The following is a 57,671-nucleotide window of genomic DNA, read 5'->3' on the forward strand; positions in this document are numbered from 1 at the left end:
TAAGCCATTATCATTTGTGGCACGATAAGTCAATAAAATAGCTAAAGGGGATAATATAAAAGAAGACATCCATGCTCCCATAAACGGTGTCATGCCTCCTTCTTGCGAAAGTCTTTTTCCAAAGGTATTAATAAAATGGAATGTGATAAAAATTAAGACTGCAAAAACGATTGGCAAACCAAGTCCTCCTTTTCTAATAATTGCCCCTAAAGGTGCACCTATAAAAAACATTAAAAAGCACGCAAAAGCAATAACAAATTTCTCATAAAGGGCTGTTATGTGTTTGTTTATATCCCGTTGCTTGTCTTTTAATTCTTTTTGAGTGGATTCAATAGAATAGATAGTACTTGTGACATTACTGCTTGCCATGTCTAAAATCGCCTTTTTTTGCTTAGTGTCGTAAAGAGATAAGAGGTTGTCAGGTAATGACTTTTTTTTATCTTTTACTTTTGAAACTGTAGCAAATTTGGATAGTCCGACCCGTTGATTTATGTTTTCGGTAAAGGATACAACTTCATTGTCTCTGCTTTTATTTAGAGAATCGAGTGTGTAACGCAATTCGTTAACATTCAGCATGCTGCTGGTGCTGTTGATGTTTTCGTTTTCAGTATCGGTTTTGTTTAATTCAGACAGGTCAATATTGATAATCTGCTTTTTGAAAGCTCCTTTTACAAAAGGCAATTTAGCCCGGTCTTCATACTTTTTTGGGGTAACATCCTGATAATAATAACCATCGTTAAGGACTAATTGTAATATACTGGATTTTTCACTGCTTATTAATTCTCCGTTTTTAGCTTTTATAACCGTTTTGTTTTCCCCCATATTCGAAGGTTTCTCATGAATGGTAACGCCGGTTAAAATATTCCCGTTTTCCCCCGATTTTTTATTTACTTTAATGTTATAAAAACCAACATCATTAAACTGACCTTCTGCAATTGCCATGGCTGGTTTAGCCTGAGCAATGTTTTTTCGGAAATTGACAAACTTATATTCCGCATACGGAATTACATTATTAGAGAACCAAAAAGCCACTATACTTAATAAGGAAATAAAAATAATTAGTACTCTCATCGCACGCTGAAGAGAAATGCCCGAAGATTTCATCGCTGCAAATTCATAGTTTTCTGCCAGATTTCCAAAAGTCATTATCGAAGCTAATAAAACCGATAAAGGCAAAACAAGCGGAATAATTCTCGGCATGGAGAAAAGAAGGAATTTTAAAATTAATATTAAATCCAGATCCTTACCGGCAAGTTCAGAAATAAAAAGCCAGACAGTTTGAAGAATGAATATAAAAAAAAGGATTACAAATACCGTAGTAAATGTAATCAGGAATGTTTTTAGTAAGTATTTGTCTAAAATTTTCAACCTTGTAATTAATCTAATTTATTGATGTAGTACTTTGGATATTTACTCGCTACAAAGGTAAATTGATTTTTTGATAAAGGCTGATTGGTTTTAAAAGAATTAACGGTTAAAGTTGTTTTTGTTCCGTTTTTTCCGGTCTCAATCAAATTATAAATGTGTTTTGTCTGAGCATCAATACCTAAAAGAATTTCCTTTCTTTGATCTTTTCCGCTGGTTGGTACTAATTTGATATATTGGATTTTTCTTCCTTTGACATTTTGTACAATATCCATAGTATATTTGTATCCGGAATTAAAAAAAGTCAGCATTTTTGAAGGAGTGATAGTATTGTCATCCTTTTCGTTTACTTTAGAGATAGTAACTTCTTCGTCCTCAGGTACAATTGTATATGTCTTTTGACCATCAAATATTTTAGTAACCCCCATGAAATTCAATACGTATTGATTTCCTTTCATAATCACATTTCCTTTGCTGTCCTGATTGATGTTTTCTTTTGTGTTATTTAAGGAATATTTAAAATCAATAGAAATATTATTATAGCTTTTAATTTTGGCGGTTACCTGGTTCAATAAATCCTTGGCTTTTTTATCCTGAGCCTGAACAGAAGTAAAACTCAAAAGCAATAAAATTGCTACTTGCAGATACTTTTTACTCATTTTCATAATAGAATTGTTTGTGATTTCCTGAAATTTCATTTTCATGATGGTTAATTTTGTTCATTATTAAAAAATTGATCAAGAGCACTTAAATCTAGGATATTTACATTACGGGCTTTACTGCCTTCAAAAGGGCCAACAATTCCGGCTGCTTCCAGCTGATCGATTAAACGGCCTGCCCTGTTGTAGCCTAATTTTAGTTTTCTTTGTAATAATGAAGCTGAACCTTGTTGTGCATTGACAATAATTTCCGCTGCTTCTCTAAATAAAGTATCTCTTTCAGAAATATCCATATCAAGATTGATGCCAGTTTCCTCTCCAACAAACTCAGGAAGCAAATAAGCTGTGGCGTACGCTTTTTGTGAGCCAATAAAATCGGTTATTTTTTCGACCTCAGGAGTATCAATGAAAGCACACTGAACACGGATCACGTCATTTCCATTTGAGTATAATAAATCGCCGCGTCCAATTAACTGATCAGCTCCTTGTGTGTCGAGAATGGTTCTGGAGTCAATTTTTGAAGTTACCCTGAAAGCAATTCTGGCAGGAAAATTAGCTTTAATCAGACCAGTAATAACGTTTACAGAGGGTCTCTGCGTCGCAATAATCAAGTGAATACCAATCGCACGTGCTAACTGGGCCAGACGCGCAATAGGAATTTCGACCTCTTTACCTGCAGTCATAATTAAATCAGCGAACTCATCTACTACCAAAACAATATAAGGCAGGAATCGGTGACCAGCTTCCGGATTTAATTTTCTCGACTTGAATTTTTCATTGTATTCTTTAATGTTACGAACCATTGCATCTTTTAATAAAGAATAACGGTTGTCCATTTCGGTACAAAGCGAGTTTAACGTGTTGACCACTTTTGCATTGTCTGTAATAATGGCATCTTCTGTATCCGGAAGTTTGGCTAAATAATGTCTTTCAATTTTATTGAAAAGTGTAAGTTCAACTTTTTTCGGATCGACCAGAACGAATTTTACTTCAGCAGGATGTTTTTTGTATAAAAGCGAAGTTAAAACGGCATTTAATCCAACTGACTTTCCTTGTCCTGTAGCACCTGCCATCAAAAGGTGTGGCATTTTAGCTAAATCGACAACAAAAGTTTCATTTGAGATCGTCTTACCCAGCGCAATTGGAAGTTCCATTTCGGCTTCCTGAAATTTAGCTGATCCGATAACGCTTTTCATGGAGACCATAGTTGGGGTTTTGTTTGGAACCTCAATACCAATAGTTCCTTTTCCGGGTATTGGTGCAATAATACGGATCCCCAAAGCGGATAATGATAAAGCGATATCATCTTCCAGACTCTTGATTTTAGAAATTCTGATTCCGGCTTCTGGTACAATTTCGTATAAAGTTACAGATGGTCCAACAGTTGCCTTTATCTGTGCAATTTCAATTTTGTAGTTACGAAGTGTATCTACAATTCTATTTTTATTTTCTTCTAATTCTTCCTGGTTAATGGTAATTCCCCCAGTCGAATATTCTTTCAATAAATCGATCGTTGGGAATTTATAATTGGACAAATCCAATGTAGGGTCAAATAAGCCGAAATCAGCAACCAAACGAGACGCCAGATTTTCTTCGATAATATCCTCTTCTTCAGCTTTTTCAATAACAAACTCTTCGTTATGATGAACCGGTGTTTCTATTGCCGGCTTTATATTCATTTCAACCGGCTTTAAAACTGGATTTAAGTCGATTTCTGATGCGTGGGATATAGTTGGTTTTAAAGCTTCTTTGTTGATTTCGAATTGAGAGTCAACAGTTTTAAGGTGAATATTGTCCAATTCAGGATCTTCTTCCTCAATAGCAAATTCTTCTAGGTTATAAGCACTTTCAGGTTCTTGCTGAACGGTTTTTACAGCTTTTAATTCTGATTTTAATTCATTTTTAGTAGAATCAAAATAAGACTGAATTTTTTCAGGGGATACTTTTATTTTGAAAATCAAATAAACAATTAATCCGAAAAGCAGTGTGAGTAAAGTACCTGTTTTCCCTATATAGTCCTGAAGGAATAAATTAAGTTCAAACCCAATTGTTCCTCCTAATTCGGGAGCTGATGTGGTAAAAAAACCAAAAAGTATTGAAACAATTATAATAGCAAATAAATCCCAAAACCAGGTGTTCTTGAGTTTATTGATCGAAAGTTCTAATGCCAGAAACATTCCGGTAAGGAAAAACAACCGTACAAAAACAAATGAAGCTATTCCGAAACCTTTATATACAATTAAATCGGCAAGATAAGCTCCGAATTTTCCAAGCCAGTTTTGCACCACTTCAGTACGGTCATCCAAATGACTAACAGCACTTTGATCTGTTTGCCATTGCCCATTGATGTAAAAAGAAACAAATGCAACTAGTAATGCAATGGAAAATAATACCAAAAGACATCCAAAAACAATTTTTTGTTGTTTGGATAACTTCCAGGATCTTTTAGTTTCGTTTTTTGATTCGCTTTTTTTATCTAAAGTTTCTTTTTTTGTTTTTGCCATTCCTGCGTATCCTGTTTTGCCTATATAAATTTTGGTATATAAATAATCAAGCCTATTGCTATTGCTGTCATTGCGGCAAAAAATACTGCTCCGGCAGCAATATCTTTAATAAATCCGATTTTCTCATGATAACTTGGGTGAATAAAATCGGCAACTTTTTCAATAGCTGTGTTCAGTCCTTCTACACTAAGTACCAGACCAATTGCAAAGATTTGAAAAAGCCATTCCTCGTGGGAAATGTTAAAATAAAAACCGCCAATAGTCATTAGTATCCCAAGTGAAAACTGCACCATGACACTATGCTCGGTAGTTATCAGTTTTAAAGCGCCCTTAAAAGCGTATGTTACGCTTTTAAGTCGGCCTTTAACAAAAGTATTGTCTTTTTGAAATTCCATTTAATGGGATTATAATGCTGCTAAAGCAGCTTCGTAATTTGGTTCGTTTGCGATTTCAGCAACTTGTTCTGTATGAACGACCTTTCCGTTCTCGTCCACTACAATGATAGCTCTTGAATGCAGACCTTTTAAAGGCCCGTCAATGATGTCTAAACCATTTGTTTTTCCAAAAGCACCATCCTGAAAATCGGATAAGTTTATTACATTTTCTAAACCTTCAGCGCCACAAAAACGTTTTTGAGCGAAAGGCAAATCCCTTGAAATACACAAAACAGTTGTGTTATCTAAATTTCCGGCACTTTCGTTGAATTTCCTAACAGAAGTAGCACAAGTTCCTGTATCAACACTAGGGAAGATATTTAAAACTAATTTTTTACCAGCAAAGTTGCTTAATGAAGCTACTGATAAATCATTTTGTACTAATTTGAAATCAGCTAATTGTGAACCAACTGCCGGCAATTCGCCTGATGTATGAACCGGATTTCCTCCTAAAGTTATTGAAGCCATGTTTTTGTTTTAAATTAAATGAGGTTCAAAAGTAAGGATTAAAATTTGAATCTAAAAGTATTTATTATACGTTTAAGGATAGATTAAGAACGGTTTTTGGATAGTTGTGAATTCACCAGTCAGTCTTTTTATTTTTGCTAAAATTATTCAATGATAACTTTTGTTTTTAGATAATATTGTATGATTTTGAAAGTAGGAATAAAAGCTGGAATTTTGGATTGTTATTGAAGCCGTTCAGCCGCGAGAGGATGGGAGCAGGCTACCGAAGTAGCGCGGACAGCCCGGCAGCATCCCGACAAGAGGGCGAATATGCTCAAAGTTAAGTCTGCCCTCTTGTCGGGATGGTGGCTCGCCCAAAGTATATTTAAGGCATAAAAAAAGCGTCTCCAAATTGAAACGCTTTCTTTGTTGTGATTTTTATTTCTTTGAAAAGAAGGCTCTATTATTTATCGATCGATCCTAAAACACGTTTCATGAATGTATTTAAAGCTTCTTTTTTGTCGGTTCCCTGAGCTACTAATTTCTGCACTTCAAGGGCACCGTACATGTTTGAAATCAATTCACCGATTACGTCTAATTCTTCGTCTTTAAGAGAAGGAATTTCGGTCATGGCTTCCAGAACTTCGATTGTTTCTATGATGTAATCCTGATCGTTTTCTTCGATGAATTGTGTTAAATGCTTTATTACTGGTAATTTCATTTTCTAGATTTTTATATTGCTGGATGATTGGATTTTTAGATAAGATTCGAAAAATCTAACAGTCTAAAAATCTAAGATCGATTTATGCAATTGCGTTTACAAGATCGATTAAAACTTCTTGTTTGTTGGTTTGTGTTTCGCCAACTAATTGTCCGTTTACGAAAGTAGCGAAAGTAGGCAGGTTGCTTACGTTTGCTAGTTTTCTTGATTCCGGAGCATTTTCTGCATCAACCAAAACAAAAGTAATAGCTTCATTTTCTGTAGCTAATTTTTTGAATTTTGGTTTCATAATGCGGCAATTCCCACACCATGAAGCTGAATATTGTACTACTACTTTTTCGTTTTTAGCAACTAAATCTGCTAACGTATCTTCGTTTAAGTCGATTAACATAAGTTTGAAATTTCAATTTCAATGTCAATGTCAAAAATCAATTTTTAAGGGTATTGATATTTGAATTTAATTGAAATTAGTGTTTGTTTTTGAAGAAAATTTTAAAATGCAATGGCAAAGTCAAGATTGAATATTGAAATTGCCATTGATATTGTTATTGCAAATTAGTTTGCGCTTAAGTACTCAGCAGTACTGTTTCTGTCAGCAGTCATAGCCTCTTTACCAGCTTCCCAGTTTGCAGGACAAACTTCACCTTTAGTCTGGATGTGTGTGTAAGCGTCAACCATTCTTAAGTATTCATTTACGTTACGTCCTAGTGGCATGTCGTTAACACTTTCGTGGAAAATTTTTCCAGTTTCGTCAATTAGGTAAGTAGCTCTGTAAGTTACGTTTGAACCTTCGATGATAACTGAATCTGTGTCTTCGCTGTAGCTTGTAGATTCGATATCTAAAATACCTAAAATATTAGCTAAGTTACGGTTTGTATCTGCCAAGATAGGGTAAGTTACACCTTCGATTCCACCATTGTTTTTTGGAGTGTTCAACCACGCGAAGTGTACTTCGTTAGTATCGCAAGAAGCTCCTATTACGATAGTATTTTTTTTCTCGAATTCTGGTAAAGCAGCTTGAAAGGCGTGTAATTCTGTTGGACATACAAAAGTGAAATCTTTTGGATACCAGAACAATAGTACTTTTTTGTTGTTGTTTACTGCTTCTTCAAAAATGTTGATTTTTAAGTTATCACCCATTTCTGAGATAGCATCTACTGCAATACTTGGGAATTTTTTTCCTACTAAAGACATAATATTCGTTTTAAATTAAAGATTTATTTCTGGTGCAAAAGTAGGTCAGAAGTAAAGGTAATTGCAATAAGAAGTGATTATTAATATTTATAAGTTGATAAATTTTGACTATGATTTTTTTAACTTATTGAATTTCAATATTTACGGGTAAAATGCCATCGCACGAAATATTTTCTAATAATTGTTTTCCTGCTGTTTTTTGAAATTCTTCAAAATCCTGATATACCTGAATTAATCCTGAAGCTTTTTTAAGATTTGGAATAAGCGGTAAAACATACGGATTTCCAAAAACGTAAACGATGCATTTTTTGGTTTGAAGCAAATCTGAAAGCAATTCGAAAACTTCATCATTCACTTCGAAATTATTTGCTGGTTTTGCCTTTGGAACAAATAATGAAATCAAAATAGTTTCGAAATTTTCAAGTTCTTTTTTAATTTCTGAAATATTGGAATCTTCCAGATTTTCAAAAGCAAATTCTGGTGATGGTAATTTTGAATTTAAAGTTTTAAAGAAGTCATTTTCTGTATTCTTGTATAAACTTAATTTGGCGAATTGATTGTTTTTCTGTGCTTCAAAAAACATATTATTGCTTGAATTATCTATGATTTTTGTAATACAGTTTTCTGCTATTTTAGTATTTAAAAGAGAAGCATTTCTAAAGTTTAATTCGCCCGAAGCAGAAGTGTTTCCAGATAAAATTCCGGCTTTTTCTTTGGCATTCATGATTCTGTCATAGCTTTCGAAGATTCTGTCCGGAGAAGCATTTTGAAAGATAGCCTCGATTCCTTCCGGAACATTTTCGGCGAAGCACAAAACGTCGTTTCCTGCATTGAAAGCTTCCCATTCTAATTGCCCTTTTGTTTCATACAATTTCGAAACGCTGTGCATATTCAAAGCATCAGAAATAACTAAACCATTATAACCTAATTTATCTCTCAATAAATCCTGAATAACCGCTTTTGATAAAGTTGCCGAGGTATCTTTTCCGTCATTCAAGCTTGGAACGGCCAAATGTCCAATCATAATTGAATCGACGTTGTTTTCGATTCCTTTGATGAACGGAACTAATTCGTTTTCCAGTAATTCTTCTAAAGTTTCTTTTAAAACCGGTAATCCTAAATGAGAATCAACATTCGTATTTCCGTGTCCGGGAAAGTGTTTCAAACAGCCTAAAACGCCAACTTCTGATTGGCCCTTTAAATATTCAATTGCAAAATGGGCAACTTTTTCTTTGTTTTCACCAAAAGAACGATATCCAATAACCGGATTGTTCGGATTGTTATTGATGTCTGCCAAAGGCGATAAATTATACTGAATTCCGGCGGCTTTTAAATCTAAACCAATTTGTTTTCCAACTTCATAAACTAAATGGGATTTGCTTTCAGGTAAAGCGCCAAGTGTAATCGCGTATGGATATTGCGGTGTTTTTTCGATACGCATTGCTAATCCCCATTCCGCATCAATGCTGATTAAAAGTGGAGTAGAAGCAGCTTTTTGATAACGAACAATCAGCGCTTTAATTTTTTCGTAGCTGTCATCATTAAAAACAATTTTTTGCTTGCTTTCATAATTCGTTGCAGCACTCGCACGACTATGGAAAAAAGTCAGTCCGCCAATATTATGTTCTCTGATTAAACGTTCGGTTTCTTGAATGTTTTCTTCGGTATCGTTGATAAATACGGCTGGAAAGAAAAATTGTCCTATCCTTTGTCGTAATGCTTCGGCTGTCATTTTCATTATTATAAAGTCTTTTTCATGCAGACACTATTATCCATTTTTTCGTAAGGCGGATAATTTGGTATTATGGTATAATTTAATTTTTGATATAAGTTGATCGCTTCAGGCTGGTTTTTTCCGGTTTCGAGAATCGTATAGGTATAACCAACTTCTTTTGCCCAAGTTTCCAGTTCTGCCAAAACTGCTGATGCGATACCTTTTTTTCGATGATCGGGATGCACATACATTCTTTTAATCTCGGTTGTGCCGGGTTCTTTTTCGCGGAAAGCGCCACAGCCAACCGGAATATCATTTTCGTAATAAACGATCGTATGTTTTATTTTATCGGTCTTATTGTACTGATTATAAAACGCATGATCTTCACCATCTCTAATCGCTAAATCCTGATCTAACAAAGCAACCAGATTTATAAAATCAATATCGTCTGAATTGGTTCTTTTAATGTTAATCATGATTATAATATTTTTAGCGTTTAATTTTCTAACACATAGAAACATAGTGTTAGTTCGCTGAAAAAAGGCGTTTCACTTAATTTAAAAACACATAGATATGTGTTGAGAAACGAGTTTCTCTTTTTTACTCTTTTCACACAAAATAAAATCTATGTTTCTATGTGTTAAAAAAAATATTTTATTTCAGTTTAGCTTTCTTTTGCTTTGCCAATTGTTTTTTAGTTTCAATTGCTTTTTCCAATCGGTTTTTAAAACGAAATAACTTTGGAAGTCCTTCCAATCGGTCTTCTAGTGTGATTTCTTCATAAACGACAATTGCTTTCTCTAAAACGCGAATTTCATTGTCGAGATCCAGTTGGTTTTTGTAAATATTAGCCAGCCTGTCGTAAGGATGGTTTCCTTTAAAGCTTTCCGAAACATTTTCTTCGTACAATGCAATTGCTTTTTCAAGATCTCCGGTTTTTTCGAACTCAGCGCCTTTCAGGTTGCGTTTGGCCTGCAAATTTTCATTGATTTCCATAGGTAAAAGTTTGATTTGGGGTTAAACTTCTTCTGATTTTTTTCCGAAATCCTTCGGGAATATTAAAAAACGTGATAAAATAAGACCTGGAATTGTGGATATTAAAACCCAAATAAAGAAGTTTTGATAGCCTAAAAAATCCTGAATATAACCACTAAGCATTCCCGGAAGCATCATTCCTAATGCCATAAAACCGGTTGCAAGTGAATAATGTGAGGTTTTTGCTTCTCCTTCTGCTACATGAATTAAAAACATCATAAAACCCGTAAATCCAAAACCATATCCAAATTGTTCTACTATTACTGTAAGACAAGTATAGAGATTAAGATTAGAATTGAATTCAAAGAAATATAAGTTTAAATGAAAATGAAAAAGCTCTACAGGCTGATAATGTGCTAATGCAACAAATCCGATAATGGGAATATGCATTGCTAAAAACATTGGAAGCATCCATTTAGTAAGTCCATGTTTTGATATGGCGATACCACCTAAAATTCCGCCAATAGTTAACGCTGTAATTCCTAATGTACCATAAATAATTCCGACTTCTTCAGTTTGTAAACCCATTCCGCCAACTCCTGTAGGATCCACCAAAAAAGGATTTAACATTTTTAACAACTGAGCTTCGCCAAGACGAAATACAAGAATAAAAGCTAAGATTATTCCAATTTGTTTCTTTTTAAAAAAAGTAACAAATACATCTACGAAACTCATTGGTTCTTGCTTTCCTTTATTCGAAAAATCATTTTCTTCGTTTTTTGGAGTCGCGAAAAAATTATAAACGGTAATGCAAGCCATTAGTGCACCAATACAAATCATAGTGTATGACCATGCTTTTGCATTGTCATTGTATTTATTTTCCAAATGACCAGCGAAAAGCACCATAAGTCCACTTCCTGTAAGTCCTGCTAGTTTATAAAACGTACTTCTAATACCTAAGAAAAAAGATTGTTCTTCTGGTTTTAGTGCCAATAAATAATAGCCATCTGTTGCGACATCATTAGAAGCGGAAGCAAATGCGGACATAAAAAATAAAGCCAGACTTAAAATCAAAAAGTTATTTAAAGGAATTGTAAAACCAATAATTAAAAAGGCAAGAGAAATTAATAATTGCATTGACAAAAACCATTTTCTCTTCGTGCCATGAAGATCTATAAAAGGACTCCATAAAGGCTTTATTACCCAGGGTAGATAAAAAAGGCTGGTGTAGAAGCCGACTGATTTATTATCAATACCTAATTTTTTATACATTAAAACCGAAACGGTTATAATTATTGCATAAGGCAATCCGGATGCAAAATTAAGAAGCGGAATCCAAAACCACGGAGTATTATCTGTTTTCATTTGGCTGGGCAGGGATATAATTTTTAAATGTCTTTTTTAAGTCGATTATTGTTGGTGTACTTTCGTTTGCAAAATAATCAATAAATGTTACAGCACAAGCTTTATACTGATTGATTCTTTGTGAAGCTACAGAAAGTAAAATTCTTCCTTCGTTTTCGTGTACCCTTACTTTTTCAATAATTTGTGTGGGGTCATTAATGTCGATTTTCGAAATATGATCAGCCCCATAAATCACTAAATATCTCACTTTTGTATTTAAAGGAGATTTGATACTAAAGGTATAGCGCAGACTGTCTTTTGTATATTCGTTGACAACCGGCGTGTCGATAATAACACGTTTTAAGTTTGGAACTGCAGGAGGAAGAGCCGGATATTTATATTGATTTTCTTCTAAATGCCGTACAATATCGAAGTTTTTGTCCATAAACCATTTGGCACTGAAATAGGCACTTCCGCTTACATTTTTGAAACTTCTTAAATAATCAATCTGATTCGGGATTTCTGACATAAAATTCCAGCTTTTATCACTGTCTCCTCTAATTTTATAGGATGCGTGACCGATGTAAATGGCTGTGTTGTTTGAATTCTCAGACCACCATTTTACTAATTTGGAGTAATTGGCAACACGATTGTTCATACTCCAATACAACTGAGGAAGGATATAATCAATCCATTTCTGATCCATCCATAACACAGGGTCTGCATATAAATCATCGTAATTAGAAGTAGATTGTGTTTCTGAACCTCTCGGATCTACCGATTTATTTCGCCAAACCCCAAACGGACTGATTCCGAATTGTACCCAAGGTTTGCTGGCTTTTATAGTGGTTGAAATGGTATGAACAAAATTGCTCACATTCGCACGGCGCCAGTCGGCAAGGGATAAACCACTTCCGTATTTTTTGTAGGATGCTGTATCGTTAAAAACTTTTCCGGGAACGGCATACGGATAAAAATAATCATCAAAGTGAATGGCGTCGATATCGTATTTGTCAACAACCTCTTTTACCACTTTGGTTAAATGCGACTGAACTTCCGGCAAAGCAGGATCGTAATATAGTTTTCCACCATATTCAATCATCCATTCCGGATGTTTAAAAATATCGTGATTAGGGCTTAATTGCTGTTTGTTTAAATCGAAAGTCGCCCGGTACGGGTTCATCCAGGCATGAAATTCAAAACCTCTTTCGTGCGCCTGCTCAATCATCCAGGCTAATGCATCATAATACGGACTCGGAGCCTGTCCTTCTTTACCGGTTAAAAACCTTGACCACGGCGCCAGTTCTGAAGGGTAAAAAGCATCGCCCACACTTCTAATCTGAACAATTACGGCATTGTAATTCAGTTTTTTGTAAGCCTCTAAAATCGCAATATAATCTGCTTTTTCCTTTTCAACGTTGTCAATTGCCGTTTTGGGCCAGTCAATGTTTACTACAGTTGCAATCCAGACACCTCTAAATTCGTTTTTAGGATGTTTGGTTTTTTCCTGTGAATTTGCGTTCAAACCAAAGAAAAATAAATATATGATAGAGAATATTAGGTGCTGATTTTTATGCATTTCAATCTTTTTTTAACAGAAACCAAAAATAGTTTGTTTTTGCCACGAATTAGACGAATTTCCGCTAATTATTTTTTTGTTATAGATTACACTGATTAATACTAATCTTTCGCTAAAATTTTTCTCTCGCAGATTTAGCAAATATTGCAGATTTTATTGCAACGAAAAGATCAATGCAGATTTTATAAATAAAACAAAAAAATAAATCTGCTCAATCTGCAAAATCTGCGTGAAACAAAATCCTAATCTGTTGCAAAAAAAAAATTAATCCGGAAACGAAATTTTACCCATTGTTACAGATGGAATTCCTTTGTTGCTACCAAAATCATAATCGCCTCCAGCAACCGTTTCATTAGCTAAAACAGCAAATAAAACCGCTTCTTTTGCATCGCTTAAAATGCCCAGGTCATCGCTTTTTTGAAATTCGCAAGGCAATAATTCTTTTAACCATTTCACGAGTAACGGATTGTTTGTACCGCCTCCCGACATGTAGATTTTAAAATCTTCGATTGGTGTTCCGCTGTTTTTTACCACAAACTGAATCGCTTCGGCAATTGTTTCGGCACTTAATCGTGTTAAAGTAGCCAGCAAATCTGGTGCCGAAATATTTTCAAGATTGGTTTTTGAAAGTACCGAATCAACAAAATCTTTATTGAATAATTCCTGTCCGATGGTTTTTGGAAAGCTTTTCCAGAAGAAAGCATCGTTTTTTAGTTCGGTTAAAAGGGTTTGGTTTACGGTTCCGCTTTGAGCGATTTCAGCGTCTTTATCGTAGCTTTTTTCAGGGAAATACTGTTTGGTAAAAATATCGATCAGGGTATTGGCCGTTCCGGTATCGGTCACAAAAACATCTTCGGCATTTAATGAGGCTGGGAGATAGGTGAAATTTGCGATTCCGCCCATGTTGAGCATGATGCGGTTTTCGCCTTTTTTGCTGAACAATAAATAATCGCCATAAACCGCCAAAGGTGCACCTTCACCACCTGCTGCAACATGTTTTTGTCTGAAATCTGACAATGTTATAATTCCGGTTTTTACGGCTATATGATCGCCATCACCAATCTGCAAAGTCGCATTGGGGAATTTTTCCTGCTGATGCAAAAACTTCGGAGCGTGCAAAACCGTTTGTCCGTGCGAGGCAATTAAGTCAACTTCACTTGCCTGAATACTCCATTTTGCTAAGCTGTTATTAATCATTCCGGCATGTAATATTCCGATCCATTCGTTTAGTAAAGCCAAATGCTGAAAATCGATTGTTTTTTTTGCAAAAACCTTTCGGATTTCGGTTTTAATATCTTCGGAGTAATTGATGGTTTCGAATTCGAGGATTTTTATTTCCGTTTTTTCTCCTCTTCCAGATATCTCGCATAAGGCAATGTCTAACCCGTCAAGTGAAGTTCCGGACATTAAACCGATTATTTTTCGGGTTTGTTTTTGGGATATGTTGTATAGTGCGATTATGTTTTTGTTCATTGTTTGGATGCCTTTATTTGGTAATGCTAAAATCGGGATGTTTTGTGGATATAAAGGTAGCTAACTTTGAAATTTATTTAATGAATAGAAACATAGTTTGGTTTGTGGATAAAGTATTAATCTGGCAATATAATTTTGGGTAGAAAAAAACTCAGCACTTTACAAGGTGTCATTGTTTTATAATTTCATAGCCGAATTCTTTTGATTTTGTTACTATATCATTATCAATCCATTTTGTTTTAATAAAATATTTTCCTTTATCTTCAATTAATATAAATTCAGGATTCATTTTTGCACCTAACTTATAACCATCTATATTTTTTAAATGATTTAATACTAATTCATTATTATTTTCTTTCGCAGTTAATAAATCTTTGAACCCTATTTGATAACCATCTCCAATAGCTGTAATGCTATCCTTTGAGATTTCAATATCTAAATTCCAACCTGCTTTTTCTCCTCCAATTTTCCCATAACTAAAATATGTTGAATATTTTCCAATCCATTTATTTGGAAGTTTTATTTTTTGAAGCTTGGCTTCTTTCTCTTGATTTTCCTTTGGCTTTTGTTGGCAAATTACAAGTTGTAAACAAAATAAAATAGCTGTGATTACGAGTGTTTTTTTCATATTTAAATTTATAATATAATACACCTGAGAGTTCAAATAAGAAAAATCATTTTAACATTAGCTTAAATTAGTACTTCCTATTTAGCAAATACCATTCAAAATCTATAAATCTTTTACTTTTTATGTAATATTGATTCTTTTCTTTCTTGATTAAGAAAGAACTTTCTTCTAAATCTGAAGTACAAGTACCTTCACCATTATATATTAATTTTGAAACTCCTTTGTTTTGGGTAATAGTGTAAGTTCCTTCACAGTATGCTTCTAACGAATCATTCGTTCCGATGCTTAAGATAGCTTGAGAGGTTTCAAAACTAAAATAAAAGGTAATTTCAATTGGTTCTCCTGTTTCAACGCTTGAAACTTTAGTTTTAATAAAATAATTTCCTTTTAAAACTACATCTTGATTGCTTTGTTTTATATTTGAATTACCTAAAACATTTGATTTCCAATTATTATATTCATTATTATTTTCATTAATTATATTGAGAGTAAGTATTTTCTTCCATGTCCCATTAGTCCATTTAAAGATACTTTGATCATGAGGATATTTTGGATAATATGGAATATCCATATTTGGATTATAGGTTAAATCTCTTTTATCTATTATAAGTACATAAATATCATATAGCTTTTTTAAATCATCAATATTTAATTTTCCGACTTTACTTTCTTCATTCTCAAAATCAATATTTTCGTTTAATCTATTTTTTGGAATAAGATAGACTTCAGCATTCCCTAATTTATTTGATGTTTTTGGATTATAAATACACCCATTGTCAGGCACAGTAAAATATCCATCCATATATGAATAATCTCCACATTTTAAAAGATTGTCAAGTGATTCTTTTGAATAATTGGTTTCGCTAATAACTTCTTTCTTTTCTTTTTTAGAAAGCTCCTGAGCATAAACTTCTTTCTTTTTACAACTAATTAAAAGAAGAAAAAAAATACTTAATAATTTAATTGATTTCATTTTTATAATTTTTTAGTGTAATTTTTTGGCCTAAAGTAACCTTTCCAACCAGCATGTTTAGATAAAGCTTTTCCTGATCTTTTATATATGGCTGTTCTGGAGCTTCCGGTTCCAGAATAACCACCATTATTTTTATTTGTTGTTTCATCGGCACTCCCCACATTACCTATTGCCTCTAATATAGTTACTAAATCGGTTTCTTCATCAAAACTATATACAATTCCTGTATGCCCTACACCATCGGATCTTCTCCAGACAAAAATATCTCCCTTGCTAGGTTTAAAATCATTAGAATCACTTCCTGTAATAAAGTCGATATTTTCTGAATCTATTGCTTTTCTAAAATCCTTTTGGTTAGTCATTACTCCTGTATTTATTTCCTTTACACTAGTTGTTATTCCTAGTTTAGCTAAATAAATTGAAACAGTTTCTGAACAATCTAAACCTTCTAAACCTTTTTCAGAAAGAGAATTTCTAACTCCAAGCTGACTATAAGGAATATTTTTATCTACTAAAGCTTTCATTTCATCTAAAACACCCATGTCATCACTACTGGTTTCTTCCTTGTTTTTATTTGCTCCACAACTGAACTCCTTTTCTTTCTTCAAAAGTCCTTCTGCGAAACTGATCCGGTATCTGCCTAATATTTCTGAGCGTTGAATTTTTTTATCATTATTATTTTCTTCATCCACACTTTTATTGGCCTCATAATTTCTATTACTAACTTTTTGTTTTTCTGTTTCTGGCTTTTCATGCTTTTCATATAAAATATAACTTTCTTTTTTAGCAATTCCTATTGGCGCAAAAACCTGTAAATAAATATCTTCAGGGGACAACAAATTTTTGTACCAATTATATAGCATGAAATATTTCTTAACATATTCGAGTTGATCTAAATCGGTCATTAATGCTAACTTTTTTTTAGTAAGACTCAGAGAATTTTCTTTGTTTAAAGCTTCTATAGCATCTTTTGTAAATTGTATGAGCCCAACCGCACCATTAAAGTTTTCATCAAGTTTATTTATTGCTTCTTTAGATAAACCTTCATATTTTTTTCTCTTTTTTCCTTTACTGTCAACATAACTAACTAATTCAATCTTAGAAGGAGAAAATGTTTCAGAGGTTTCAACTCTCATTACAGCCATTAATCCACTAGCCATTTGTTTATAGTTATTTGGCCATAAGCTTTTACTTATTTCCACAACTTTCTTTCTAAAATCACAACTTACTTTATTCCCCCAAATCAAGTCATATTCCTTACAGACACAATTAGCAGCACCTTTCTTCTCGTCCTTAGCATCAGGCACAAAAATCTTCATTACGCTATTTGTGAACTCCATAGGATCAGGCAAGAATATGGGCTTTATTTTAAAGGCTTCTTCGACCCAATCGTACTTTTTGCCAGTTACCGGAGATTGTATTTCTTTTTTGTCTTTTTTGGATTTACCTTTATTTTCGGCTGGAATTGTTTTTTGAGCTGTTTGTTTCTGTGGCTCCTTTTGGTAATCAGAATTTTTTACATTTAAATTGTTACTACTAACTTTTTCTTGTAGGAACATTTCTGCGGTTGCGTAATACTCATGGGTTTGCCCTTCATTAGCATTTCTTGCATTGGCTATTTTTTTGAAATCGGGCTTCAATATAAAATCAATATCGGCAATTCCGTTTTTTACGATACCAGGAAGTGTTTGCGCTTTGTTTTTTTCATTCAGCTTATCATGTCCTCCTCCGTCTGCATCATCTTCACAGAGTGTAACATATACTCTTTGCCAATCCATGTGCAGACAATGAACCCTTGCTTTAATGGTTTGCCCGTATGCTAAAGGTTCTGATGGTTTTTTACCGTTTTTGTCAAGTAATTCAACAGATTGAATTTTTGGGATTTCTGTAGGATGTGTTTTTATATCCAGTTGAGCTATTTGTTCACCACGTTTGGCTACAATACGAATTCCTTTTCGGGTTAGGCTTCTCTGTAAAAAAGTAAATGATACAGTGCTACCTTTTTTTTCATTTCCTTTTGCTTTTCTCCATTTACCAAGTTCCAAAACATAAACTTCCCATGTAACAGGATATTCAAAATTGTTGAGAGTGTTTGAAGGAATCTGGTCTAGATAAAATCCAATTTTAGGGAGTAGTGTATTGACTGAGTAAAATTCTTCTTTTCCAACCTCAGGAGTAGGATTTCCGGTTATTTTAAAATCTGACATTTATATCGTGTTTGAGGCAATAATTAGAATAAGATTTTTCTTTAATTACTTGGCGAATATAAATATTAAATTCATCAAAACAATCATAATAAAAATAAATTTCTTACAAATTTTGATTTGTAGCCCAGGATGGAAGCGGTATCCTTTTTCTGGCTTTTTTAGCCCCGATAGCGCGGATTTGCAATCCGTGCCCATAACAATTGAACATAAGAAAAGCCAAAAAATATACTTTGCGTGCACGGATTACAAATCCGCGCTATCGTTGTATCAATCAGGACAAAAAGGAATAGTAACATTTGATTTGAACAATATTTTTCTTAAATTAGAGAAACCATTAAATTCAAAAACATGAATACATCAAAAATAATAGGAATAATTCTGATCGTTATTAGTCTCGCTGTCGGGTATGTAGGGATTAACAAAATAGCCGATAATACAAAAGAAATTAATTTATTGGGGCTGAAAATCGATGCATCGAACGAATCCGGTAAGGAACAGGGATATCTTTATTTAGGGCTGGCTGTTATTTTACTTGCGGGTGGAGTTTATACGGTTAAGAAATGAAATTAAAGTGCAGGTAGGAGTAGTGTTTAATAATCAATTTCAACCAAATCTTCTCATGAAACCCAACCGCCATAGCCCAGATGGAAGCGGCATCCTTTTGTGGCGGGGTTCGCCACAAAAGATATAGCGGACAGCTGGATTAGCTTCTGAAAACCCTTAAAATGATAGGGTTTCATTAGTGCGAAAACCCAAACGAAATACTCAATATAATAATGCCGATTACGATGGTGGTAATAGCAACATAGAGATAATCTTTTTCCAATAAAAAAGAAAATAACGACAGCAATACCCGAAATACAGGCGTGAGAAACAAAAGTATGATTCCGGAGAAGATGATCGAGTCGCCTTTTGCCTGAATTAAACCTTGATATATAGTGGCGATTACTTCGAAAATATTTTTGTCATTTTCTTTAAATACGGAGTAGTCTTCGATTTCCTGACCGTGGTGGAGTAAATAAACAAGGCCTCCAACGGCGGCTACAGACAATGCCGTCCAAACGCCATAGCGTAACAAATTGCCAATAATGTTCTGAAAATCTTTTTCCTGTGATGTATTGGGTGTCATGTTTTTAGATTTTTCCGTTAATGCCATTGTAAATCATGTTTATTGCCAGTACAAAAATGAGGCAGGCGAAGAAAATTCGCAGTTTTTTCGGGTTGGTTCTGACCAGGATTTTGGCTCCCGCCATGGCTCCGAACAAAACCCCAATTACAACGGGCATACAAATTCCGGGTTCGATATAGCCTTTCTGAATGTAAATTACAGAACTCGCCATTGCAGTAACGCCCATCATAAAATTACTGGTGGTGGTAGAAACCTTAAACGGAATCCGCATGATGTTGTCCATTGCAATTACTTTAAACGCTCCGGACCCGATTCCTAACAATCCTGACATCATTCCGGCGATACCCATCATGCTGAATCCTCCAATGACATTTTTGGTTCCGTATGATACAACTTCTCCGTCATGGGTTGGGTAAGTGCCGTTCAGATGTAGTTTTTTGGCCAGCGGACTGGATTCTAAAACGATGTGTTCTTCTTTTTTTCGCAGGGAATTAACAGCGGAAAAGATAAGTGTGAGTCCGAATAAAACGGCTATAAAAGACGTCGGTGCTATGGTGGAAAGCATTGCTCCGCCAACGGCTCCGAGTGTGGTGGCGATTTCGAGAAATATCCCGAGACGCATATTGGTAATGCCTTCTTTTACATAAGCCGCCGCAGACCCTGATGAAGTAGCAATTACAGAAACCAATGCCGTACCAATGGCATAATGAATATCGACTCCGAGAAGAACTGTGAGTAGTGGTATAATGATAATTCCGCCGCCTAAACCGGATAAGGAGCCTACGAAACCGGCTAAAAAAGCTCCTAAAAGCATAATCAGCGTAAATGTTAATACTGTCATTGCTGTGTTTTTATCTGGGGGCTAATTTACGAAGACATATTGGCTATTAAGGCTTAAAAAGAACTTAAAAATTACCAGGTCCATATAAGTTTCTTATGAAAATAAGCGCCTTAGCCCAGATGGGAACGGTATCCTTTTGTGGTCTCGTTTTTTTCTAATGAGACCACAAAAGATATAGTGGACAGCTGGAATAGCTCCTGAAAAAAACAATTGCAATTTCAAAATTCATTTCAATACAATATAGGATCATAAAAAAACCGTCTCAAATAGCACTTTGAGACGGTTTTTTTATGATAAAACAGAATTGTTTTTTAAAATTTATAGGTTATACCTACTCTAAAGTTTCTTGGTGGTTCGGTTTGCCAGTAATAGACTCCATTACTAACCCATTGGTAGAATGAACCGCTATACAAATATTCATCTAAGATATTAAATACATTAGCCGTTATCTTGAATTTGTTTGTTTCATATGACAATCCTCCATCTAATTTAAAGTAATCAGGTAATCTTTCTAATCCTTCGCTCCAGGTATCCGTTTGGCGTCCTGCAAGATAGGTTCCTCCAATAGATGCACCAAAACCTTTTAATATTCCGACAGGGACAGTATAGTTTAACCATGCATTTGCTACGTGTTTAGAATATCCCGGAACTATATCTCCTTCATTAAAAGTGCTGACATTAGCTTTGGTTACTTTTGATTCCGTAAAGGCATAATTAGCAATTAAGTTTAAACCATCAACTACTTTACCTCTTAAGTCAACTTCAAAACCTTGAGCTGTTTTTTCTCCTAATGTTGTGCTGTAAACAACTGTAGATCCAGCGGGTTGAACAGGGTCTGTAGTCAATTCATTTTGTTTAATGATGCTATATGCAGAAAGTGTGGTACTCCAAGTACCGTTAAACCAGTCTTTTTTAATACCGATCTCACGGTTTGTACCGGTAAGTGGTTTTATAGTTTCTGTAGGTCTCACTCTTCCTGACTGAGGTGTGAATGCCTGATCATATACTCCGTAAACAGCCAAAGAAGGTGTTACTGACCAGCTTAATCCTATACGAGGTGTAATGTGGCTATCTGCAGCCGGATCACTATAACTACTGGTTTGTTTAATCCAGGTGTAACGGCCTGCGAGTGTTAATCTTAATTTATTTTCAAAGAAACCTAATTCATCCTGAACATATCCGGCAGCATATTGCGAACCATATATCCCTCCGGCTCTCTGGCTTAAAGGTGTACTTTCATCAAAATTTGGCATTCCGTTCGCAGGTGTTCCATAATCAGGATTTAAAACATTAAAAGGATCTTCTAAAGTATCTAATGCGTGAGTTTGCCCCCAATCGGCCATATAATCTTTTCTTCCTAAATCCATACCTCCCAAAACTTTATGACTTACAGGACCTGTATTGAATTTTCCATTCAGGAAAATCTGACCTAAAAACATATCGCTTTCTGCATCCCAAATACTCACACTTCTGATAATTTCTCCCTGAGACAAAACTTCTGTATCTAAAACATCATCATCGTCAGTATCAATACTTACTGGTCCAACAGCACCTGGCCATGAACTGTAACCATCCATTATATATTTAAAATAAGAAGTCTGAGCTGTTAATTTCCAGTTATCATCAAATTTATGTTCAAACATTAAAAAACCACTGTGGTCATTAATTTTTGTATCAGGCAAACCTGGCTGAGTCATCGTAAAATCAACAGGTGTAGTGGCATAGCCTTCATTTGCTGAACTAAAAACATAATATGAACCTACTTCGCTGGTATTAGCAAACTGTCCGTTATATTCTAATGTCACCTTTGTTTTATCACTCAACTGATAAGAAAAAACCGGAGCTATTACGTAGCGGTCATTATGCTCATAAGGTCTGTGAGATCCCTTTTTTTGAAAAGCACCATTAAAACGGTAAAGGAATTTTCCGGCTTTATCAAATTTTCCGTCTAAGTCAATACTGGCACGATAAAAATCAAAACTTCCTGCTAAAACGCTAGCCTCACCTTTAGTAATTCCGGTTGGTTTTTTTGTTACCACATTGTACAGACCACTTGGGTCACCGCTTGAAAGCATGAAACCTGCCGGTCCTTTTACGAATTCAATGTGGTCAACAAAACTCATGTCTTCTGTAAGTGGTCCCCAGAAAGAAGATACTACGTTGAAGCCATTTCTGAATGCCTGAATTTGTGATCCGCGCATGGAGATATTAGTATACATATCGCCCCAGTGCTCTAAACGAACAGCACCACTCACGTTACGAATAACTCCATCGCTCATACTGGTAATTTGCTGATCTTTTAATGTTTGAGAACTCACAATCTGGATATTCTGAGGGATTTCTAATACCGGAGTCTGAAGGCGTAAAGATAAAGACGGTTTGTCCTGTTTGTATTTGTTTTTTGTAATAATAACTTCATCAAGATCTTCCTGACTTTCAGAAAGTGCAAAGTTTTTAGTAGTAGTCTGTTTTGCTATTACCTCAATTTTTTCTTCTACCGATTTAATTCCTACTGAATTAATACTAATAGTGTAGCTTCCCGGTTTAACATTTTTGATTTCATACTGTCCATTAGCATTTGTAACAGCAGTGTACTTCGTTCCTTTAAGTTTTATTGAAATATTCTCAGCAGGAAGATTTCCGCTTAAAGATACTTTTCCGCTTACTTTTCCAAGCTCCTGACTTAACATGTTAAGCGAACTTAAAAACAGTAAACAAAACAACAGTTTTTTGATGGTATTTATATTCATCGTTGGTAAGGGTTAATTTTTTATGAGGCAAAAGTAGTGGCAAATACCCTTTTATCCAAATTATTTTTAATTATTCTAAATAAATTTAGTGTTTTTAAGATTGATTCAAATACATTTTTTCTGCTAACAATTAGTAATAAGTATAAAAAATACACTTATAGAAAGGCTTAATGCCAAAATACAGTACAAGTTCGCAGTATTATGGCGTAAACATTGAAAAATTAGAGGCTAATTTTCTTAATTTAGAATAAAAACAAAGGAAATAAGAGTATTTTTGTAACCGAAAAAACACATCCGTTTTAGGTTATAAAATTCAAATCAGAATGTCAATAATTAAGGAGTTAGAACAATTGTCTGCATCATTAGAAGGAACACTTTTATATGATGATCTTCATAAAACACTTTATTCAACCGATGCGTCGGTGTACCGGATTAAACCCAATGCGGTGGCTATCCCGAAAACGACCGAAGATATTGTTAAACTAATAAAGTTTGCAGCCAATCATAAAATGTCGGTTACACCGAGAACTGCGGGAACTTCTCTGGCAGGCCAGGCAGTAGGAGAAGGATTGGTAATTGATGTCTCGAAAAATTTTACTAAAATTATTTCGTTTGATGCCGAAAAGAAAACCGTAACCGTTCAGCCCGGTGTCATTCGCGATGAGCTGAATTTATTTCTAAAACCTCACGGAGTATTTTTTGCACCAATTACATCAACCTCAAACCGCGCAATGATTGGCGGAATGGTGGGAAATAATTCATCCGGGACGACTTCAATTCGATATGGAGTTACACGTGATAAAATTGCAGAAGTAAAAGCAATTTTGAGCGACGGTTCAGAAGTGGTTTTTACAGATCTGACTTCGGCTGAATTTATCGAAAAGACCAAATGCGATACTTTAGAAAATAAAATATACAAAACGATTTACGATGAGCTTTCGATAAAAGAAGCGCAGGAAGAAATTGTAAAAGAATTTCCAAAGCCTGAAATTCACCGTAGAAATACCGGTTATGCCGTTGATATTCTGCTGAAATCGGAATTATTTGGCGGAACAGAACCAACAATCAATCTAGGAAAACTGCTTTGTGGAAGCGAAGGAACTTTGGCTTTTACAACCGAAGTAACACTAAAAGTAGATGATCTTCCGCCTGCTCACAGTATAATGGTTGTTGGACATTATCATACGATTCAGGAATCGTTAGAGTCGGTTGTGGTGGCGATGAAACATCATTTGTATACTTGTGAAATGATTGATGATACCATTTTAGATTGTACTAAAACGAATCGGGAACACGTAAAAAACAGGTTCTTTTTGCAGGGTGAACCTAAAGCAATTATGATGTTTGAGGTTGCTGCGCATACTTTGGAAGAGGCCGAAAAACAAGCCGATGCTTTAATTGCCGATTTAGAAAAAAACAATTTTGGTTATGCCAATGTAAAGATTTACGGTGCTGATATTGACAAAGCCAACGAACTCAGAAAAGCCGGTCTTGGACTTTTAGGAAGTATTGTTGGCGATAATAAAGCAGCTGACTCTATTGAAGATACGGCGGTTGAATTGAGCGATTTGCCGGCTTATATTGCAGAGTTTTCAGCAATGATGTTAAGTCACGGTCAGGAAGCGATTTATTATGCTCATGCGGGTGCGGGAGAATTACACCTTCGTCCGGTTTTGAATCTGAAGAAAACTGAAGATCTAAAACTATTTAGAACCATTGCAACCGAAGTGGCGCATTTGGTAAAAAAATACAGAGGTTCGCTGAGTGGTGAACATGGGGACGGAATTGTGCGTGGTGAGTTTATTCCGTTTATGATTGGTGAGAAAAATTACGAATTACTGAAAAGAATCAAACTGGCATTCGATCCAAATTCGGTTTTGAATATCGGGAAAATTGTCAATGCCGGAAAAATGGACGAAAATCATCGTGTAGTTTCGGGCAGAGATGAACCGGACATCAAAACATTTCAGGATTTCTCAGACAGTTTGGGGATTTTACGCGCGGCCGAAAAGTGTAACGGTTCCGGTGACTGCCGAAAACTGCCGTCAGCTGGAGGAGCGATGTGTCCGAGTTATCGTGCAACCAAAAATGAAAAGGAAACAACACGTGCCAGAGCCAATGCGTTACGGGAATATTTAACCTATTCTGAAAAAGAAAATAAATTCGATCAAAAAGAATTATACGAAGTTTTTGAGTTGTGCGTAAGCTGTAAAGCCTGCGCCAGCGAATGTCCGAGTAATGTGGATGTAGCGACTTTAAAAGCCGAATTTTTATACCAATATCAAAAAGCAAACGGGTTCTCAACCCGAAATAAAATTTTTGCCAACAACGCCAAACTGAACAAGATGGGAAGTAAATTCCCGGCAATTACGAATTTTATTTCGAATCAGTCCTTCGTTAAAAAATCAATGGGAATTGCATCTGAAAGACAAGTTCCGTTACTGGCAAAAAAGACTTTTAGAAAATGGTTCCAAAATCATAAGCCTTCAACTACAGATTTTCCGAACGGAAGATTGTATTTGTTCGTAGATGAATTCACGAATTATTATGATGTGAATATCGGAATCGATGCTTTCGAATTATTGACAAAATTAGGGTATCAGGTTTTGGTTATTGATCACGAAGAAAGCGGAAGAGCGTATCTTTCGAAAGGTTTTTTGGAAGAAGCCAGGAAAATTGCCAATCATAATATAAACCTTTTTAAAGATCTGGTTTTAGGAAATGCACCTTTGGTTGGAATAGAACCTTCGGCAATTTTGACTTTCAGGGATGAATACCTCCGTTTGGCAGACAATAAAGAAGAAGCGGAGAAACTTTCACATAATACATTTACAATTGAAGAATTCTTTAAAAAAGAAATCATCGACGGAAAAATCACCCCTGATTCTTTTTCAGAAGAAACCAAAGAAATTAAAATCCACGGTCATTGCCATCAAAAATCATTGAGTTCTGTTGAGGCGACATTTGCCATGCTGAATCTGCCTAAAAATAATACGGTTACGATTTACAATTCGGGCTGCTGCGGAATGGCAGGCTCTTTTGGTTATGAAAAGGAACATTATAATGTGAGTATGCAGATGGGAGAAGATACACTTTTCCCAAAAGTTCGTAATACAGCCGAAAATGTAAAAATCGCTGCTGCAGGAACAAGCTGCCGTCATCAGATTTATGATGGAACGAAGAGAGAGGCTCAGCATCCGGTTTCAATTTTAAGAAGTTGTTTAAAATAACGAAGGTTTTAATTTATGTATATAAAATTTTGTTTTAGCATCATTCTATTCACAACACTTTTAGCGAAAGCACAAAATAGAGTAGATTGTTCAAAATGTTCATTGGAACTCATTGATGAAACTAAACTGGAAAATGAAGATTTGAATGCTTTAAAATTACTAAAAAACGAGATTTACGCCCGAAAGGGTTATGTATTTTCAAATCCTGAATATGCTGATTATTTCAAAAAATATAGTTGGTATAAGCCTGTATATGATAATAAAAGTATTGTTTATTCGGATATTGAAAAAAGGAATGTTGCAATCCTGTCGCAAAAAATCAATGAAATTTCGCAGTTTATTTCGACTGAAAATAATAGTAAATACAAAATTATTTCAGAAGAAAAGATAAATGAAATTTTTCCAAAAGAAAAAAGAAAAGAATTAGGTATAAATTTTAATATCTGGAAAGTTTACGATTATAAGGATAAAGCGGGACAGTATTATTTAGTTTTAACAGAAAACAAATTTAAAGAGCCAGTTGGTGGAAATGTTTTTAATAATTCGGTCAAAGCATTAAATTTTAAAATACAGGACAATGGTTTGATTAAAACTTTTGAAACAAATGATGCCAAAGATAAGGAAGAAGAAAGTGTATGGTTTTGGACAAGATATATCTATGTCGAAGATTTTGATAATGACGGCATCATAGAGCCAACGATCATTTATGGCACCAGCGGTTATAATGGTTATAGTGATGGAAGAATCAAAATCCTATTGTATTATAAGGGTAAAAAAATTGGAGTGCGAATTCAAAATGGCGTTTTAGATGATGAAAGAAATCTTAAGATAGACGCCGATTTTTATGCTCTGCCAAAGAAAATACAGGATAAAATTGTGGAGCAAATGGAGTTAATGGTCGAAAATAACCACTCTATTTTGCCGTATGGATGGCAAAAAAAGATGGCAAAAAAAATGACTTTTATTGAAGAATAATTTCATAAAAAAATCTTTCAATCTTCGTGAGAAAAAAATAGTGCCCCAGATTAAAAAGATTAAATAATCTGTGTAAATCTATTTAATCTGGGGCAAAAAATTATAAAACTATTTTCTTCCCGGTTTCAGCAGCTTTGTAAATTGCATTGATAATTTTAATGTCTTTCAGTCCTTCCTCACCTGTAATATGGTCAGGAAGCTTTTTGTTTGCGAGCAACACTTTAGAAATTTCATCCAATTGTTTTTGCTGTTGTTTGATTGGAGGAAATTTAAGAGGCCCTTTTGATGTCTTTCCCTCATAAGGTCCGTAACTGAGACCAGGACTTAATTCGAAAGAGCCATAATCAGCAGATGCGTAGGTTCTGTCAATATTATAACCACAAGAAGTAGTGCCATTAGCCATTGCGCCACTCGGAAATACCATTTGCCAGGAAATGCTTTCTTCTGTTTCTGAAAATCGGTTTTTATCGTTTATTGTACCAAACTGTGCAGTAACCGAAATCGGTTCTTCCCCTAAAATATACCGGCTGGCCTGTATGCAGTAAATTCCCAGATCCATTAAAGGACCGCCACCTGATAATTTTTTATTTAGTCTCCAGTTCGACGGACTATTTATATCTACCGGTTTTTTGGCAATGGTGTCATATGTTTTGTATCCCAGGGATGATTCGATGTATCGTACCTGTCCAAAAACTTTCTCTTGTCCTAATCTTTTAATTTCTAAATGAGTTGGTTCGTAATGCAAGCGGTACCCAATAGCTAACTGCACCTTATTATCATTGCAGGCTTTGATCATTTCTTCGCATTCTTTGACGTCAATTGCCATTGGTTTTTCAGTTATAACATGCTTTCCTGCTTTTGCTGAACGAATAACGAAATCTTTATGCATGCTGTTCGGCAGGATAACGTAAACCATGTCGATATCTTTATTTTTTATGATGTCATCGAAATTTTCATAATTATAGATATTCTTGTCGGGAATATTGTATTTCTCTTTCCATTTAATTGCTTTTGAAGGGGTTCCGGTCACTATTCCTGCAAGATTGCAATACTCAGATCCCTGCATAGATTCGGCTACAATATTGGCATAAATGCCCAAGCCACAAAGGGCAAGATTTATTTTTCTTCCATTATAAGGAATATGTTCTGGTTCGGCTGCAGATAAAAAAGAAGGAATACTTGTCGCAATAACTGAAGCACCAACACCAATTCCGAATTTGTTTACAAATGAACGTCTGGATATTTTTTCCATAAATTTTGTCTTTATACGATATTAAATTATAATTTTAGTAGTTTCAAAAAATGAATATTTATATTTCTTGTGAATGATTTTTTGAATATAATTATCTTCAAATTAAACGATTATAATTTTATTGTCCTAAAAAAGCGACATATTTATTGGTGAAAATAATTAAGAAAATTTGTGCAATTCTGCACGAAAAATAAGTCAGATAAACAAAATCGTTTTATATATTTGATTTCAGGATAATTTTTGCATTATTTGCAAAATAAAAGCCCAAAGTCTGAAATTTATCAATTTAAAACCAGAATCACATATGGCGTTGTCAGGTTTATTCCGCAAAAAAACAGTACAGGATATTTTAAACCAGGTTGCAAAGAATGAAGCAGATGGTCATAATGCATTAGGGAAGCATTTAACTGCAAGGGATTTAACTGCTTTTGGAATTGCAGCTATTATTGGTGCAGGAATTTTTAGTACCATCGGAAAAGCAAGTGCAGATGGGGGGCCTGCTGTTATTTTTCTGTTTTTATTTACCGCATTAGCGTGTAGTTTTGCCGCTTTTGCTTACGCCGAATTTGCTTCAATGGTTCCGGTTTCCGGAAGTGCTTATACCTATTCTTATGTTGCTTTTGGCGAATTAATTGCGTGGATTATAGGTTGGGCCTTAATTATGGAATACGCCGTAGGAAATATAACGGTTGCCATATCCTGGAGTGATTATTTTACAGGATTACTGCAAAGTCGCGGAGTTAATTTGCCACAGTGGATTCAGATGGATTATTTAACCGCTTCAAACGGTTTTAAAGATGCAATGGCCCTGATGCAGGGAGGAAAAACTTTCGAAAATTTAGATGCAGGATTACAGGCGGCTTATATGGCCTGGACTACCGCACCAACAATTGGTTCTTTTCATTTTGTAGCTGATTTGCCGGCTTTGTTTATTATCGTACTAATTACCGCTTTGGTGTATCGCGGAATGAAAGAATCACGTAACGCCAGTAACTTAATGGTTGTAGTGAAACTTTGTATCGTACTTTTAGTAATTGCTGTTGGAGTTTTTTATGTGGATACAACCAATTGGAATCCGTTTGCGCCAAATGGTGTAAGTGGGGTTTTAAAAGGAGTTTCTGCTGTTTTCTTTGCTTACATAGGTTTTGATGCGATTTCAACCACCGCAGAGGAATGTAAAAATCCACAGCGTGATTTACCACGCGGGATGATGTGGGCAATTATTATCTGTACCATCTTATACATTGCCATTGCCTTGGTTTTAACCGGAATGGTCAAATACAACGAATTAAATGTCGGCGACCCGTTAGCATTTGTTTTTGAAAAATTAGACTTAAAATGGATGTCTGGCATTATTGCAGTAAGTGCTGTCATTGCAATGGCAAGTGTTTTACTGGTTTTTCAGATGGGGCAGCCTCGTATCTGGATGAGTATGAGCCGTGACGGATTATTGCCAAAGAAATTTTCTACAGTGCATCCAAAATTCAAAACACCTTCTTTTGCTACCATTGTAACAGGTTTTGTAGTGGCTGTTCCGGCTTTATTTTTAAACCTGACAATGGTAACCGATCTATGCAGTATCGGGACTTTGTTTGCCTTTGTACTGGTTTGTGCAGGCGTTTTGGTGTTGCAGAATAAACCTGAAATTCCAAGGGGAAAATTCAAAACACCTTATGTAAATTCTAAATACATTTTGCCGGTTTTAATGATTGCTGGATTGTACTATGCTTTTGCTTTCAATACTAAAGCAACAATGGCTTTTATTAATAATGAAGCACAGATTTACGATGCAACTTCTATAGTAACTTCTTTGGATAAAGAAGAGTCGGTTAAAGTTTTCGATTATTTAAAAGGGATAGACGTTAATAATAAAACGGCGAAAACTTCAGATTTAGAACATTTATTGGGGCAATATCAGGACGATGAAGTAAAATATACCGAAGTTGTAAAAGAACTGCCGATCAGGCATTCTCTTAAATACGAATCAGGTTTCAGCTTATTCAAGCATAAAATTCCAATGTGGATTTTCCTTATCGTATTAGTTGGATTAGCCGTTTGGGCATTTAGAAAAAATTTATCTTTGATTCCGCTTTTAGGACTTATATGCTGTCTTTATATGATGGCGGAGTTAAGTGTGTGGAACTGGATTTACTTTACCATCTGGTTATTAATCGGGCTTTTAATTTATTTTACTTATAGCCGAAAAAATAGTAAACTCAATACTCAGGTTGTGAGTTAGAAGTAAAAAGGTATATGTGAAAAACCGTTTTGAAATATTCAAAACGGTTTTTGCATTTTTATTCTTTTGTGTAAATATTCTTATGTTTTAAAACTGCTTTTCCCTAAGTTTGTTTTTAGTAAAATTTTAAATTTAATTTTTAATAAATGGGTTTTCTTGATAAACTATTGGGCAAAAAAGAGGCTTCAATACAATATGATAATGATTTTTGGAACTGGTTTCTAAAATATGAAAAACAGTTTTTTAAAGCTGTAAAAAATGGAGATAATATACACAAAGATTTTTTCGATAAACTGGCTCCAAGGCTGGATGAAATTCATGATGGAATTTACTTTCTTACCGGAATGTTTGACGACCAGACTGCTGAATTAGTTCTGACACCTGATGGTGTAATCAAGAATATTTATGTTATTGAAGAACTTATAAATAATGCGCCAAAGATTGAGGGCTGGAGATTTTCTGCCCTTAAACCCGCATCAGATATAAAAGATGTAAGTATTAATTATGAAGGTTTTAAAATCAACAAAGACAATTTAAAGTTTTATCCAAATATTCATGAAGGTTATCCTGATGAAATAGACTTAACTATCATTTATGATGGCTTTATTGAAGAAAAAAAAGGAGAATTAATAAATGGAGTATACATTTTCCTCGACAATTATTTAGGAGAACTGCATTCGGTTACTTTAATTGATAATATGAAAGTTGTCGGATCAGAAGGTGTTTCAGAAGAATTAATTCCGATTGAAAAATTAAAAGATTATTTAATTTGGAGAGAAAAAGAATTTGTTGAGAAATATGAAGGAACCAGGCACAATACTGAAAATGATAATTATTCAGGTTTTGAGTCTAATATAAAAGATGGAGGAATTGTTATAGCTTTGATGAATACAGACCTTTTAAATTGGGATCAAAAAGCATCTCATCCTTGGATGTTCATTATTACCATTCCTTTTGATGGAAGTAGTAATAACAACGGAATGCCTGATAATGAAACTTATCAGTTATTAAATGTAATTGAAGATCAAATCATGTTAGACCTAAAAGATTTGGAAGGCTATTTAAATGTAGGCAGAGAAACATTAGCAAACAAAAGAGAAATCTTTTTTGCTTGTAAGGATTTCAGAAAACCTACAAAAGTGGCAGATGAATTAATTAAAAGATATAACAGCGTTTTTGAAATAACCTACGAAATCTACAAAGACAAATATTGGCAAACCTTTAAACACTATAAGCCGAGACTAGATTAAGGAAAGAATTTTACGATTGTTTTAGTTTCACATATTCCGGGTTTAAATTTATAATTTTAAGAATCAAATTTATCCGATTTTATAAAATCCAAATTCATTAATCAAAAATCAAAAAAGAATCACTTTCTTTTCGAAAATTAAATAAATCATAACAAAAAACCTGAAGCTTTAAACTTTAAACAAAACTTTATTCCTTAATTTTGTAGCACTAAAAATAAAAAACAGAAAAACTATGAGTTCATTTGACGTAGTCATTATAGGTTCAGGTCCTGGCGGATATGTATCAGCAATTCGTTGCGCACAATTAGGTTTCAAAACTGCTATTGTAGAAAAGTATAACTCTTTAGGCGGAACTTGCCTTAACGTAGGTTGTATACCTTCAAAAGCATTATTATCATCTTCTCATCATTATGCAGAAATTGCTCATTTTGCAGATCACGGAATCGAAGTTTCTGGTGATGTAAAAATCAATTTAGAGAAAATGATTGCTCGTAAACAAGCCGTTGTAGATCAAACCGTAGGCGGAATCAACTACTTAATGGATAAAAATAAAATCTCTGTTTTCAATGGTTTAGGTTCTTTCGTAGATGCAACTCACATCGCTGTTGCAAAAGCAGACGGAACTTCAGAAACTATTGAAGCAAAATATACTGTAATTGCTACAGGATCAAAACCATCTTCTTTGCCATTCATCAAAATTGACAAAGAAAGAATCATTACTTCTACTGAAGCTTTGGCTTTAAAAGAAGTTCCAAAACACTTAGTAATTATCGGTGGAGGAGTTATCGGAATCGAGCTTGGACAAGTTTACCTGCGTTTAGGAGCTCAGGTTTCTGTAGTAGAATTTATGGACAGAATCATTCCGGGAATGGACGGTTCATTGTCTAAAGAATTAACAAAAGTGTTGAAAAAACAAGGAATGAAATTCTACGTTTCTCACAAAGTAAAATCAGTTGAAAGAAATGGTGATGCTGTTGTAGTTCAGGCTGAAAATGCAAAAGGAGAAACTATCACTCTTGAAGGAGATTATTCATTAGTTTCTGTTGGTCGTCGTCCTTATACAGACGGATTAAACGCTGACAAAGCCGGAGTTAAAATTTCAGACAGAGGACAAGTTGAAGTAAACGATCATTTACAGACAAGTGTTCAAAATATCTACGCAATTGGAGATGTTGTTCGTGGAGCAATGTTAGCGCACAAAGCGGAGGAAGAAGGAGTGATGGTTGCTGAAATTTTAGCAGGTCAAAAACCACATATCGATTACAACTTAATTCCTGGTGTAGTCTATACCTGGCCAGAAGTTGCTGCAGTTGGACAAACTGAAGAGCAATTGAAAGCAGCTGGAGTAAAATACAAATCAGGAAGTTTCCCATTCAAAGCTTTAGGACGTGCAAGAGCAAGTGCAGACTTAGACGGATTTGTGAAAATCTTAGCTGATGAAAAAACAGACGAAGTTTTAGGAGTTCACATGATCGGAGCGCGTACAGCAGACTTAATTGCTGAAGCGGTTACAGCAATGGAATTCAAAGCTTCTGCTGAAGATATTTCAAGAATGAGTCATGCACACCCAACTTTCGCGGAAGCAGTAAAAGAAGCAGCATTGGCAGCTACTGAAAACAGAGCTTTACACGTATAATTTTTTACGTAAAATATATTTCAAAACCGTCAGAATTTTATTTTGACGGTTTTTTCTTTTGCAATATGTAATAAGCATAAAAAATTCTGTAAAATGATTTTCTTTTTTAGATGTTATCTTTAATTAATTTTAAAAGTCAACATCATGAAAAATAAATATATAGCTCCAGTTTTACTTGGAGTAGGAATCGCTTTTTTGCTTTATTCCTGTGGCTCAACTATTCCGGAAAAAGCAACTGCTGTCAATAATTTTGATAAAGCTAAATACCTTGGAAAATGGTATGAAATTGCCAGACTGGATTTTAAATATGAAAAGGGTTTAAATAATGTAACTGCCGAATATTCCCTAAACGATAACGGAACGATAAAAGTAGATAACAAAGGGTATGAGGTTGAAAAAAATAAGTGGAAACAAAGTATTGGAAAAGCTAAATTCGTCGAAAAAGAAAATATAGGGATGCTGAAAGTTTCCTTTTTTGGCCCTTTTTACTCCGGATATAATGTAATTGCGGTTGATGAGGATTATAAATATGCTTTGGTCGCCGGAGAAAGTTTAAAATACATGTGGATACTTTCGAGAGAAACTACAATTCCTGAAAACATTAAAACGGCTTATTTGAAAAAAGCACAGGAAATTGGATATAAAACTTCTGCTCTTGTTTGGGTAAAACACGACAAAGCAAATTAAAAAATAAACCCGACAGATTTTGAAGTCTGTCGGGTTTTGTATTTTAAAATGTGAATTAAATCATGGAGTGAAAACACTTTTATAATTGTCCCAGTATCTATAAATCAAAAATAAGTTCCCTAAGAATAACAAACCTGCAATGGGCAAGCCTTCCGGTGCAAGAAAATAATTGATAAACAGAATATTTACTGTTATTGGTAAAATCAAAATATTGGCTAATGTTACAAAACGTCCTGTGACGAAAGCGATTCCGCAAAGTAATTCAATAGATTTTGCCAGAGGCAGTAAGTAAGTTGATGCAACAAGACCTACATTAAAAGCTTTAAAATTTCCGGTTACTTCTGGTTCAGGTGCCAGCTTAAAGAAAAAGCTGATGGAAGCGAAAAGTAGCAAAAGGCCGATTAAAACGCGAACAATAATGGTAGCAATTTTCATAATACTTAGGATTTTTTAAGGTTAAAAAATATAATTAAGCTATTGGAAAAGATACAAACCGAAAGTCTCAAATTAGAATTCACAAACTATTTTGTGGTCTTTTTTAAGAATTTTACAATTAAACGCGTCTAATTTTGAGATTGGTTTAATTCTGTATCAAATATAACGAATTTTTTCTTATGAAAATGCTAATTTATTGTGTGATTATTGGGTCTTGATGTACTTCTTATAAAGGAAAAATCCACCAATGCTTATTAAGATAAATGGCCAAAGATTAATAAAGAAAATCAAGATAGCCTGCAAGATGTACCAACCGCTTTTTAAAGCATCAATAATCTGAATACCTAAATTAGGTTTATAGGCAGCGCTGTCTTTTTCACTTGCAATAGTTTCTTGTCTGATGGTTTCATTCTGATAAAGCTGTAGAGTGATAGTACTGAAATTAATCTGATCCTGTAACGATAAATTATCTATAGTGCGATTATCGTTTGATTCTTTTTGGTTTGCTAAAGTATTTTCGGCCTCCATAATGTCATTGATTTTTTTGCCCTTTTCATCAATCGCTTTTTCTACTCTTTTTTCGTTATGGACACTTCTTTTTTGAGATAGCTGATTTGCTAATAATTTTAATGAAACATCATCGGCCTTGATTACCCTGAAATCAAGAAAATCAATTTGTTTAGCGATGGTCTTTATTACTGTATCGAGCTGTGTATTCGGAACGCGGATGGTAATGTTGTTTTCTACGGTATATTTAGTCGTTTCAAGGGTGCTGTCCTGGCTGATTTTGGTTCTAATCTGATTCTGAATAGTGCTTTGTAAATTGGTATAGGTAACAAATCCTCCGAATTTCTGGGTGGCATTTTCAATTGCATAAGTGGACCTGACAACGTTTTTAACCTTAAATTTGATATCTGCAGTTCGAATGAATTTCTGCTTGCTGTCTTTTTTCTCGACTGCTGCCGATGATGAAATAGCTGTGCTGGATAAAACAGCTGTGCTATCGGTAGTTGCGTAATCTGATGTTTCTTCACCTGTGGCATCTGCTTTTTTGCAGGAAAATAATATTGCCGTGATTACGAAGGTGGTCAAACCTAATTTTGCAATTGTTTTCATAAATTTTTTAAATGTTGATTAATAAATAAATTTTGTATAAAGGATATGTAATGTTTTAATCAAATAGCAGGAAAATTTTTAATAATGAATATTAATTCGATATACTAAAAAGTGTGCCAATATTTTTTTAAGATTACTTTATTGAAGGAATTTTTTTGTCGTAATTTTGAAGTCTAAATCAATTCATTTTTGAGAGTTTCCATTCACAAGCACATTCCGGATCCGGAGCAGTTCAAACAACAACTTTTAAGTTGGTCACAACAATTTCGAGAGGTTGTTTTTTTGGATAGTAATTCCTATCCTCAAGAATATTCTAGTTTCGATTGTTTGATGGCTGTTGATGCTTTTACATCGTTAAAAACCGATTTTCATAATGCTTTTGAAGATTTAAAACAGTACCAGCAAACTACAAAAGACTGGCTTTTTGGTTACTTGTCTTATGATCTTAAAAATGATATTGAGTATTTAAAATCATCCAATTTTGACGGATTGAATTTCCCGGATTTATTTTTCTTTCAGCCAAAAAAGATTTTTTTACTAAAAGGAAATCAGCTTGAAATCAGTTACTTATTGTTGTGTGACGATGAGGTTGAAGAAGATTTTGAAGAAATTATTCAGAGTAAAAGCTATTCTTTTGAAACGTTGGATAAAGTCGATTTGGAGCAACGAATTTCAAAAGAATCGTATCTTCAAAAAGTAACAAAAATGCTGGGACACATTCATGCAGGTGATATGTACGAAGCTAATTTTTGTATGGAATTTTTTGCTGAAGATGCGATTATCAATCCACTGGAAAAATTTCAAAAACTGAATGAGATTTCAAAAGCTCCTTTTTCGGTTTTCTTTAAGAACAATAAACAATTTCTGCTTTCAGCTTCTCCGGAACGTTATCTAAAAAAAACGGGAGATACCATTATTTCTCAGCCCATAAAAGGAACTTCAAAACGATTTTCAGATGTGAATAAGGATGAAGAATCCAAACAAAATCTTGAAAACGATGCAAAAGAACGTGCTGAGAATATCATGATTACTGATTTGGTTCGAAATGACTTATCGCATACGGCACAAAAAGGTTCGGTAGAAGTTACGGAACTTTGTAAAATTTATTCCTTCTTGCAGGTACATCAAATGATTTCTACGGTAACTTCAAAATTAGATCCTCAATATTCTTCTGTAGATGTTTTGAAAACGACCTTTCCAATGGGTAGTATGACGGGAGCTCCAAAAATTTCGGTCATGAAAATTATTGAAAACCTGGAAGAAACCAAACGAGGTTTGTATAGTGGGGCAGTAGGTTATTTTACTCCTGAAGGCGATTTTGATTTTAATGTTGTAATTAGAAGTATTTTATATAATCAGGAAAATAAATATGTTTCGTTCTCCGTTGGAAGTGCTATTACAGCTCAGTCTGTACCGGAAAAAGAATACGAAGAATGCTTGTTGAAGGCAAAAGCCATGTCTGAAGTTTTAAAATCTTCGGGTATTTGAAAATAACAACTTGAAAGTGTCTGTTTATGCAATTAATCTTAAGAACATACAATCTAAAACTAAAACACACTTTTAGAATTTCAAGGAAATCAATCGATTTTCAGCCTTCGCTAATCGTAGAATTGCAGGATAGTGGATTTTCAGGATATGGTGAAGCTACTTCGAATCCGTATTATAATATTACTGTGGAAATTCTGCAGGATGATATTGAAAAAATCCGTAAAATTATAGAAGAATCGTCTGGTGAGACTCCGGAAGAATTCTGGCTAAAAATAAATCCGTTTTTAAAAGACAATCCTTTTGCTTTATGTGCTTTGGATAATGCTTATAATGATTTGTATACGCGAAAAAAAGGTAAAAAGCTTTATGAGTTATGGAATTATGATATTTCCCATAATCCAAAGACTAATTATACCATCGGAATTGATAGCATTGAAAACATGATTGTTAAAATGAAGGGATTTCCATGGCCGATTTACAAAATAAAGTTAGGAACTCCTGAAGATATTGCTATTGTAACTGAATTACGAAAACATACTGATGCTATTTTTAGGGTAGATGCGAATTGCGCCTGGACTGTTGAAGAAACCTTATCAAATGCTGTTATTTTAAAAGATTTGGGTGTTGAATTTATAGAGCAGCCTCTTAAAGCAGATAATTGGGAAGGGCATAAGAAAGTTTTTGAAAATGCTGTTTTGCCTATTATAGCTGATGAAAGTTGTATAGCTGAAGGAGATATTGCTAAATGTCATAATCACTTTCATGGAGTCAATATAAAATTAATGAAATGTGGAGGAATAACTCCGGGAAGAAGGATGATTACCGAAGCTAAAAAACTAGGTTTAAAAACAATGGTAGGCTGTATGACAGAATCTACAGTTGGTATTTCGGCTATTGCACATTTATTGCCCGAATTGGATTATGTTGATATGGACGGCTCATTATTATTAGCAGAAGATATTGCGAGTGGTGTGACGATAAAGAATGGTAAGACATATTATCCGGACCGAACAGGAACAGGTGTGATTTTATTCTAATATTTCTTTTTAAAATAGTGTAACTTTGCAAAATAAAACTGAGGAAAAAAAATAAAACTTAAACCTCAAACTTGAAACAAAAAAAATGACAAACAACGATATCTTAAAAAAACTTCGCGTGGCTTTAATGCTCCGTGATGATCAAATAGTTGAAATTTTAGAATTGGTAGATTTTAGAATTTCAAAATCAGAATTAGGCGCTTTTTTCAGAGCTGAAGATCATCCTAATTATACGGAATGCGGCGATCAGGTTTTGCGTAACTTTTTAAACGGACTGGTTATTCATTTGAGAGGAACGAAAGAAAATCCAAAGAATCCAAATGATGTTTTGGCGAAGCATAAAGCTGAAATTCCGAAGAAAGAAAATTTAAAAGACAGACCTGAGTTTAAAGCAAGTCCAAAAGATTCAGAAAGAGGAAGAGGGGATCAGGCTCCTTCTAAATCTGGAACTGCTAAAAAACCTAAAAAGAAAGAATTTCCAAAAGGTAATGGAAAACCATCTGTCGTAGAAAAAGTAGTTTACAAAAACGGTAAGAATAAGAAATAATCACGATGTTGATTTTATTAATCCCTTCGAATATTCGAAGGGATTTTTTTTATACAATCGAAAAATTGTAGAGACGCACAGCAGTGCGTCTGACGTCTCGGGAAACAACATTCTGTTAGATGCACTGCTGTGCATCTCTACGATATGCATGATGTAAAAGCAAAAAAAATCCATTCCGCAAGGAATGGATTTCTATATAAATTGAATTTCTTATATAATTAAGAAAGAGCAGCTTTAACCTGGTCAGCAGCTTCCTGGAATTGGACAGCTGATAAAATTGGCATACCAGAATTATCGATTAATTCTTTTGCAATTTCAGCATTTGTTCCTTGCAAACGAACAATGATTGGCACATTGATAGCGTCACCCATGTTTTTGTAAGCATCAACAACTCCCTGAGCAACACGGTCACAACGAACGATTCCTCCAAAGATGTTAATTAAGATGGCTTTTACGTTTGGATCTTTCAAGATGATTCTGAAAGCTGTTTCCACACGCTTAGCATCAGCAGTTCCTCCTACGTCAAGGAAGTTAGCAGGCTCAAAACCAGCATATTTAATTAAATCCATAGTTGCCATTGCAAGACCAGCTCCGTTTACCATACATCCTACAGTACCGTCAAGGTCAACATAGTTTAGACCAACTTCTTTAGCTTCAACTTCGATTGGGTTCTCCTCACGAATATCACGCATTTCAGCATATTTTGGTTGTCTGTACAAAGCGTTATCATCGATATTTACTTTAGCATCAACAGCCATAATTTTGTTGTCAGATGTTTTTAAAACCGGGTTGATTTCAAACATAGAAGCATCAGAACCGATGTAAGCATTGTATAATGCGTCGATGAATTTCACCATTTCTTTAAAAGCATTTCCAGAAAGACCTAAATTAAAAGCAATCCTTCTTGCCTGAAAACCTTGTAATCCAACAGAAGGATCTACCTCTTCAGTAAAAATTAAGTGTGGTGTGTGTTCAGCAACTTCTTCGATATCCATTCCACCTTCAGTAGAATACATGATCATGTTGCGACCTGTAGCTCTATTTAATAAAACAGAAACATAAAATTCAGAAGTTTCACTTTCACCAGGATAGTAAACATCTTCAGCTACTAAAACTTTGTTTACTTTTTTACCCTCAGCAGAAGTTTGAGGAGTAATTAATTGCATTCCGATAATTTGTCCTGCAATTTCTTCAACTTGTTGTAAATTTTTAGCTAGCTTAACTCCACCACCTTTTCCACGTCCACCCGCGTGAATTTGTGCTTTAATTACATGCCATCCTGTTCCGGTTTCAGCAGTTAATTGTTTTGCAGCAGCAACAGCTTCAACCGCATTGTTAGCTACAATTCCGCGTTGAATGCGTACTCCGTAACTCGCTAGAATTTCTTTTCCTTGATATTCGTGTATGTTCATAATATAGAATTTGTCTGGTTCTGAATTTATTTCAGAATAAAAGTGCGACAAAAGTAGCAAAATTGAACTAAAAACTAAAATCTTTTTTAATTAATAATAAACCAATCCCACTTTGTTAAATTAATTTATTTAAAGTCAAAAAAAGATTAAGCCAAAATATCTTTATTGTTAATTTTAAACCAATATATCGTTTTAGAATTAACATAAAAGCAACGTATTTTAAGAGCTAATTGTTGATTTTTCTTAATATAATTTAAAACGAATTGTGATTTTGGCAATTCACAATGGGTTCTATGATATTATTATCATTTAAGAACCCTTTTTCTAATATTCCTATAAAAATATAAGGCAAAGCATAATTTTGGTACATTATATTTAATGAAATCTTTATTTTTGTAAAAAAAAAATATCAAGAATGAAACTAAAAGAACAAGGCCTTTATTTGCCAGAATTCGAGCATGAAAACTGCGGAGCTGGTTTTATCTGCAATCTTAAAGGAGAAAAGACAAACCAAATTATTCATGACGCTCTTGAGATTCTAGTTAAGCTGGAACACAGAGGTGGAGTGAGTGCTGATGGAAAAACAGGGGATGGAGCTGGACTTTTAATTGATATTCCTCATGATTATTTCAAGAGGATATGTGATTTTGAATTGCCTGCTGCACGTGAGTATGCTGTTGGAATGGTATTTTTACCAAAAATTAAGAATCAATACGATTTTTGTAAAGAGGTTTTTGAAAAAGAAATTAAAGCACAGGGACTTTCTGTTTTAGGATGGAGAGAAGTACCGGTTGACTCTTCTCAACTTGGTGAAATCGCTTTAGCATCAGAGCCAACTATTGAACAAATCTTTATTGGGAAAAATGAGGCTATTGAAGATGCTGTTTTTAAAGCGAAATTATATGCAGCGCGTAAGATTACTGAGCATAGTATCAGGCATTCAAAAATATCCCAAAGCTCGTATTTTTATCTTCCAAGTTTATCAACTACGACTATAATATATAAAGGTATTATTATGCCTGAAGATATTGGTCCATATTATACTGATTTACAACAAACGGATTTAGTAACACGCTTGGCTTTAGTTCACCAGCGTTTTTCTACTAATACAATGCCTACCTGGGAATTGGCTCAGCCATTTAGATACATGTGTCAGAATGGGGAAATCAATACTTTACGTGGTAACGTGAGCAGAATGCGTGTTCGTGAGGAAATTATGAAAAGTGAGGTTTTCGGGCCACAAATCGATAAATTATTTCCAATCATTTTACCAGGAAAATCAGATTCAGCGTCTATGGATATGGTTGTGGAATTGTTAACACATACTGGAAGATCATTACCTGAAGTAATGATGATGATGATTCCTGAGGCATGGGAAAAACACAAAACAATGTCTCCTGAAAGAAAAGCATTCTATGAGTACAATGCTTGCATTATGGAGCCATGGGATGGCCCTGCTTCTGTACCGTTTTCAGATGGGGATTATGTTGGAGCATTGTTAGACCGTAACGGACTAAGACCTTCAAGATATACAGTTACCAAAAGCGGTAAATTAATAATGGCCTCTGAAATTGGAGTTGTTGAAGTACCAGCAGAAGACGTTGAAAGTCATGGTAGATTGGAACCTGGTAAAATGTTCCTTGTGGATATGAATGAAGGGCGTATCATCAATGATGAGGAAATAAAAAGCAAAATTGTTTCTGAAAGACCTTATCAGGAATGGTTAAACCAATACAGATTACACTTAAGAGATGTTCCTGAAACATCAGATGTTTGTCCGGTTGAAACTAGTGATCTGCCTACAAGAGAACGTCTTTTTAATTATACTTTAGAAGATATTCAGGATGTAATTACTCCTATGGCCCAAACAGGTAAAGAAGCATTGGGTTCAATGGGAATTGATACGCCTCTTGCGGTATTGTCAGACAGACCACAGCTGATTCCTAATTATTTCAAACAATTATTCGCTCAGGTAACGAATCCGCCTTTGGATGGTATCCGTGAAGAAATTGTTACGGATATTGCTTTGAATTTAGGTCAGGATCGTAATATTTTTGACATTACAAGTAAGCAATGCCGTAAATTAAGAATTCAGAATCCTGTTATTTCTAACGGTGACTTAGAAAAAATCAGAACAATTTCTATCGATAATTTCAAAGCAGAAACTTTTAAAATTTTATATCCTAAAGCTGAGGGTATGAATGGTTTGGAAAATGCTTTGGATGCTATTATCGTTCAAATTACAAAAGCTGTAGAAAGAGGTACAAATATTATTATTCTTTCTGACAGAGGAGTGAATAAAGAATTTGCACCAATTCCGGCTTTATTGGCTTGTTCATATGTAAATCATCAGATGAACCGTTTGCGTAAGCGTTCTTATTTTGATATTATCATGGAATCTGCAGAGCCTCGTGAGCCGCATCATTTTGCTACGTTATTCGGATACGGTGCAAGTGCAATCAATCCTTACATGGTAAATGAAATCATCCGCGTTCAGGTTCAGGAAGGATTTATTACCGGAATTTCAGAGCAAAAAGCGGTTGATAATTTCAATAAGGCGATTGGTTCAGGAATTTTGAAAATTATGAATAAAATCGGAATCTCAACTTTACATTCGTACAGAGGTTCTCAGATTTTTGAAATTGTTGGATTCAATTCTAAATTCGTTGAAAAATATTTCCCATACACCACTTCAAGAATTGAAGGTATTGGTTTATACGAAATTGAAAAAGAAATTACAGAGAGATATAAATATGCTTATCCTGATAAATTAATCTCCAGTAGATTAGGTTTAAATATTGGAGGAGAATACAGATGGAGACGTAACGGAGAAAGACACTTGTTTAATCCGACTACAATTGCAAAATTACAGCAGGCAGTTCGATTGAGTGATCAGGATAGTTATGATGTGTATTCAAATACAATCAACGATCAGGCTAAGAGTCTAATGACCATTCGTGGATTATTTGAATTTGATAATTTAAACCCGATTCCATTAGAAGAAGTAGAGCCTTGGACAGAAATTGTGAAACGCTTTAAAACGGGTGCAATGTCTTATGGATCGATTTCAAGAGAAGCACACGAAAATTTAGCCATTGCTATGAACCGTATTGGTGGAAAATCCAATTCAGGTGAAGGTGGGGAAGACAGAAAACGTTTTCAGCCAGACATCAATGGAGACAGCCGTAACTCGGCTATTAAACAGGTTGCTTCAGGACGTTTTGGGGTTACTTCCCATTACCTGACAAATGCAAAAGAAATTCAGATTAAAATGGCTCAGGGCGCTAAACCTGGAGAAGGTGGTCAGCTGCCTGGAGAAAAAGTATTGCCATGGATTGCAGAAGCACGTAACTCAACTCCTTTTGTAGGTTTGATTTCGCCTCCGCCACACCACGATATTTACTCTATTGAAGATTTGGCACAATTAATCTTCGACTTAAAAAATGCCAATAGAGAAGCCCGCATCAATGTGAAACTGGTTTCGGAAGTAGGAGTTGGAACAATTGCTGCCGGTGTTGCTAAAGCAAAAGCAGACGTTGTTTTGATTGCAGGTTATGACGGTGGAACAGGAGCTTCTCCTTTAACATCATTAAAACATGCAGGTCTTCCTTGGGAACTTGGATTAGCAGAAGCGCAGCAGACTTTGGTTTTGAACAATTTAAGGAGCAGAATCGTAGTTGAATGTGACGGTCAGTTAAAAACAGGTCGTGACGTTGCTATTGCGGCATTATTAGGAGCTGAGGAATTTGGTTTCGCAACTGCACCTCTTGTAGCTTCAGGCTGTATTATGATGCGTAAATGTCACCTGAATACTTGTCCTGTCGGAATTGCTACTCAGGATAAAGAGTTGCGTAAAAACTTCAAAGGAACTCCGGAGCACGTTATTAATTTCTTCTACTATGTTGCAGAAGAATTAAGAGGAATTATGGCTCAGTTAGGTTTCAGAACGTTAGCTGAAATGGTAGGTCAGACAGATAAAATCAATTCAAACAAAGCTATTGAGCATTACAAAGCGAAAGGATTAGATTTGTCTTCAATTTTACACAGACCAGATGCTTACAAAAAAATGCCGATCCGTAATACTGAAAAGCAGGATCATAATTTAGAGGGTGTGTTGGATTTCCAGATTCTAAGAGATTCTCACCGTGCTTTGTACAGAAAAGAAAAAATGACTTTAGCTTATCCAATTAACAACATTAATCGTTCTGTTGGTGCTATTGTAAGTAATGAGATTTCTAAAATATACGGTCACCTTGGATTACCTGAGGATACCTTAAATGTTAATTTTACAGGTTCTGCAGGTCAGAGTTTAGGCGCTTTTAGTGCTCATGGACTAACATTTACTGTAGAAGGAAATACAAACGATTATTTAGGTAAAGGTTTATCCGGAGCTAAATTAATCATCAAAAAGCCTGCAAAAGCAACTTTTGTAGCTGAGAATAATATCATTGTTGGAAACGTTTGTTTATTTGGTGCAATCGAAGGAGAGGCTTACATTAACGGTATAGCCGGAGAGCGATTTGCAGTACGTAATTCTGGAGCGATTGCTGTAGTGGAAGGTGTTGGAGATCATGGTTGTGAGTACATGACCGGAGGTAAAGTTGTAGTACTTGGTAACACAGGGCGTAACTTTGCAGCAGGTATGAGCGGTGGTATCGCTTATGTCTATGATCCTGAACACAAATTTAAAAACGGATTGTGTAATACGGAAACAATCGAATTTGAAACGGTTGAAGGCGATGATGCTGACGACTTAAGAAATTTGATCGAAAGACACGTTCAGTACACGAACAGTACAAGAGGTACAGCATTATTAAACGATTGGGCAGGAAGCTTAGACAATTTTGTGAAAGTGATGCCTACAGAGTACAAAAAAGCGTTGAAACGTCTGGAAACAGAAGAACAAATGGTAGAAGAATTAACAGCATAATACAATGGGAAAAGTAACAGGTTTTAAAGAATTCGAAAGACAAGACGAATCATATATAGAAGTTAAAGAACGTGTAACGAATTATAATGAATTTACGATTCCTTTGAGTGAAGCTGAAATTACTACTCAGGGTTCTCGTTGCATGGATTGTGGTATACCTTTTTGTCACAGTGGTTGCCCTCTTGGGAATTTGATTCCCGATTTTAATCACATGGTATATCAGGAAGAATGGCAAAAAGCCTCATGGATTTTGCATTCAACCAATAACTTTCCTGAATTTACAGGACGTTTATGTCCGGCACCATGCGAAAAAGCATGTGTGTTAGGGCTTATTGAAGAGCCAATTTCTATCGAAAATATAGAGAAAAATATTGTGGAGCGTGCTTTCAGAGAAGGATGGATTAAGCCACAGCCGCCAAAAGTAAGAACTGGTAAAACAGTTGCGGTGGTAGGATCAGGTCCTGCTGGTTTAGCAGCAGCTCAGCAATTAAACAGAGCAGGTCATACTGTTACTGTTTTCGAAAGAGACAATGCAATTGGAGGTTTATTACGTTACGGAATTCCAAATTTCAAATTAGAAAAAGGAATTATTGACAGACGTATCGCTATTTTAGAAGCAGAAGGAATTATCTTTAAAGTAAACACAAATGTTGGTGTAAACTATTCAGTTGAAGATTTAAAAGCATTCGATTCAATCGTACTTTGTGGAGGTGCTACAGAGAGAAGAGGTTTGCCAACTCCTGGAGCTGATGCTGACGGTGTGGTTCAGGCAATGGATTTCTTAACGCAGCAGACTAAAGTAGTTTTTGGGGAAAAAATCGAAAATCAGGTATTGGCTACCGGAAAAGATGTAATCGTAATTGGTGGTGGTGATACAGGTTCTGACTGTGTTGGAACATCAAACCGTCAGGGGGCAAAATCGGTAACGAATTTTGAGATTATGCCAAAGCCGCCAGTTGGTAGAAGTGCTTCTACTCCTTGGCCTTACTGGCCATTGCAGTTAAAAACATCTACCTCCCATAAAGAAGGTTGTGAAAGAGACTGGTTAATCAATACGAAAGAATTTATCAAAGACGAAAGTGGTAAATTAATCGCTTTGAAAACAGTAAAAGTAGAGTGGAAAATGGTTCCGGGTCAGCGTCCTGAATTACTTGAAGTAGAAGGTTCTGAACAAGTTTGGTCTTGCGACTTAGCTTTACTGGCACTTGGATTTACAGGACCTGAAAAAACATTAAGTGAGCAATTAGGACTTGAAGTTGATTTCAGAAGCAATTATAAAGCAAATAATTATCAGACAAATGTACCTAATATATTCACAGCAGGGGATATGAGAAGAGGACAGTCATTGATTGTCTGGGCTATCTCTGAAGGAAGGGAAGCTGCTCGCCAGGTGGATATTTACTTAATGGGCAAATCTGATTTGCCTACTAAAGAAGGTGGGGATTTACCGGGAGTACAATAATTATGCAATAAAATTTTTAAACGGCTGTCAATATTGATAGCCGTTTTGCTTTTTTAATGTTTATTTTTTTACAAATTCTCAAAATGTTTTAAATCTAAATAAATTTCACAGATAGTTTAAAAAACAAACAATTTGTTATAATTTGTTATTTTTCTGTAAATTATTTGCTGGTAGATAAAAGAGTAATAAATTTGCTCAAAATAAGTTTAAAAATGCAAGCAAAAGATTTACTGCAGTTAGCAGACCAATTTGGAAGTCCATTGTATGTTTACGATGCTGAAAAAATCCAATCTCAGTACAACAGGTTAACTAAAGCTTTCTCTAAGGTGGAGAAATTAAGAGTTAATTATGCCATGAAGGCATTGTCTAACATTGCGATTCTTCAGTTATTAAAGAACATGGGGTCTGGTTTAGATACTGTATCGATTCAGGAAGTTTTATTAGGACTTCATGCTGGCTATGACCCTGACAAAATTTTCTTTACCCCAAACGGCGTTTCTCTTGAAGAAATCGAAGAAGTGGCCTCAATGGGAGTACAAATCAATATTGATAATTTATCAATTTTAGAGCAATTCGGAACAAAATATCCTCAAATTCCAGTTTGTATTCGTATCAATCCACACGTAATGGCGGGTGGAAATGCTAATATTTCTGTTGGGCATATCGATAGTAAATTCGGAATCTCTGTGCACCAGTTGCCGCATTTATTGCGAATTGTAGAGAACACCAAAATGAATATCGTAGGGATTCACATGCACACGGGATCTGATATTTTAGATATCGAAGTATTCCTGTATGCTGCTGAAATCTTGTTCGACACTGCTAAAAATTTCAAAAACCTGGAGTTTTTAGATTTCGGAAGCGGATTCAAAGTGCCATACAAAAAAGACGATATCGAAACGGACATCGAAGAATTAGGTAAAAAATTATCAAAAAGATTCAACGCTTTCTGTACAGAATACGGTAAAGATTTAACTTTGATTTTCGAACCGGGTAAATTCCTGGTGAGCGAAGCTGGTTTCTTTTTAGCAAAAGTAAATGTAGTAAAACAAACTACTTCAACAGTTTTTGCCGGAATCGACAGTGGTTTCAACCATTTAATCCGTCCAATGTTCTACGGATCTTCACACCATATCGAAAACATTTCGAACCCGAAAGGAAAAGAGCGTTTTTACTCCGTGGTAGGATACATTTGCGAAACCGATACTTTTGCCAACAACCGCAGAATTCCTGAAATTACAGAAGGTGATATTTTAGCATTCAGAAATGCAGGAGCATATTGTTTCTCTATGTCTTCGAACTACAATTCAAGATACAAACCGGCTGAGGTACTTTGGATGAACGGTCAGGGAATCCTAATCCGTCAACACGAAACATTCGAAGATTTGCTTAAAAATCAAATTCCGTTGGCAGTAGAAGCAACAGTTTAAAAATAAAAAAAAAGAGAATATCAATGCTAAGTCCCGTTTCTTTATTGAGGCGGGATTTTTTTTAATTATTATGCAATCAGATTAATTAAAAAACATCTATAGGAATAACTTATAAATAATATTTCGATGCCAAATAGTGATTTAGTAAAGGTAACCTTTGTCCCTTTTATGGTGATGATAATTATTGATTTTAATTGATAAAAATGACATGTTTTGAAAACAGCAACTAGTTACTAATTTGTATTAACTCATAACGAGTATTATTAATGGCGAAACCGTTCTCGAATATTCAAAACCTTAGATTGGAGTTGGTATGGTGAATCGTTTTGATCACGCCATTAAACAGGATGTTAAGTTGTTAAAGATTAGTTTTATTGTATTACAAAGTGAAGGATAGTCAGTTGGTTTCAGGAGATAATTTTGCTTTTTCCTTCAAGCATCGATGCAGCCAGCATGAGTGTTCTTTAGTTTGATAGAAAACTATGTATCGAGAACACATAGCTCCAAACAATAAATAGTAAGCATAATGAAAGAATGATTAATACAATACTTAGAAGTGTTATTTTCTTATTCTTTTCACGATCTGTTATTACATGATTTTGTAATAATTCAAATTCATGTCTTCCTATGATTTGATGTTTATGAGTCATGATTTTAAAAAAAAAAATATTAAGTTTTGATAATGAGTTATTTACGAAAAAAAAACTATTTTATGGTTTTATTTTGAGTAATTAATGTATTTGTTATTATATAGCTTTTTCAGCATAGGTGTTATACTTTAATAATGTATAATTTTTGGAAAAAATCTACCCTAAAGTGTAAAATTTTAAGGTGTTTTTTGGCTATATTGTGGTATGTTACTATCGTTAATTTTAGAATTTCTATAGTATCATTTTATAACTGGAAAATAAGGTCAATGAAGTTTATATTTTAATTATCTCAATATACGCTGAATAAAATTTAATTTAAATTGATTACTATGAAGATCTACAGTATGATTTTTTTTGCTCTATTTTCAATGCCTAGTTTTTCTCAGATTGACAGCTTAACGATAAAAAATCAGAAAGACACACTTAAATATAAAATAAAAAAAGAGAATCGGTTTAAGGTTGCTGGTAATGTAATTGCAGACAGCTTTCTTAGTGTTCCCGGTGATTTTTCAGCAATGGGGCATACAATATCAAGTGATTGGAAAAGAACAGCTCTTTATACCGCAGGAATAATTGGTTTAATAGCTGTTGATAAACAAACAACAGGTTTTTTGCATGATCATATAGAGCCTAATATTGATTATACTTTGCCTGATATTGACCCTAAAAATCGAATTCCTTACGTAACAGGTCACGATCCTTATATTATTTATCCAATCGTTGGATTGTATGCAGGATCGTTAATTTTTAATAATAAAAAAGGGCAAGTTGTTGCAACTAATGCTGCCAAATCTTTAGCATATTCGTATGTTATCACTCAGCTAGTTCTAAAAACCGTGACATCACGAAATAGACCACATAGAAGATTAAATGATAATAATCCGGTTGAAGAGCCATTTACAAGAAATCAATGGGATTTTGGAAATTATAATAATATTCATCTTAAATCCGGGCCTAATGGAGGCACTTCGTTTCCTTCTTTTCATTCTACGGCTTACTTTGCTGTTGCTAAAGTTTTTCAAATGGAATACAACAATTATTGGATCCCCTATACATTTGTAACAGCAGTATTTCTTGCGGACATAAAAAGTCATGAGCATTGGGTTTCCGACTTATTAGTAGGCGGATTAGTAGGTACAATAATAGGACGATCTATAGTAATTAGCAGTCGTAATCAAATAGCTAAAAGAGAATCCGGCGCTTTTAATCAAAATCCTAAAAAATTCACCATGCACAAGCAATTAGTTCCTCAAATTTCTAATTCTATGGTTGGGTTTCATTTTATTGGAAGTTTTTAAGAAGTAAATCATTCCAAATTCATCCCATACCAAAAAAGACATGGGATTTTTTTATTTTTTCCTGAGAAAATACATCTCAATTAATTCAAATAAAATACTATTTTAGCATGGCAAATTCGGTTAAAATGTGTACTGAATTTTTGTGCGTGTCATAAAAGTAAAATTAAAACGATGAAGATTAGAATTCAGTTGTCAGTATTATTACTGTTACTTACTACAAATTTATTCAGCCAGACTATTGCTGAATTAAAACTGAAACCAAAAGAAATTCCGAAAGGCTACACCCTGAGTGATGGTAACAATTGTGTTTCTGTTCAGGCCTGTACTTTTTATAACGATATTGAGACCTATAGCAATATTGTTGGAAAAGTAAAGAGTAAAGCGATGCAAAGTTTTAAAAGCAGACCAGATAGCGGATCAATTATGTATTTCGAATTTGAACATGTATTTAAAGGTGAGCGTTTTTTGCAGGGATTGTTGTGGGGAAAAGGCGGGCAACCTACAGATGAACATCCTGAAGAGTATATTGTTAAAGGAAAGTTTCTCATTGTTTGGAGTTTTCATCCGGACAGTGCTGTCAGAGAAAAATCAGAAGCTAAAATTGAAACTATTTTACAGTAAGTTGTATTTTTACATTAAAAAACCGTCATCAAAAAAATGAAATGAAAGTACATATCAGAATCCTAATTTATTCAGTTCTATTTGTTTTATATCTTATTGTAATGGGATTTTTTCTTTCGATTCAATCGAAATTAAAAACCGATCTATATATAACCTTAAGCTGTGGTTTTTCCCTTTTTAATATTATTTATGCTTTTCTGGTTATAAAATGGAAACCTTTATTAAATATACTCTTTTCTGTCGCTATAGCCTTTCTGGCTTTATTTTTGGCTTTAAAAACTTCAGATCTAAATTTGTTTTCTGTGAATGATCCTTATGGTATCAAAACAGCAATAATGACTAATGCCTTTGTTTCTATTGTTTTTTGGGAGATTTTGTATCAGGTGAAAGTTAGGAAATACTTTGCTCCAAAAAACTGAAAACCAACTGTTTTGATTATGAAAGCCACATTAGAAGTTGCAAATCGATTTAAGGAAGTTATTTTAAATGGAACCTGGGTGGCGAATACCAATTATAAAGATCAACTGGAAAACCTGGATTGGAAAATTGCCGTTGTACCAGTTCACAACTTAAATACAATCGCAGTTCTTGCGCAGCATATTCACTATTATATAAAAGGAATAAACAATGTTTTTAAAGGTGGAACACTAGATAAAAGATAAATTCAGTTTTGATTTTGCTCCGATTTATTCTCAGCAAGAATGGGAAATATTTCTAAACAAATTTTGGTCTGATACCGAAGAGTTTATTTTTTTAACTGAACAATTATCTAATGAGAGACTCCATAAAAGTTTTGTTGATGAAAAATATGGTACTTACAAAAGAAATATCGAATGTATGATTGAGCATAGCTATTACCATTTGGGTCAGATTGTATTGCTGAAAAAGCTGTTAATTAATAATGTTAGAAAAAAATGATTTCATTTATATTTTCGATTAAAAAATATCAGATATGTTTAAAAAATATTTGCCTTTTGAAGAATTAGTTTATCATTCAAATTTGACTAAAGAAGAATTGATGAAAAAGATTCAGAATGAAATTGAAGCAGAAAAATCTTTTGGTTTTGGCACAAATAATTATTCTTACAGTAAGCCTTATATTGGTAAAGTTTACAATAATAATTTTGAAATAAAACGGGCAATCAATTATCGAAATTCTTTTTTGCCGGTTATAAAAGGATCTGTTCAAGATCATTTAAGTGGATCTAAAATAGATATAAAAATGAATCTTACTGATATTGTAAAAGTTTTTATGATTATTTGGCTGGGCGGTGTTTTTTTAGCTTGTCTCGGGGTTACTTATACCTTAATTTTTGGTAATGGTTTTACTTCTGAAGCAGGTTTTTTTATGTTTATACCTTATTTCATGTTGTTTTTTGGAATAATAATGATTGTTTTTGGTTTTAAAGGAGAAAGCAGAAAAAGTGTAAAAGATCTGGAAGAAATTTTACAGGCTAAACTTATTCAAAGATGAAATTTAGAAAAAAGTAACAAATCAACAAAATGCAAATAAAATTTCAATACCGAAATGAATAAATTTTTCATCCTTATACTATTAGCATTTAATTCAATAAGTTTCAGCCAAAAAGGTAAGTCACAACCTGCTGATGCTGCCAAACCCTTTATTTTAGGTGTTATTGATGAAATCCAGTCAGAAGAATTAAACGAAAAAAGAGTTTTAAATATTTACCTCCCGGAAGGATATAAGCAGGACGACGCAACAAAATATCCTGTCATCTATTTGCTCGACGGCTCTGCCGATGAAGATTTTATTCATATTGCAGGTCTGGTACAGTTTAATAGTTTTGAGTGGATTAATCAGGTTCCAAAGTCCATTGTAGTAGGTATTGCTACTGTTGACAGAAGAAGGGATTTTACATTTCCAACAACTATTGAAACAGATAAAAAACGTTTTCCGACTTCAGGCCATTCAGATAAATTTATTGCTTTTATTGAAAAAGAATTACAGCCATTTATTGAAAAAAAATATAAAACCAACGATTCTAAAACAATTATTGGCCAGTCTTTAGGCGGACTTTTAGAAACAGAAATTTTATTGAAAAAGCCATCACTTTTTAATAAATATGTGATCGTAAGTCCAAGTTTATGGTGGAATGATGGTTCTTTACTCAATTTAGATGCTGAAATGCTGAAGGAGAGTTTTAAACAACAAACAGAAGTTTATATCGCCGTTGGAAAAGAAGGTCTTACGCCAACTGAAACTCCGAGAGTTATGGAAGTTGACGCGAATATATTAGCCGAAAAAATAAAAGCATCAAAAAGTAAAAATGTCAAAGTGTTTTTTGATTATCTGCCTCAGGAAAACCATGGAACCATTTTACATCCTGCGGTTTCAAATTCTTTTAAATTCTTTTTTCCTGTTGATAAAAAATAAATTTTCAGGATGCTGAAATCTACGAAACCCTGCTTTATTGAAGCGGGATTTTTTATAAATGATTGTTGTTTAAAAAAAGATGCGTTTTTTAATCTTTTGAAAAACAAGATTTCTAATTTAGCCCCGATCGATCCGGTATCCTTTTACAGCGGGGTTCGCTGGAAAAGATTTAGGGTAGAGCGGGACTGGTTTTGTGATTAAGGTAAATACATATGCTTCTCAAAATAAATATGAAAAGGCATGGTTGTTGAAAAGCTAAAAAAGATATATTTACATCTTCAAAACGATATCTTTATGCAAAAAAATACTTTATTCATTTCTATATTATTCCTGGCTTTTTCCTGTGGTGTAAAAACAACCCAATCCCTTATTAGTGACGGTAATTATGACGCTGCTATAAACCGTGCTGTTGAGGCATTAAAAACGAATAAAGATTCGAAAGGAAAACAAGATTATGTGTATTTGCTGGAAGAAGCATTTGCTAAAGCTAAAGAGCGGGATTTGAGAAATCTGGAAATGATGGAAAAAGAAAAAAATCCTGCTAATCTGGAGCTCATTTACAACACTTATTTGCAGCTGAATAATCGTCAGGAAAAAATCAGGCCAATATTACCGCTTCAGTTATTGAAACAGGGGAAAAATGCTCAATTTGTTTTTGATAATTATTCTGATCAGATTGTAAACAGTAAAAATGCCTTATCTAAATTTTTATACGAAAACGCGCAAGTTCTTTTAAAGTCTCCTAATAAACTAGACGCAAGAAAAGCGTATGATGATTTAAGTTATATAGAAAGCATTAATCCAAATTATAAAAATGCCAAAAAACTGATTAATGACGCCCAGTTTAAAGGAACTGATTTTGTTAATGTTTATGCTGTGAACGAAACCAATATGATTATTCCGAAGCAGTTACAAGACGACTTACTGGATTTTAATACTTACGGATTAAATGATAAATGGACTGTGTACCATAGCGTTAAACAAAAAAATACGCATTATGATTATAGCCTGATTTTAAATTTCAGGGAAATTCACATTTCGCCGGAACAAATAAAAGAAAAGGAATTCGTTAATGAAAAAGAAATTAAGGATGGCGTTAAAACACTTCTGGACAGTAGGGGTAATCCGGTTAAGGATAGTTTAGGCCGTATCATAAAAGTTGATAATTTTAAAAAGGTAAAAATCAAAATTTTCGAATTCAGACAGTACAAAGCATGTCAGGTAACAGCAAAAGTGGATTATGTAGATTTAAAAAGCAATAGTTTATTGCAATCCTTTCCAGTGGCGAGTGAATATATTTTTGAAAATGTTTATTCAACATATAACGGAGATAAAAGTGCGTGCGATGAAAAATATCTCGGATATTTTAATAAACGTGCAGTCCCTTTTCCAAACAATGAACAAATGGTTTTTGATACCGGCGAAGACCTAAAAGCTAAATTCAAGAATATTATTGTCCGAAACAAATTCAGATAAAAACAAAATTTTTTTTACTATTAAAATAGAAATCCAGATATAATTTTTATATCGAAAAGTAAACATCTTGATCTTAATGTTGTAGTAATTTATCGTAAAATCTCTAGAGTTAATTTAGCTATAGAGATTTTTTTATAGCCTGAAAAATAATAAATGTTGTCGCACAATACAAAAGAAGAATAATGTTAAAAAAGCATATGAATACAAATTTAAATTTTTTGAGGCAAACAAAATAAATTCTTAAATTTATCTTTAACTACAATTGAAAAAGATTTGTCTTAACTCATTCTTAAAAACGTTTTGCGCAACAATTACGGCTGCCAAAACGTAAGTAAGGTATATTTGATACAGATATGATTACAAAAAAAATCTACACATTAGTTGTTTTTCTTATCACTTTTATTTCATTTTCCCAGGAAAAATTTACGCTAAGCGGAACTGTCACAGACTTTGGGAATAATGAATCTCTGATAGGGGTACATATCCATATTCCGGAGTTGAATATTGAAACCTACACAAACAAGTACGGGTTTTATTCCCTTACACTTCCTCCTGGAAAATATCAATTAAAAATAAAACATTTAGGCTATCAGGAAGTCGAAAAGGAAATGATTTTAAAAGAGGATGTAAAAGATAATTTATTCTTAAAAGAAGATAACGAAGAACTTAAGGAAGTTGTAATCAAGGAGGTTAGATATAAAACAAATATTAAATCACCTGAAATGAGTGTTAATAAACTATCCATTTTTTCTATCAGGAAAATGCCTGTGGTTTTTGGTGAAGTCGATGTCTTAAAGTCTATTTTACTCTTGCCAGGAGTGACAAATGCTGGTGAAGGGGCTTCAGGTTTTAATGTAAGGGGAGGAGGCGCTGATCAGAATTTAATTTTACTAGATGAAGCAACCATATTTAATTCTTCACATGTTTTTGGTTTTTTCTCCGTTTTTAATCCGGATGCCGTTAAGAATTTGAAATTGTATAAAGGAGGTATTCCGGCACGTTACGGAGGAAGGGTATCTTCGGTTTTAGATATCTATCAGAAAGACGGAAACAGCAAAGAATTTCATCTAAGCGGTGGGATAGGTCTGGTTTCCAGTAGAATTTTTGCTGAAGGTCCGATAGTAAAAAATAAAGGTTCATTTTTAGTAGCAGGAAGAACCTCGTATGCCCACTTATTTCTAAAATTATCAGAAGAACAAAAAGACAACGCAGCTTATTTTTATGATCTTAATACCAAGTTAAGTTATAAACTAAACGAGAATAACAGTTTGTTTTTATCGGGTTATTTTGGTAGGGACGTTTTTAAACTAAACAAAATTTTCATGAATACTTATGGAAATTCTACTTTGAATTTACGTTGGAGTCATTTGTATTCGGATAAATTATTTGCAAATTTATCTTTAATCTACAGTGATTATTATTACGGACTTGATTTAAATTTTATAGGATTCAAATGGGATTCCGGAATTAAAAATTATACTGTTAAATATGATTTTGAACACTATATATCAGATAAATTTAAATTAAGTTATGGTATAAATGGAATTTATTATGATTTTAATCCAGGGAAAATAAGTCCATTAAGTGATGAATTCACTATTAATCCTGAACAATTAGATAGAAAATATGCGCTTTCACTTTCACCTTATATTGATGCAGAAAATAAACTTTCAAAAAAAGTGACAGTTTATTACGGATTAAGATTCAGTCAGTTTTATCGTTTGGGGGGATCTACAATTAATTTGTATGAAAATAATAATGCGGTTGTCTTCAATCCGGATATGGAGATTTATGAAAAAGGAACACCAATAAGCACTAAATATTACAGTAAAAATGAAGTCATTGAAAGTTATAATAATTTTGAGCCAAGATTCTCAATTTCGTATCACCTAAATGATAATCAGTCGATAAAAGCTAGCTATAACAGAATGGCACAATATCTTCAGTTAATTTCTAATACCTCGTCTCCCACACCTCTTGATGTTTGGACACCCAGTGATACTTATATCAAACCTCAAATTGCAGACCAGGTAGCTTTGGGATATTTTAGGAATTTTAATGACGGAACTTACTCATTAGAAATGGAGATTTATTATAAAAAAGTTAAAAACAGGCTCGATTATATTGATGGTGCTGATCTGATTGCAAATGACGCGATTGAGCAGGTAATTTTGAATGGACAGATGCGCGCCTATGGATTAGAAATCATGTTTAAAAAGAATGAAGGCAAATTTAATGGTTGGATTTCTTATACACTTTCAAAATCAGAGCAGCAGACTCCCGGCAGGACACCTGAAGAAACAGGAATTAATAACGGCGAATGGTATAATTCAGCTTATGATAAACTACACAATTTGGCTATTACTTCAGCTTATACTTTAAATAGGCGATGGTCATTTGGAGCTAATTTTGTTTTACAGTCTGGTCAGCCGGTTTCCTATCCAAACAGTCAGTATGAATATTTAGGTATAACTGTTCCTGGTTATGGATTGAGAAATGAAAATCGTCTGCCTGCCTATCATCATTTAGATATTTCAGCAACACTATCTCTTGAAAAAAATGAAAACAGAAAATGGAAAGGAGAATGGGTTTTTAGCATATACAATTTGTACAATAGACAAAATGCGGCCTCTATAAATTTCCGTCAAAATGCTGACACCGGTTATAACGAAGCAATAAGAACCTCTATTTTTGGTATTGTACCGGCAATAACTTATAATTTTAAGTTCTAAAAAATCAATTTCCTTAAAAAGAAATAAAACATAAAGTATGAAAAAAGTAATTTTATCAGTGGTATTTTTTATATTATTATTGTTTACAGGATGTGAAGAAGTAGTTGATGTTGATTTAGAAACTGCCAAACCTAAACTAGTAGTAGAAGCGGCCATTAATTGGAGAAAAGGAACATCCGGTGCACAGCAAACAATAAAACTGACAACTACAACAGGTTATTTTGAAGATGAGATCCCAATAGTTACAGGTGCAGTGGTTTATGTTAAAAATAGTACTAACCAGCAATTTAATTTTACAGAAGTGTCAAATACAGGCAGGTATGTGTGCAATAATTTTAAACCGGTAATTGGCGAAAATTATTCATTGACTATAATTAGTAATGGAAATACCTATACGGCGAGTGAAACGCTAAAATCGATAACTCCAATAAACAAT

At 34.2% G+C, this 57,671-nt stretch carries 46 protein-coding genes (2 of these 46 only partly in view); 22 read left to right on the forward strand and 24 right to left on the reverse strand.

Annotated elements, in window-relative coordinates; all coding sequences use genetic code 11:
- The 17 genes from OZP09_RS17925 to OZP09_RS18005 all read right to left on the reverse strand — a co-directional run.
- Positions 1-1,368, reverse strand: partial view of an LptF/LptG family permease gene (locus OZP09_RS17925; RefSeq protein WP_281309759.1) — the 5' portion only. It extends 87 nt beyond the left edge of the window; 1,368 of the gene's 1,455 nt are visible here — the first part of the coding sequence; it begins with the start codon at positions 1,366-1,368; the stop codon falls past the left edge of the window.
- An 8-nt stretch (positions 1,369-1,376) separates the two neighbouring features.
- Positions 1,377-2,024, reverse strand: coding sequence for an outer membrane lipoprotein periplasmic chaperone LolA1 (gene lolA1 / locus OZP09_RS17930; protein ID WP_432419455.1), 648 nt, complete (start codon positions 2,022-2,024; stop codon positions 1,377-1,379).
- Positions 2,025-2,074: 50 nt separating this feature from the next.
- Positions 2,075-4,528: a DNA translocase FtsK gene (locus OZP09_RS17935; protein WP_281309761.1), complete on the reverse strand. Its 2,454-nt coding sequence runs from the start codon at positions 4,526-4,528 to the stop codon at positions 2,075-2,077.
- A gap of 20 nt (positions 4,529-4,548) precedes the next feature.
- Entirely contained in the window at positions 4,549-4,923 is a 375-nt protein-coding gene (locus OZP09_RS17940) for a diacylglycerol kinase (protein ID WP_269235044.1), read from the reverse strand.
- Between the two features lie 9 nt (positions 4,924-4,932).
- A complete protein-coding gene (tpx, locus tag OZP09_RS17945; protein ID WP_269235045.1) occupies positions 4,933-5,430 on the reverse strand; it encodes a thiol peroxidase in 498 nt (165 codons plus the stop codon).
- Positions 5,431-5,872: 442 nt separating this feature from the next.
- Entirely contained in the window at positions 5,873-6,130 is a 258-nt protein-coding gene (locus OZP09_RS17950; protein ID WP_008462029.1) for a DUF6952 family protein, read from the reverse strand.
- An 82-nt stretch (positions 6,131-6,212) separates the two neighbouring features.
- Entirely contained in the window at positions 6,213-6,521 is a 309-nt protein-coding gene (locus OZP09_RS17955; protein WP_031453681.1) for a thioredoxin family protein, read from the reverse strand.
- Positions 6,522-6,685: 164 nt separating this feature from the next.
- Entirely contained in the window at positions 6,686-7,324 is a 639-nt protein-coding gene (locus OZP09_RS17960; protein ID WP_281309762.1) for a peroxiredoxin, read from the reverse strand.
- A gap of 124 nt (positions 7,325-7,448) precedes the next feature.
- The gene (locus tag OZP09_RS17965; RefSeq protein ID WP_269235048.1) at positions 7,449-9,062 is read right to left on the reverse strand and encodes a glycoside hydrolase family 3 protein; all 1,614 of its coding nucleotides are present in this window, start codon (positions 9,060-9,062) and stop codon (positions 7,449-7,451) included.
- A gap of 2 nt (positions 9,063-9,064) precedes the next feature.
- A complete protein-coding gene (locus OZP09_RS17970; protein ID WP_269235049.1) occupies positions 9,065-9,514 on the reverse strand; it encodes a GNAT family N-acetyltransferase in 450 nt (149 codons plus the stop codon).
- Positions 9,515-9,692: 178 nt separating this feature from the next.
- Positions 9,693-10,034, reverse strand: coding sequence for a tetratricopeptide repeat protein (locus OZP09_RS17975; RefSeq protein WP_269235050.1), 342 nt, complete (start codon positions 10,032-10,034; stop codon positions 9,693-9,695).
- 21 nt (positions 10,035-10,055) lie between these two features.
- The gene (locus tag OZP09_RS17980; RefSeq protein ID WP_269235051.1) at positions 10,056-11,378 is read right to left on the reverse strand and encodes an MFS transporter; all 1,323 of its coding nucleotides are present in this window, start codon (positions 11,376-11,378) and stop codon (positions 10,056-10,058) included.
- The gene (locus OZP09_RS17985) at positions 11,365-12,936 is read right to left on the reverse strand and encodes a glycoside hydrolase family 10-like protein (RefSeq protein WP_269235052.1); all 1,572 of its coding nucleotides are present in this window, start codon (positions 12,934-12,936) and stop codon (positions 11,365-11,367) included. The genes OZP09_RS17980 and OZP09_RS17985 overlap by 14 nt, the downstream gene beginning before the upstream one ends.
- Positions 12,937-13,200: 264 nt before the next feature.
- A complete protein-coding gene (locus OZP09_RS17990) occupies positions 13,201-14,409 on the reverse strand; it encodes an anhydro-N-acetylmuramic acid kinase (RefSeq protein ID WP_269235053.1) in 1,209 nt (402 codons plus the stop codon).
- Between the two features lie 169 nt (positions 14,410-14,578).
- A complete protein-coding gene (locus OZP09_RS17995) occupies positions 14,579-15,037 on the reverse strand; it encodes a hypothetical protein (RefSeq protein WP_269235054.1) in 459 nt (152 codons plus the stop codon).
- A gap of 67 nt (positions 15,038-15,104) precedes the next feature.
- Positions 15,105-16,010, reverse strand: a complete 906-nt coding sequence (locus OZP09_RS18000; protein WP_281309763.1) for a hypothetical protein — start codon at positions 16,008-16,010, stop codon at positions 15,105-15,107.
- Between the two features lie 2 nt (positions 16,011-16,012).
- Positions 16,013-18,217: a CHAP domain-containing protein gene (locus OZP09_RS18005; protein ID WP_281309764.1), complete on the reverse strand. Its 2,205-nt coding sequence runs from the start codon at positions 18,215-18,217 to the stop codon at positions 16,013-16,015.
- Between the two features lie 348 nt (positions 18,218-18,565).
- Between OZP09_RS18005 and OZP09_RS18010 the strand changes: the two genes are divergently transcribed.
- Complete coding sequence (locus tag OZP09_RS18010; RefSeq protein ID WP_269235059.1) at positions 18,566-18,781, forward strand: hypothetical protein; 216 nt, start codon at positions 18,566-18,568, stop codon at positions 18,779-18,781.
- A gap of 175 nt (positions 18,782-18,956) precedes the next feature.
- On the opposite strand, the gene OZP09_RS18015 is transcribed toward OZP09_RS18010, so the two are convergent.
- From OZP09_RS18015 to OZP09_RS18025, 3 genes are all read right to left on the reverse strand, one after another.
- The gene (locus OZP09_RS18015; RefSeq protein WP_269235060.1) at positions 18,957-19,373 is read right to left on the reverse strand and encodes a DUF1634 domain-containing protein; all 417 of its coding nucleotides are present in this window, start codon (positions 19,371-19,373) and stop codon (positions 18,957-18,959) included.
- Positions 19,351-20,187 (reverse strand): sulfite exporter TauE/SafE family protein, encoded by an 837-nt coding sequence (locus OZP09_RS18020; protein ID WP_269235061.1) that lies wholly within the window; start codon positions 20,185-20,187, stop codon positions 19,351-19,353. The genes OZP09_RS18015 and OZP09_RS18020 overlap by 23 nt, the downstream gene beginning before the upstream one ends.
- Before the next feature lie 311 nt (positions 20,188-20,498).
- Positions 20,499-22,937: a TonB-dependent receptor gene (locus OZP09_RS18025; RefSeq protein WP_281309765.1), complete on the reverse strand. Its 2,439-nt coding sequence runs from the start codon at positions 22,935-22,937 to the stop codon at positions 20,499-20,501.
- A 323-nt stretch (positions 22,938-23,260) separates the two neighbouring features.
- Here OZP09_RS18025 and OZP09_RS18030 point away from each other — a divergent pair, with 323 nt between their 5' ends.
- Entirely contained in the window at positions 23,261-26,167 is a 2,907-nt protein-coding gene (locus OZP09_RS18030; protein ID WP_269235064.1) for an FAD-binding and (Fe-S)-binding domain-containing protein, read from the forward strand.
- 21 nt (positions 26,168-26,188) lie between these two features.
- On the forward strand, positions 26,189-27,142 hold the full coding sequence (locus OZP09_RS18035) for a YARHG domain-containing protein (protein ID WP_432419456.1): 954 nt from the start codon (positions 26,189-26,191) through the stop codon (positions 27,140-27,142).
- 100 nt (positions 27,143-27,242) lie between these two features.
- Here OZP09_RS18035 and OZP09_RS18040 read toward each other — a convergent pair whose 3' ends face one another.
- Complete coding sequence (locus OZP09_RS18040; RefSeq protein WP_269235066.1) at positions 27,243-28,394, reverse strand: Gfo/Idh/MocA family protein; 1,152 nt, start codon at positions 28,392-28,394, stop codon at positions 27,243-27,245.
- A 304-nt stretch (positions 28,395-28,698) separates the two neighbouring features.
- Between OZP09_RS18040 and OZP09_RS18045 the strand changes: the two genes are divergently transcribed.
- From OZP09_RS18045 to OZP09_RS18060, 4 genes are all read left to right on the forward strand, one after another.
- Complete coding sequence (locus OZP09_RS18045) at positions 28,699-30,633, forward strand: amino acid permease (protein WP_269235067.1); 1,935 nt, start codon at positions 28,699-28,701, stop codon at positions 30,631-30,633.
- Positions 30,634-30,779: 146 nt separating this feature from the next.
- Positions 30,780-31,883, forward strand: coding sequence for a DUF695 domain-containing protein (locus OZP09_RS18050; RefSeq protein WP_281309767.1), 1,104 nt, complete (start codon positions 30,780-30,782; stop codon positions 31,881-31,883).
- Between the two features lie 232 nt (positions 31,884-32,115).
- Positions 32,116-33,519 (forward strand): dihydrolipoyl dehydrogenase, encoded by a 1,404-nt coding sequence (gene lpdA / locus OZP09_RS18055; protein WP_269235070.1) that lies wholly within the window; start codon positions 32,116-32,118, stop codon positions 33,517-33,519.
- Between the two features lie 144 nt (positions 33,520-33,663).
- Positions 33,664-34,206, forward strand: coding sequence for a lipocalin family protein (locus OZP09_RS18060; RefSeq protein ID WP_269235071.1), 543 nt, complete (start codon positions 33,664-33,666; stop codon positions 34,204-34,206).
- Positions 34,207-34,266: 60 nt separating this feature from the next.
- Here the strand turns inward: OZP09_RS18060 and OZP09_RS18065 are convergent, their stop codons facing one another.
- Together OZP09_RS18065 and OZP09_RS18070 are read right to left on the reverse strand one after the other, a co-directional pair.
- A complete protein-coding gene (locus OZP09_RS18065) occupies positions 34,267-34,641 on the reverse strand; it encodes a DoxX family membrane protein (protein WP_163395983.1) in 375 nt (124 codons plus the stop codon).
- Positions 34,642-34,845: 204 nt separating this feature from the next.
- On the reverse strand, positions 34,846-35,757 hold the full coding sequence (locus tag OZP09_RS18070) for a DUF4349 domain-containing protein (protein ID WP_269235072.1): 912 nt from the start codon (positions 35,755-35,757) through the stop codon (positions 34,846-34,848).
- 189 nt (positions 35,758-35,946) lie between these two features.
- On the opposite strand from OZP09_RS18070, the gene OZP09_RS18075 reads away from it, so the two are divergent.
- From OZP09_RS18075 to OZP09_RS18085, 3 genes are all read left to right on the forward strand, one after another.
- Complete coding sequence (locus OZP09_RS18075; RefSeq protein WP_269235073.1) at positions 35,947-37,245, forward strand: anthranilate synthase component I family protein; 1,299 nt, start codon at positions 35,947-35,949, stop codon at positions 37,243-37,245.
- A gap of 26 nt (positions 37,246-37,271) precedes the next feature.
- Complete coding sequence (locus OZP09_RS18080) at positions 37,272-38,282, forward strand: dipeptide epimerase (RefSeq protein WP_269235074.1); 1,011 nt, start codon at positions 37,272-37,274, stop codon at positions 38,280-38,282.
- 85 nt (positions 38,283-38,367) lie between these two features.
- A complete protein-coding gene (locus OZP09_RS18085) occupies positions 38,368-38,829 on the forward strand; it encodes a DUF1456 family protein (RefSeq protein ID WP_269235075.1) in 462 nt (153 codons plus the stop codon).
- Positions 38,830-39,047: 218 nt separating this feature from the next.
- Here OZP09_RS18085 and sucC read toward each other — a convergent pair whose 3' ends face one another.
- Positions 39,048-40,241, reverse strand: a complete 1,194-nt coding sequence (gene sucC / locus OZP09_RS18090) for an ADP-forming succinate--CoA ligase subunit beta (RefSeq protein WP_031453708.1) — start codon at positions 40,239-40,241, stop codon at positions 39,048-39,050.
- Between the two features lie 415 nt (positions 40,242-40,656).
- On the opposite strand from sucC, the gene gltB reads away from it, so the two are divergent.
- The 12 genes from gltB to OZP09_RS18150 form a co-directional block, all read left to right on the forward strand.
- Positions 40,657-45,171 carry a glutamate synthase large subunit gene (gene gltB, locus OZP09_RS18095; protein WP_269235076.1) on the forward strand — a complete coding sequence of 1,505 codons (4,515 nt, stop codon included), beginning with the start codon at positions 40,657-40,659 and terminating at the stop codon, positions 45,169-45,171.
- A 4-nt stretch (positions 45,172-45,175) separates the two neighbouring features.
- Positions 45,176-46,633 carry a glutamate synthase subunit beta gene (locus OZP09_RS18100; RefSeq protein ID WP_281309768.1) on the forward strand — a complete coding sequence of 486 codons (1,458 nt, stop codon included), beginning with the start codon at positions 45,176-45,178 and terminating at the stop codon, positions 46,631-46,633.
- A gap of 212 nt (positions 46,634-46,845) precedes the next feature.
- Positions 46,846-48,063 carry a diaminopimelate decarboxylase gene (gene lysA, locus OZP09_RS18105; protein ID WP_269235078.1) on the forward strand — a complete coding sequence of 406 codons (1,218 nt, stop codon included), beginning with the start codon at positions 46,846-46,848 and terminating at the stop codon, positions 48,061-48,063.
- A 979-nt stretch (positions 48,064-49,042) separates the two neighbouring features.
- Positions 49,043-50,011: a phosphatase PAP2 family protein gene (locus tag OZP09_RS18110; RefSeq protein WP_281309769.1), complete on the forward strand. Its 969-nt coding sequence runs from the start codon at positions 49,043-49,045 to the stop codon at positions 50,009-50,011.
- 171 nt (positions 50,012-50,182) lie between these two features.
- Positions 50,183-50,632 (forward strand): hypothetical protein, encoded by a 450-nt coding sequence (locus tag OZP09_RS18115; RefSeq protein ID WP_269235080.1) that lies wholly within the window; start codon positions 50,183-50,185, stop codon positions 50,630-50,632.
- Positions 50,633-50,673: 41 nt separating this feature from the next.
- Entirely contained in the window at positions 50,674-51,051 is a 378-nt protein-coding gene (locus tag OZP09_RS18120) for a hypothetical protein (protein WP_269235081.1), read from the forward strand.
- Positions 51,052-51,069: 18 nt separating this feature from the next.
- Positions 51,070-51,294 carry a hypothetical protein gene (locus OZP09_RS22620; protein ID WP_349293609.1) on the forward strand — a complete coding sequence of 75 codons (225 nt, stop codon included), beginning with the start codon at positions 51,070-51,072 and terminating at the stop codon, positions 51,292-51,294.
- 290 nt (positions 51,295-51,584) lie between these two features.
- On the forward strand, positions 51,585-52,106 hold the full coding sequence (locus tag OZP09_RS18130; protein WP_269235082.1) for a tetraspanin family protein: 522 nt from the start codon (positions 51,585-51,587) through the stop codon (positions 52,104-52,106).
- A 54-nt stretch (positions 52,107-52,160) separates the two neighbouring features.
- Positions 52,161-53,027, forward strand: a complete 867-nt coding sequence (locus OZP09_RS18135; protein ID WP_281309770.1) for an alpha/beta hydrolase — start codon at positions 52,161-52,163, stop codon at positions 53,025-53,027.
- 294 nt (positions 53,028-53,321) lie between these two features.
- A complete protein-coding gene (locus tag OZP09_RS18140) occupies positions 53,322-54,503 on the forward strand; it encodes a hypothetical protein (protein WP_269235083.1) in 1,182 nt (393 codons plus the stop codon).
- A 353-nt stretch (positions 54,504-54,856) separates the two neighbouring features.
- The gene (locus OZP09_RS18145) at positions 54,857-57,235 is read left to right on the forward strand and encodes a TonB-dependent receptor (protein WP_281309771.1); all 2,379 of its coding nucleotides are present in this window, start codon (positions 54,857-54,859) and stop codon (positions 57,233-57,235) included.
- 37 nt (positions 57,236-57,272) lie between these two features.
- Positions 57,273-57,671: the 5' end (the start) of a DUF4249 domain-containing protein gene (locus OZP09_RS18150; protein WP_269235084.1), read on the forward strand. It continues 417 nt past the right edge of the window; 399 of the gene's 816 nt are visible here — the first part of the coding sequence; its start codon is at positions 57,273-57,275; the stop codon falls past the right edge of the window.

Origin of the sequence: Flavobacterium flavigenum (assembly GCF_027111255.2) — a bacterium.
Taxonomy (GTDB): Bacteria; Bacteroidota; Bacteroidia; order Flavobacteriales; family Flavobacteriaceae; genus Flavobacterium; species Flavobacterium flavigenum.

Bases quoted from the DNA above. Each gene is read 5' to 3' on its own strand.
- lolA1 (WP_432419455.1), bottom strand. From the start codon at position 2,024: ATGAGTAAAAAGTATCTGCAAGTAGCAATTTTATTGCTTTTGAGTTTT.
- OZP09_RS17935 (WP_281309761.1), bottom strand. From the start codon at position 4,528: ATGGCAAAAACAAAAAAAGAAACTTTAGATAAAAAAAGCGAATCAAAA.
- OZP09_RS17940 (WP_269235044.1), bottom strand. From the start codon at position 4,923: ATGGAATTTCAAAAAGACAATACTTTTGTTAAAGGCCGACTTAAAAGC.
- tpx (WP_269235045.1), bottom strand. From the start codon at position 5,430: ATGGCTTCAATAACTTTAGGAGGAAATCCGGTTCATACATCAGGCGAA.
- OZP09_RS17950 (WP_008462029.1), bottom strand. From the start codon at position 6,130: ATGAAATTACCAGTAATAAAGCATTTAACACAATTCATCGAAGAAAAC.
- OZP09_RS17955 (WP_031453681.1), bottom strand. From the start codon at position 6,521: ATGTTAATCGACTTAAACGAAGATACGTTAGCAGATTTAGTTGCTAAA.
- OZP09_RS17960 (WP_281309762.1), bottom strand. From the start codon at position 7,324: ATGTCTTTAGTAGGAAAAAAATTCCCAAGTATTGCAGTAGATGCTATC.
- OZP09_RS17965 (WP_269235048.1), bottom strand. From the start codon at position 9,062: ATGAAAATGACAGCCGAAGCATTACGACAAAGGATAGGACAATTTTTC.
- OZP09_RS17970 (WP_269235049.1), bottom strand. From the start codon at position 9,514: ATGATTAACATTAAAAGAACCAATTCAGACGATATTGATTTTATAAAT.
- OZP09_RS17975 (WP_269235050.1), bottom strand. From the start codon at position 10,034: ATGGAAATCAATGAAAATTTGCAGGCCAAACGCAACCTGAAAGGCGCT.
- OZP09_RS17980 (WP_269235051.1), bottom strand. From the start codon at position 11,378: ATGAAAACAGATAATACTCCGTGGTTTTGGATTCCGCTTCTTAATTTT.
- OZP09_RS17985 (WP_269235052.1), bottom strand. From the start codon at position 12,936: ATGCATAAAAATCAGCACCTAATATTCTCTATCATATATTTATTTTTC.
- OZP09_RS17990 (WP_269235053.1), bottom strand. From the start codon at position 14,409: ATGAACAAAAACATAATCGCACTATACAACATATCCCAAAAACAAACC.
- OZP09_RS17995 (WP_269235054.1), bottom strand. From the start codon at position 15,037: ATGAAAAAAACACTCGTAATCACAGCTATTTTATTTTGTTTACAACTT.
- OZP09_RS18000 (WP_281309763.1), bottom strand. From the start codon at position 16,010: ATGAAATCAATTAAATTATTAAGTATTTTTTTTCTTCTTTTAATTAGT.
- OZP09_RS18005 (WP_281309764.1), bottom strand. From the start codon at position 18,217: ATGTCAGATTTTAAAATAACCGGAAATCCTACTCCTGAGGTTGGAAAA.
- OZP09_RS18010 (WP_269235059.1), top strand. From the start codon at position 18,566: ATGAATACATCAAAAATAATAGGAATAATTCTGATCGTTATTAGTCTC.
- OZP09_RS18015 (WP_269235060.1), bottom strand. From the start codon at position 19,373: ATGGCATTAACGGAAAAATCTAAAAACATGACACCCAATACATCACAG.
- OZP09_RS18020 (WP_269235061.1), bottom strand. From the start codon at position 20,187: ATGACAGTATTAACATTTACGCTGATTATGCTTTTAGGAGCTTTTTTA.
- OZP09_RS18025 (WP_281309765.1), bottom strand. From the start codon at position 22,937: ATGAATATAAATACCATCAAAAAACTGTTGTTTTGTTTACTGTTTTTA.
- OZP09_RS18030 (WP_269235064.1), top strand. From the start codon at position 23,261: ATGTCAATAATTAAGGAGTTAGAACAATTGTCTGCATCATTAGAAGGA.
- OZP09_RS18040 (WP_269235066.1), bottom strand. From the start codon at position 28,394: ATGGAAAAAATATCCAGACGTTCATTTGTAAACAAATTCGGAATTGGT.
- OZP09_RS18045 (WP_269235067.1), top strand. From the start codon at position 28,699: ATGGCGTTGTCAGGTTTATTCCGCAAAAAAACAGTACAGGATATTTTA.
- OZP09_RS18050 (WP_281309767.1), top strand. From the start codon at position 30,780: ATGGGTTTTCTTGATAAACTATTGGGCAAAAAAGAGGCTTCAATACAA.
- lpdA (WP_269235070.1), top strand. From the start codon at position 32,116: ATGAGTTCATTTGACGTAGTCATTATAGGTTCAGGTCCTGGCGGATAT.
- OZP09_RS18060 (WP_269235071.1), top strand. From the start codon at position 33,664: ATGAAAAATAAATATATAGCTCCAGTTTTACTTGGAGTAGGAATCGCT.
- OZP09_RS18065 (WP_163395983.1), bottom strand. From the start codon at position 34,641: ATGAAAATTGCTACCATTATTGTTCGCGTTTTAATCGGCCTTTTGCTA.
- OZP09_RS18070 (WP_269235072.1), bottom strand. From the start codon at position 35,757: ATGAAAACAATTGCAAAATTAGGTTTGACCACCTTCGTAATCACGGCA.
- OZP09_RS18080 (WP_269235074.1), top strand. From the start codon at position 37,272: ATGCAATTAATCTTAAGAACATACAATCTAAAACTAAAACACACTTTT.
- OZP09_RS18085 (WP_269235075.1), top strand. From the start codon at position 38,368: ATGACAAACAACGATATCTTAAAAAAACTTCGCGTGGCTTTAATGCTC.
- sucC (WP_031453708.1), bottom strand. From the start codon at position 40,241: ATGAACATACACGAATATCAAGGAAAAGAAATTCTAGCGAGTTACGGA.
- gltB (WP_269235076.1), top strand. From the start codon at position 40,657: ATGAAACTAAAAGAACAAGGCCTTTATTTGCCAGAATTCGAGCATGAA.
- OZP09_RS18100 (WP_281309768.1), top strand. From the start codon at position 45,176: ATGGGAAAAGTAACAGGTTTTAAAGAATTCGAAAGACAAGACGAATCA.
- lysA (WP_269235078.1), top strand. From the start codon at position 46,846: ATGCAAGCAAAAGATTTACTGCAGTTAGCAGACCAATTTGGAAGTCCA.
- OZP09_RS18110 (WP_281309769.1), top strand. From the start codon at position 49,043: ATGAAGATCTACAGTATGATTTTTTTTGCTCTATTTTCAATGCCTAGT.
- OZP09_RS18115 (WP_269235080.1), top strand. From the start codon at position 50,183: ATGAAGATTAGAATTCAGTTGTCAGTATTATTACTGTTACTTACTACA.
- OZP09_RS18120 (WP_269235081.1), top strand. From the start codon at position 50,674: ATGAAAGTACATATCAGAATCCTAATTTATTCAGTTCTATTTGTTTTA.
- OZP09_RS22620 (WP_349293609.1), top strand. From the start codon at position 51,070: ATGAAAGCCACATTAGAAGTTGCAAATCGATTTAAGGAAGTTATTTTA.
- OZP09_RS18130 (WP_269235082.1), top strand. From the start codon at position 51,585: ATGTTTAAAAAATATTTGCCTTTTGAAGAATTAGTTTATCATTCAAAT.
- OZP09_RS18135 (WP_281309770.1), top strand. From the start codon at position 52,161: ATGAATAAATTTTTCATCCTTATACTATTAGCATTTAATTCAATAAGT.
- OZP09_RS18140 (WP_269235083.1), top strand. From the start codon at position 53,322: ATGCAAAAAAATACTTTATTCATTTCTATATTATTCCTGGCTTTTTCC.
- OZP09_RS18145 (WP_281309771.1), top strand. From the start codon at position 54,857: ATGATTACAAAAAAAATCTACACATTAGTTGTTTTTCTTATCACTTTT.